General features: G+C 44.2%; 54 protein-coding genes (1 of these 54 only partly in view). 23 read left to right on the forward strand and 31 right to left on the reverse strand.

Annotation, left to right across the window (positions count from 1 at the left end):
• On the reverse strand, nt 1-437 hold the 5' end (the start) of the coding sequence (gene malK / locus AC6R16_RS16910) for a maltose/maltodextrin ABC transporter ATP-binding protein MalK (RefSeq protein ID WP_004744592.1). The gene continues 682 nt to the left of window position 1, outside the view; only the first 437 of its 1,119 coding nucleotides appear in the window; the start codon lies at nt 435-437; its stop codon lies off the left edge, out of view.
• A 663-nt stretch (nt 438-1,100) separates the two neighbouring features.
• On the opposite strand from malK, the gene malE reads away from it, so the two are divergent.
• The 3 genes from malE to malG all read left to right on the forward strand — a co-directional run bounded on the left by malE (nt 1,101) and on the right by malG (nt 4,835).
• Nucleotides 1,101-2,282 carry a maltose/maltodextrin ABC transporter substrate-binding protein MalE gene (gene malE / locus AC6R16_RS16915; RefSeq protein ID WP_038197783.1) on the forward strand — a complete coding sequence of 394 codons (1,182 nt, stop codon included), beginning with the start codon at nt 1,101-1,103 and terminating at the stop codon, nt 2,280-2,282.
• Between the two features lie 75 nt (nt 2,283-2,357).
• The gene (gene malF, locus AC6R16_RS16920) at nt 2,358-3,932 is read left to right on the forward strand and encodes a maltose ABC transporter permease MalF (protein WP_171319978.1); all 1,575 of its coding nucleotides are present in this window, start codon (nt 2,358-2,360) and stop codon (nt 3,930-3,932) included.
• 12 nt (nt 3,933-3,944) lie between these two features.
• Nucleotides 3,945-4,835, forward strand: a complete 891-nt coding sequence (gene malG, locus AC6R16_RS16925; RefSeq protein WP_004744595.1) for a maltose ABC transporter permease MalG — start codon at nt 3,945-3,947, stop codon at nt 4,833-4,835.
• A 338-nt stretch (nt 4,836-5,173) separates the two neighbouring features.
• On the opposite strand, the gene AC6R16_RS16930 is transcribed toward malG, so the two are convergent.
• The 7 genes from AC6R16_RS16930 to AC6R16_RS16960 form a co-directional block, all read right to left on the reverse strand.
• A complete protein-coding gene (locus tag AC6R16_RS16930) occupies nt 5,174-5,419 on the reverse strand; it encodes a hypothetical protein (protein ID WP_004744596.1) in 246 nt (81 codons plus the stop codon).
• A gap of 141 nt (nt 5,420-5,560) precedes the next feature.
• Nucleotides 5,561-6,046: an acyl-CoA thioesterase gene (locus AC6R16_RS16935; RefSeq protein ID WP_004744597.1), complete on the reverse strand. Its 486-nt coding sequence runs from the start codon at nt 6,044-6,046 to the stop codon at nt 5,561-5,563.
• Between the two features lie 152 nt (nt 6,047-6,198).
• Entirely contained in the window at nt 6,199-7,371 is a 1,173-nt protein-coding gene (locus tag AC6R16_RS16940; protein WP_500675358.1) for an alpha/beta hydrolase, read from the reverse strand.
• 22 nt (nt 7,372-7,393) lie between these two features.
• Nucleotides 7,394-7,600 (reverse strand): hypothetical protein, encoded by a 207-nt coding sequence (locus AC6R16_RS16945; RefSeq protein WP_054960971.1) that lies wholly within the window; start codon nt 7,598-7,600, stop codon nt 7,394-7,396.
• Between the two features lie 235 nt (nt 7,601-7,835).
• Nucleotides 7,836-9,272 (reverse strand): glyceraldehyde-3-phosphate dehydrogenase, encoded by a 1,437-nt coding sequence (locus AC6R16_RS16950; RefSeq protein WP_500675154.1) that lies wholly within the window; start codon nt 9,270-9,272, stop codon nt 7,836-7,838.
• A gap of 329 nt (nt 9,273-9,601) precedes the next feature.
• Nucleotides 9,602-10,630, reverse strand: a complete 1,029-nt coding sequence (locus tag AC6R16_RS16955) for a sulfate ABC transporter permease (RefSeq protein ID WP_500675359.1) — start codon at nt 10,628-10,630, stop codon at nt 9,602-9,604.
• 22 nt (nt 10,631-10,652) lie between these two features.
• Nucleotides 10,653-11,075 carry a hypothetical protein gene (locus AC6R16_RS16960; protein ID WP_500640398.1) on the reverse strand — a complete coding sequence of 141 codons (423 nt, stop codon included), beginning with the start codon at nt 11,073-11,075 and terminating at the stop codon, nt 10,653-10,655.
• 429 nt (nt 11,076-11,504) lie between these two features.
• On the opposite strand from AC6R16_RS16960, the gene AC6R16_RS16965 reads away from it, so the two are divergent.
• Entirely contained in the window at nt 11,505-14,141 is a 2,637-nt protein-coding gene (locus AC6R16_RS16965; protein WP_500675155.1) for a hybrid sensor histidine kinase/response regulator, read from the forward strand.
• Here AC6R16_RS16965 and AC6R16_RS16970 read toward each other — a convergent pair.
• The 7 genes from AC6R16_RS16970 to AC6R16_RS17000 all read right to left on the reverse strand — a co-directional run bounded on the left by AC6R16_RS16970 (nt 14,138) and on the right by AC6R16_RS17000 (nt 23,234).
• A complete protein-coding gene (locus AC6R16_RS16970; protein ID WP_004745093.1) occupies nt 14,138-14,599 on the reverse strand; it encodes a dCMP deaminase family protein in 462 nt (153 codons plus the stop codon). The two genes, AC6R16_RS16965 and AC6R16_RS16970, sit on opposite strands and share 4 nt — an antisense overlap.
• Before the next feature lie 900 nt (nt 14,600-15,499).
• Nucleotides 15,500-16,777: a cytosine deaminase gene (locus AC6R16_RS16975; RefSeq protein ID WP_500640396.1), complete on the reverse strand. Its 1,278-nt coding sequence runs from the start codon at nt 16,775-16,777 to the stop codon at nt 15,500-15,502.
• A gap of 9 nt (nt 16,778-16,786) precedes the next feature.
• Complete coding sequence (codB, locus tag AC6R16_RS16980) at nt 16,787-18,025, reverse strand: cytosine permease (protein WP_500675156.1); 1,239 nt, start codon at nt 18,023-18,025, stop codon at nt 16,787-16,789.
• An 820-nt stretch (nt 18,026-18,845) separates the two neighbouring features.
• Nucleotides 18,846-20,192: a magnesium transporter gene (locus AC6R16_RS16985; RefSeq protein WP_500675157.1), complete on the reverse strand. Its 1,347-nt coding sequence runs from the start codon at nt 20,190-20,192 to the stop codon at nt 18,846-18,848.
• A gap of 76 nt (nt 20,193-20,268) precedes the next feature.
• Nucleotides 20,269-21,588 (reverse strand): ABC1 kinase family protein, encoded by a 1,320-nt coding sequence (locus AC6R16_RS16990; RefSeq protein ID WP_500675158.1) that lies wholly within the window; start codon nt 21,586-21,588, stop codon nt 20,269-20,271.
• Between the two features lie 99 nt (nt 21,589-21,687).
• Nucleotides 21,688-22,911 carry an HlyD family secretion protein gene (locus tag AC6R16_RS16995; RefSeq protein WP_500640392.1) on the reverse strand — a complete coding sequence of 408 codons (1,224 nt, stop codon included), beginning with the start codon at nt 22,909-22,911 and terminating at the stop codon, nt 21,688-21,690.
• Nucleotides 22,911-23,234 (reverse strand): MFS transporter, encoded by a 324-nt coding sequence (locus AC6R16_RS17000; RefSeq protein WP_069668382.1) that lies wholly within the window; start codon nt 23,232-23,234, stop codon nt 22,911-22,913. Before AC6R16_RS17000 ends, AC6R16_RS16995 begins: the two co-directional genes overlap by 1 nt.
• Nucleotides 23,235-23,342: 108 nt before the next feature.
• Here AC6R16_RS17000 and AC6R16_RS17005 point away from each other — a divergent pair, with 108 nt between their 5' ends.
• A complete protein-coding gene (locus tag AC6R16_RS17005; RefSeq protein ID WP_500675159.1) occupies nt 23,343-24,353 on the forward strand; it encodes an AraC family transcriptional regulator in 1,011 nt (336 codons plus the stop codon).
• 8 nt (nt 24,354-24,361) lie between these two features.
• Here AC6R16_RS17005 and AC6R16_RS17010 read toward each other — a convergent pair whose 3' ends face one another.
• On the reverse strand, nt 24,362-25,027 hold the full coding sequence (locus tag AC6R16_RS17010) for a pyridoxamine 5'-phosphate oxidase family protein (protein ID WP_500675160.1): 666 nt from the start codon (nt 25,025-25,027) through the stop codon (nt 24,362-24,364).
• Nucleotides 25,028-25,122: 95 nt separating this feature from the next.
• Between AC6R16_RS17010 and pdxR the strand changes: the two genes are divergently transcribed.
• The 3 genes from pdxR (at nt 25,123) to AC6R16_RS17025 (ending at nt 28,289) form a co-directional block, all read left to right on the forward strand.
• Nucleotides 25,123-26,547 (forward strand): MocR-like pyridoxine biosynthesis transcription factor PdxR, encoded by a 1,425-nt coding sequence (gene pdxR / locus AC6R16_RS17015; protein ID WP_500675161.1) that lies wholly within the window; start codon nt 25,123-25,125, stop codon nt 26,545-26,547.
• Nucleotides 26,548-26,588: 41 nt separating this feature from the next.
• Nucleotides 26,589-27,347 carry a class II glutamine amidotransferase gene (locus tag AC6R16_RS17020; RefSeq protein ID WP_500675162.1) on the forward strand — a complete coding sequence of 253 codons (759 nt, stop codon included), beginning with the start codon at nt 26,589-26,591 and terminating at the stop codon, nt 27,345-27,347.
• A 195-nt stretch (nt 27,348-27,542) separates the two neighbouring features.
• A complete protein-coding gene (locus AC6R16_RS17025; RefSeq protein ID WP_500675163.1) occupies nt 27,543-28,289 on the forward strand; it encodes a substrate-binding periplasmic protein in 747 nt (248 codons plus the stop codon).
• Nucleotides 28,290-28,291: 2 nt separating this feature from the next.
• Here AC6R16_RS17025 and yjeH read toward each other — a convergent pair whose 3' ends face one another.
• Nucleotides 28,292-29,551 (reverse strand): L-methionine/branched-chain amino acid transporter, encoded by a 1,260-nt coding sequence (yjeH, locus tag AC6R16_RS17030; RefSeq protein ID WP_500675164.1) that lies wholly within the window; start codon nt 29,549-29,551, stop codon nt 28,292-28,294.
• A 204-nt stretch (nt 29,552-29,755) separates the two neighbouring features.
• Between yjeH and AC6R16_RS17035 the strand changes: the two genes are divergently transcribed.
• The 6 genes from AC6R16_RS17035 (at nt 29,756) to yddG (ending at nt 34,352) form a co-directional block, all read left to right on the forward strand.
• A complete protein-coding gene (locus tag AC6R16_RS17035) occupies nt 29,756-30,217 on the forward strand; it encodes an Lrp/AsnC family transcriptional regulator (protein ID WP_500640385.1) in 462 nt (153 codons plus the stop codon).
• A gap of 11 nt (nt 30,218-30,228) precedes the next feature.
• Nucleotides 30,229-31,149, forward strand: coding sequence for a LysR family transcriptional regulator (locus tag AC6R16_RS17040; RefSeq protein ID WP_500675165.1), 921 nt, complete (start codon nt 30,229-30,231; stop codon nt 31,147-31,149).
• Between the two features lie 104 nt (nt 31,150-31,253).
• Nucleotides 31,254-31,868: a LysE family translocator gene (locus AC6R16_RS17045; protein WP_500675166.1), complete on the forward strand. Its 615-nt coding sequence runs from the start codon at nt 31,254-31,256 to the stop codon at nt 31,866-31,868.
• Between the two features lie 110 nt (nt 31,869-31,978).
• Nucleotides 31,979-32,980, forward strand: a complete 1,002-nt coding sequence (locus tag AC6R16_RS17050; protein ID WP_500675167.1) for a Gfo/Idh/MocA family protein — start codon at nt 31,979-31,981, stop codon at nt 32,978-32,980.
• Nucleotides 32,981-32,990: 10 nt separating this feature from the next.
• Nucleotides 32,991-33,389 carry an OsmC family protein gene (locus tag AC6R16_RS17055; protein ID WP_069668372.1) on the forward strand — a complete coding sequence of 133 codons (399 nt, stop codon included), beginning with the start codon at nt 32,991-32,993 and terminating at the stop codon, nt 33,387-33,389.
• 60 nt (nt 33,390-33,449) lie between these two features.
• Nucleotides 33,450-34,352 carry an aromatic amino acid DMT transporter YddG gene (gene yddG, locus AC6R16_RS17060; protein ID WP_500675168.1) on the forward strand — a complete coding sequence of 301 codons (903 nt, stop codon included), beginning with the start codon at nt 33,450-33,452 and terminating at the stop codon, nt 34,350-34,352.
• Between the two features lie 8 nt (nt 34,353-34,360).
• Here the strand turns inward: yddG and AC6R16_RS17065 are convergent, their stop codons facing one another.
• On the reverse strand, nt 34,361-34,837 hold the full coding sequence (locus AC6R16_RS17065) for a L,D-transpeptidase family protein (protein ID WP_500675169.1): 477 nt from the start codon (nt 34,835-34,837) through the stop codon (nt 34,361-34,363).
• Between the two features lie 276 nt (nt 34,838-35,113).
• Between AC6R16_RS17065 and AC6R16_RS17070 the strand changes: the two genes are divergently transcribed.
• Nucleotides 35,114-37,234 (forward strand): sensor domain-containing diguanylate cyclase, encoded by a 2,121-nt coding sequence (locus tag AC6R16_RS17070; RefSeq protein WP_500675170.1) that lies wholly within the window; start codon nt 35,114-35,116, stop codon nt 37,232-37,234.
• Nucleotides 37,235-37,668: 434 nt separating this feature from the next.
• Entirely contained in the window at nt 37,669-38,223 is a 555-nt protein-coding gene (locus tag AC6R16_RS17075; protein ID WP_500675171.1) for a porin family protein, read from the forward strand.
• A 73-nt stretch (nt 38,224-38,296) separates the two neighbouring features.
• On the opposite strand, the gene AC6R16_RS17080 is transcribed toward AC6R16_RS17075, so the two are convergent.
• The 6 genes from AC6R16_RS17080 to AC6R16_RS17105 are packed head-to-tail and all read right to left on the reverse strand — an operon-like array spanning nt 38,297 to nt 45,083.
• Nucleotides 38,297-39,928 carry a BatD family protein gene (locus AC6R16_RS17080; protein WP_500675172.1) on the reverse strand — a complete coding sequence of 544 codons (1,632 nt, stop codon included), beginning with the start codon at nt 39,926-39,928 and terminating at the stop codon, nt 38,297-38,299.
• On the reverse strand, nt 39,928-41,763 hold the full coding sequence (locus tag AC6R16_RS17085) for a vWA domain-containing protein (RefSeq protein WP_500675173.1): 1,836 nt from the start codon (nt 41,761-41,763) through the stop codon (nt 39,928-39,930). Before AC6R16_RS17085 ends, AC6R16_RS17080 begins: the two co-directional genes overlap by 1 nt.
• Nucleotides 41,756-42,727, reverse strand: coding sequence for a vWA domain-containing protein (locus AC6R16_RS17090; RefSeq protein ID WP_500675174.1), 972 nt, complete (start codon nt 42,725-42,727; stop codon nt 41,756-41,758). The genes AC6R16_RS17085 and AC6R16_RS17090 overlap by 8 nt, the downstream gene beginning before the upstream one ends.
• Entirely contained in the window at nt 42,720-43,196 is a 477-nt protein-coding gene (locus AC6R16_RS17095; protein WP_500675175.1) for a DUF4381 domain-containing protein, read from the reverse strand. The genes AC6R16_RS17090 and AC6R16_RS17095 overlap by 8 nt, the downstream gene beginning before the upstream one ends.
• A 2-nt stretch (nt 43,197-43,198) precedes the next feature.
• The gene (locus AC6R16_RS17100) at nt 43,199-44,116 is read right to left on the reverse strand and encodes a DUF58 domain-containing protein (RefSeq protein ID WP_500675176.1); all 918 of its coding nucleotides are present in this window, start codon (nt 44,114-44,116) and stop codon (nt 43,199-43,201) included.
• A gap of 10 nt (nt 44,117-44,126) precedes the next feature.
• Complete coding sequence (locus AC6R16_RS17105) at nt 44,127-45,083, reverse strand: AAA family ATPase (protein WP_494504377.1); 957 nt, start codon at nt 45,081-45,083, stop codon at nt 44,127-44,129.
• Between the two features lie 362 nt (nt 45,084-45,445).
• Here AC6R16_RS17105 and AC6R16_RS17110 point away from each other — a divergent pair, with 362 nt between their 5' ends.
• The 3 genes from AC6R16_RS17110 to AC6R16_RS17120 all read left to right on the forward strand — a co-directional run bounded on the left by AC6R16_RS17110 (nt 45,446) and on the right by AC6R16_RS17120 (nt 47,848).
• Entirely contained in the window at nt 45,446-47,359 is a 1,914-nt protein-coding gene (locus AC6R16_RS17110; protein WP_500675177.1) for a methyl-accepting chemotaxis protein, read from the forward strand.
• A gap of 77 nt (nt 47,360-47,436) precedes the next feature.
• A complete protein-coding gene (locus AC6R16_RS17115) occupies nt 47,437-47,637 on the forward strand; it encodes a hypothetical protein (protein WP_004745480.1) in 201 nt (66 codons plus the stop codon).
• An 85-nt stretch (nt 47,638-47,722) separates the two neighbouring features.
• Entirely contained in the window at nt 47,723-47,848 is a 126-nt protein-coding gene (locus AC6R16_RS17120; protein WP_500675178.1) for a hypothetical protein, read from the forward strand.
• 70 nt (nt 47,849-47,918) lie between these two features.
• Here AC6R16_RS17120 and AC6R16_RS17125 read toward each other — a convergent pair whose 3' ends face one another.
• On the reverse strand, nt 47,919-48,740 hold the full coding sequence (locus AC6R16_RS17125; RefSeq protein ID WP_500675179.1) for a crotonase/enoyl-CoA hydratase family protein: 822 nt from the start codon (nt 48,738-48,740) through the stop codon (nt 47,919-47,921).
• Between the two features lie 259 nt (nt 48,741-48,999).
• Here AC6R16_RS17125 and AC6R16_RS17130 point away from each other — a divergent pair, with 259 nt between their 5' ends.
• Complete coding sequence (locus AC6R16_RS17130; RefSeq protein ID WP_500675180.1) at nt 49,000-49,923, forward strand: LysR family transcriptional regulator; 924 nt, start codon at nt 49,000-49,002, stop codon at nt 49,921-49,923.
• A 65-nt stretch (nt 49,924-49,988) separates the two neighbouring features.
• On the opposite strand, the gene AC6R16_RS17135 is transcribed toward AC6R16_RS17130, so the two are convergent.
• On the reverse strand, nt 49,989-50,303 hold the full coding sequence (locus AC6R16_RS17135) for a hypothetical protein (RefSeq protein ID WP_500675181.1): 315 nt from the start codon (nt 50,301-50,303) through the stop codon (nt 49,989-49,991).
• Between the two features lie 225 nt (nt 50,304-50,528).
• Entirely contained in the window at nt 50,529-50,909 is a 381-nt protein-coding gene (locus AC6R16_RS17140) for a winged helix-turn-helix transcriptional regulator (RefSeq protein WP_500675182.1), read from the reverse strand.
• 150 nt (nt 50,910-51,059) lie between these two features.
• Between AC6R16_RS17140 and AC6R16_RS17145 the strand changes: the two genes are divergently transcribed.
• The gene (locus AC6R16_RS17145) at nt 51,060-51,602 is read left to right on the forward strand and encodes a nuclear transport factor 2 family protein (protein WP_004745473.1); all 543 of its coding nucleotides are present in this window, start codon (nt 51,060-51,062) and stop codon (nt 51,600-51,602) included.
• Nucleotides 51,603-51,670: 68 nt separating this feature from the next.
• On the opposite strand, the gene AC6R16_RS17150 is transcribed toward AC6R16_RS17145, so the two are convergent.
• On the reverse strand, nt 51,671-52,345 hold the full coding sequence (locus AC6R16_RS17150; protein ID WP_500675183.1) for a DUF1826 domain-containing protein: 675 nt from the start codon (nt 52,343-52,345) through the stop codon (nt 51,671-51,673).
• A gap of 426 nt (nt 52,346-52,771) precedes the next feature.
• On the opposite strand from AC6R16_RS17150, the gene AC6R16_RS17155 reads away from it, so the two are divergent.
• Both AC6R16_RS17155 and AC6R16_RS17160 read left to right on the forward strand, forming a co-directional pair.
• Nucleotides 52,772-53,746 (forward strand): DUF1852 domain-containing protein, encoded by a 975-nt coding sequence (locus AC6R16_RS17155; RefSeq protein ID WP_500675184.1) that lies wholly within the window; start codon nt 52,772-52,774, stop codon nt 53,744-53,746.
• A gap of 23 nt (nt 53,747-53,769) precedes the next feature.
• On the forward strand, nt 53,770-54,798 hold the full coding sequence (locus tag AC6R16_RS17160) for a methionine synthase (RefSeq protein ID WP_500675185.1): 1,029 nt from the start codon (nt 53,770-53,772) through the stop codon (nt 54,796-54,798).
• Nucleotides 54,799-54,834: 36 nt separating this feature from the next.
• Here the strand turns inward: AC6R16_RS17160 and AC6R16_RS17165 are convergent, their stop codons facing one another.
• The 3 genes from AC6R16_RS17165 to AC6R16_RS17175 form a co-directional block, all read right to left on the reverse strand.
• Nucleotides 54,835-56,037 (reverse strand): GGDEF domain-containing protein, encoded by a 1,203-nt coding sequence (locus AC6R16_RS17165; RefSeq protein WP_500675186.1) that lies wholly within the window; start codon nt 56,035-56,037, stop codon nt 54,835-54,837.
• 117 nt (nt 56,038-56,154) lie between these two features.
• Nucleotides 56,155-57,183 carry a dihydroorotase gene (pyrC, locus tag AC6R16_RS17170; protein WP_272787446.1) on the reverse strand — a complete coding sequence of 343 codons (1,029 nt, stop codon included), beginning with the start codon at nt 57,181-57,183 and terminating at the stop codon, nt 56,155-56,157.
• A gap of 171 nt (nt 57,184-57,354) precedes the next feature.
• On the reverse strand, nt 57,355-57,513 hold the full coding sequence (locus AC6R16_RS17175; RefSeq protein WP_500640360.1) for a YqaE/Pmp3 family membrane protein: 159 nt from the start codon (nt 57,511-57,513) through the stop codon (nt 57,355-57,357).
• Nucleotides 57,514-57,671: the final 158 nt, after the last annotated feature.

The following is a 57,671-nucleotide window of genomic DNA, read 5'->3' on the forward strand; positions in this document are numbered from 1 at the left end:
CGACCGATTGCAACACGCTGACGCTGACCACCTGATAGCGCTTTAGGTTGGCGCTCAAGAAGGTGGCTCAATTGTAGGATTTCAGCGGCATGTTCAACACGCTTACTGATTTCACCTTTGTCGGCTTTTGCCAGCTTAAGGCCAAAAGACATGTTGTCGTATAGGTTTAAGTGAGGATAAAGAGCGTAAGATTGGAACACCATACCAACACCACGTTTGGATGGCTCGACGTCATTCATGTGCTCATCACCAATGTAGAGATCACCGGATGTGATGTCTTCTAGGCCTGCAATACAACGTAATAGTGTTGATTTACCACAACCTGATGGACCAACAAAGACAACAAACTCACCTTCTTTGATTTCTAAATCAACATTCTTGGAAATTAGTACGTCACCGTAAGCTTTACATACATTTTTTAACGTGACACTCGCCATCTAGCTCGCCCTCGATCAATTTTTTATATTTTACTGCCTATCATTATATGAATTATGGAGCAGGCAATAATAGTAGGAATTTGGTAAGGAATGGATTCTATATAACAGAATGTAAGAAAATATGGGTGAAGGAGTTCCTCACATCACCCACCAAGCCAAATTCAGGTTTGCTTTCCCCCGTGTGACACAAGCTTCTCCCCCGAACGAATCAGTTTCCTGAATACCTACGTGACTTGTGCACTCATTTGCAAACCCTAGCGGCATTGTAACCAGTCACCATGAAACACGTGTTACTGGAAAGGGTTCTTACCATCCACTCTTGGATGGCTGTAGTTTGCTGTTTTCACCCCTCTACTACATCCTCCTAATCCGATTTTTTGTAGGGGTAGTAGGAGGGGAGGAGGTACCAAAGGGCGCAGAAGGCGTAGCGAGACCGAGTTCAAATATTTCTGTTCGATTACATTGAAATCGATCACACAAAGAGATTGTTTTGAGACTTTGGTCACCAACCTGTAACGATGACGATCACGAAAATAGTCCATAATAGCGAGGGCGTAGGGAGTAGGAGGATGAGCCTTTTGTCAGTTTGGCTGAAAATAAGTGCTGAAATACGGCGAAACCTCTGGTGGAGCCCTACAACACAAATATAAAAAGGATATGAACATGAAAAATGCCCTAAGCACAGTAGCACTAGGAACACTTGTTGCTCTTGGCTCTTTTGGTGCAAATGCTGCTATCGAAGAAGGTCAATTAACTATCTGGATCAACGGCGATAAAGGCTACAACGGACTTGCTGAAGTAGGTAAACAATTTGAAGAAGACACAGGTATTAAAGTGACAGTTGCTCACCCTGATGCGCTTCAAGACAAATTCCCTCAAACAGCTGCGACTGGTGACGGTCCTGATATTGTGTTCTGGGCTCACGACCGTTTTGGTGGTTACGCTGAAGCAGGTCTTCTAGCTGAGATCAAGCCATCTGCAGAAATCAAAGAAGGCATTGTAGACTTCGCATGGGACGCAGTTAAATACGATGGCAAAATTATCGGTTACCCAGTAGCAGTAGAATCTCTATCGCTAATCTACAACAAAGATCTAGTACCTAACCCACCTAAGAGCTGGGAAGAAGTTGCTGAGCTAGACGCACAACTTAAGAAAGACGGTAAATCTGCAATCATGTGGAACCTAAAAGAACCGTACTTCACTTGGCCGCTAATGGCAGCTGACGGTGGTTACGCGTTCAAATACGGCGCAGCAGGTTACGACGTGAAAGATGCGGGTATCGCAAACGACGGCGTTAAAGATGCAATGAACTTTGTGAAAGGTCTAGTTGATAAAGGCGTTATCTCTTCAGACATGGACTACTCAGTTTCTGAGTCTGCGTTCAACCAAGGTAAGACTGCGATGACAATCAACGGCCCTTGGGCATGGGGTAACATCGAGAAATCTGGTATCAACTACGGTGTAACAACTCTACCTAAGTTTAATGGTCAGTCTTCTAAGCCATTCGTTGGAGTACTAACGGCGGGTATCAGCACAGCTTCTCCAAACAAAGATCTAGCGGTTGAGTTCATCGAGAACTACCTACTGACTAACGACGGTCTACGCAAAGTTAACGATGACAAGCCATTAGGTGCAGTAGCGCTTAACTCTTTCCAACGTGAGCTAGATGCAGACAAGCGCATTGCAGCGACAATGGATAACGCGATGAACGGCGAAATCATGCCAAACATCCCTCAGATGAACGCATTCTGGGGCAGCGCGAAAAATGCAATCATCAACATCGTTGATGGTCGTCAAACTGTAGATGCAGCACTTGCAGATGCAGAAAAACAAATGACTAAATAATTAAGTTCTACCCTTTTAAGGAGGGGGTAACCCCTCCTTCATTTTCAAGTTTTATTATCGCTAGCAGGTTCTTTTATGCAGTCAGTTCAAGGTACAGATGCGATGGCGTCTACAACAACGAGCTTGCCATCAAGTAAAAGTGTATTCATCAAATGGGGCTTACTGGGCTCTGTGGGTATCATTAATGGATACGCCACAATTCTTATGTATTCTCGCGGTGAGATGGCCTTTGCCATTCTGACCCTAATCTTAACCGCACTCGCGTTATTCATTTTCGGTAGTAAAAAGACCTACGCACACCGTTACATCTACCCTGGTATTGCGGGCATGATTTTGTTCATCCTGTTCCCACTTGCGTATACCGTCGGTCTTGCTTTCACAAACTACAGTGCGAAAAACCAACTTTCCTTTGAACGTGCTCAGTCGGTTTTAATGGACCGTACTTTCCAAAGCGGCGATAGCTACCCATTTACTCTGTATAAAACAGATAATGGCCACCGTCTTGCTGTTAAGAAAGGCGATCAACTGCTAGCAACCGATACTTTCAACCTTGCCACTCTATCTGCGTCAGATATGGATTTAGCTCCAGTCGACTCAGTAGCGGGCGAGAAAGAAAAAATCAAAACCATCATCAAAAACAAAAACGCGCTAGGTGGCTTAGATCTGCACCTACCGTCGGGTGAAGACATTCGCATGAGCGGCCTACGGAAGTTCGCTGCGGTTGTGCCTCTATACACTCTTCAAGATGATGGTGAGACGATCTTTAACAATCGTACTCAAGAATACTTGCGCCCTAATATGGAAGTAGGCTTCTATCAACCAGTTGATGAGAATGGCCAGTTTGTAGGCTCTACCGTTTCACCGGGCTTTATCGTTGATATCGGTACCCACAACTTTGAGCGTGTGTGGAAAGATGATGGTATCAAAGAACCATTCATCAGCATCTTTATCTGGACGGTATTATTCTCTGCATTAACCGTTGGTCTAACCGTGGTAATCGGTCTGGTACTTGCGAGTGTTGTGCAGTGGGAAGAGCTGAAAGGTCGTGCGATTTACCGCGTACTACTGATTCTTCCTTATGCGGTACCTGCGTTTATTTCGATTCTGATCTTCAAAGGTTTGTTTAACCAAAGCTTTGGTGAGATCAACATGATGCTAGAGGCACTATTTGGCATTAGCCCAGCTTGGTTCTCTGACCCCATCATGGCTAAGAGTATGGTGCTGATTGTCAACGTATGGCTAGGTTTCCCTTACATGATGATTCTGTGTATGGGCCTGCTAAAAGCGATTCCAGAAGATTTGTATGAAGCGTCAGCTATCGATGGTGCGAACTTCATCGACAACTTCCGTAAGATCACCATGCCGTTGATGATTAAGCCGCTTACTCCGCTGCTTATCGCAAGTTTCGCATTCAACTTTAACAACTTCGTATTGATTCAGCTTCTGACTCAAGGTGGTCCAAACATGATTGGTACTTCTGAGCCAGCAGGTTACACAGACCTACTTGTAAGCTACACCTACCGCATTGCGTTTGAAGGTGCTGGTGGCCAAGACTTCGGTCTAGCAAGTGCGATTGCAACGCTTATCTTCCTATTGGTTGGTGCGCTTGCCCTAATCAACCTACGTTTCACTAAGCTGTCTCAGGATTAAGGAGAGATTCCAATGGCAATGGTACAAGGTAAATCACTTAAATACCGTGTATGGGCAACGCATATTGCTATGTGGGTGTTCCTAGCGTCAATCATCTTCCCACTGTTGATGGTAATTGCAATTTCGTTCCGTGAAGGTAACTTCGCAACGGGTAGCATTATTCCTGATAATCCGTCATTAGAGCACTGGAAACTGGCGCTTGGATTTTCGGTGACTAACGCAGATGGCAGTGTCACGCCGCCGCCATTCCCTGTATTAACTTGGTTATGGAACTCAGTGAAAGTGGCAGGCATTAGCTCGATTCTTATCGTTGCGCTGTCTACGACTTCTGCATACGCATTTGCTCGCATGCGCTTCAAAGGTAAAGACACCATCCTTAAAGCGATGATGATTTTCCAAATGTTCCCTGCGGTACTTGCGCTCGTAGCACTTTATGCCCTATTCGATAAGCTAGGTCAGTACATTCCGTTCCTTGGTTTGAACACGCATGGCGGTCTGATTTTCTCTTACTTGGGTGGTATCGCACTTCACGTATGGACGATTAAAGGCTACTTCGAAACGATTGATAATTCGCTAGAAGAAGCAGCAGCACTAGATGGCGCGACGCCTTGGCAAGCATTCAGATTAGTACTACTACCATTGTCAGTGCCTATCCTTGCAGTAGTGTTCATTCTGTCGTTCATCGGTGTAGTGGGTGAAGTTCCAGTAGCATCTTTACTACTTTCTGATGTAAACTCATATACATTAGCGGTTGGTATGCAGCAGTATCTATACCCTCAGAACTATCTGTGGGGCGATTTTGCAGCAGCAGCAGTATTGTCTGCATTACCAATAACCATCGTATTCTTGCTTGCACAGCGCTGGTTGGTCGGAGGATTGACCGCTGGTGGTGTGAAAGGTTAATAAGAACGATAAGGGCGACCGCGAGGTCGCCCATTTTGTTTCTCAGCTTAACACTTTTGGTTTGGCCGCCGATCAGTTAAGTAGAGAGCAGAACTGGCGTTACGCATAGCTGGCTGTTAGCTAGATTCCTTACTATTTCACTACTAACAGTTTTTGTAACCATAACCCGGCTTTGTCCCGGGTTTTTTTATGCCTGAATAACGCTAAGACAGAGCAAGTATAAAGTGCTTAGATTGGATTGAAATCAACGGGATGAGTTGGTGCGACTAGGTATAAGTTCTGATCTGCAACAGTGGTGTTTGTTGCATTAACTTGCGGTCAGCAGCACGCTGTTCTGGTTAAAGTTCCCGACTTGAGGGCGCACAGCCAAGATATTGCAAAAGCACATAGATGCTTTCTTGAGAGAGGGCGACTTTTCGAAATAGATCTGCAAAGGTATCGTCGCCGCCAAAGCAGGTGCGGATATAGTGATTGATCTCATCTTCACCATAACCTTCAACATACATGGTACGAACCCACTGGTACTCAACAGCTTTCAAGTTTGACAATGTAGTTTCACTCAAAGTGGTTTCGTTGAGTTCCAAGAGACGTTCCTTCATACGCAATGTTTGATTTAGTCAGCGGATTTAATCAAATCAAGATGAAGGAAAAATGACAGAAATGTGGCGTTACGGTGACTAGTTCTTAAATGGAGGCACTTGGCCTCCAATTTGGCAGAAAGCTCACTATTTTAGATACTTAACGTGTGCTTCCATTTCTTCTCCAATCTCTTTACGCATGTTCATTAGACGGATTGCTGAATCGCGCAATTCAATATCTTCTGGCGTTTCTGGAATCCACTCTGGAACAGAGGTCGGGGTGCCGTTTTCATCGACCGCTACCATAATGACAATGCAGTGAGTCGTTAAGCGATTGTTCATCTCTTTTGGGTCACTTGCTTGAACGTCAATGGCGATATGCATTGAGCTTCTACCGGTATAGATGACCTTAGCGCTTACTTCGACAAGGTTACCGACGTGAATCGGTGCCACAAAACGAATCCCACCCGCATAGGCGGTAATACAGTATTTGCCACTCCACGCCGCCGCGTTGGCGTAGGCTGCTAAGTCGATCCACTTCATCACAGCGCCGCCGTGGACTTTCCCCCCAAAGTTAACGTCTCCCGGTTCTGCTAGAAAACGTAACGTAATATCGCGTTGACCATTGCTCATCTGTCAATCCTTAGTTGTTATTGTTGTATGTGGTTTAATATTAAATAACAAACTGGTTAATTATCTGCAACAACTATTAGAGTTTAGTTCTTATTGTTTATTTTGAGCACGGTCAGAGAGCAAAAAGCCCGATAAAATCGGGCTTAAAGAGGCTATGAAGGTGGGGAAGCCATCACTTTATCCATTATTTGCATGCTTTGTTCAAAATAAGGATTGTAAGTCAGTCTTGCATGGATTTTGTTAGGCTCGGTGTACCCCCACGCTGAGTACCACATTGTATCGCCAGATAAGCAACGTGCTTCGTTGTCTTCGCCTTGTCCATTGCTACAGATTAAGTTGCTGCCGTTTACTCCGTAGTTAGGGTTGTTAGGGGAGAAAAGGAGCCCCATGTGAGAGCCGTTCGAGATGCGTTGCTCGGGTAAGTTCATACTGAATCTGGTTGAGCGAGGTTCATTGAGGTCACCTTCTCCTTGCCAAACGATATGTCCTCGAGGATTCTGCATTTTCTGACTGAAAGTATCGATGGCAAATTGAGTACTAACGACTTTATCGCCCTCACTCATCATCATAAATACTGGCTTCAGATACTCTTTAGTAGACAGTTGCTCGCGCACCTCGGAGGAGGTTTGGTAATAAACAGCGGCTGCGCTCATTGGCAGAGAGTTGTATCTGAGCGGGTTGTCCTCAGGATCTTGGTCTGCCCATGTAATGAAATAGCTCGCCAGTTCGGCATACTTAACGGAATCAGAGTATGGTTGCAGCGCAGGAGAGAATAGCAGTAAGCCGTTGACAGTCTCATCGTTTAACGCTTCGGCCGTCACTAGATTAGCACCTGTAGAATAACCTCCCAGCCATACTGAGCTGGTGTCTTTTTTCAGCAGTGCAATGTGATGGCTGACGACACCTTGCCAGTCTTCTAGTGTAGGGAGTTGAAGATCGCCAACTTTACTCGCATGTCCAGGAAGTAAGATAGTTCTCACCAAGTAGCCTTGCTCAGCAAGATGAGTGGCGACGTCAGTGAAAGAGTAGGGAGAGTCACCTAAACCGTGTACCAGCAATACACCCTGACCGTTTGGGTTTTCTGGTCGGTACTCTTTTGGCAGCACCATGTTAAGTTCGCTAGATTTATCCTCTGTCATGAACAGACGATTGTGTTCTAGCCACTGCTTAGTTTCTGCCACATACTGTTCAAAACTACTTTGAGAGTAGTTAGGCAGGCGCTCAGCTTTATCAAATGCGGGGTTTTGAGGTTGGTTTGTGCAGCCAACCAAGACGGCTGTTACCGCTGCTGCCAAGTAAAATGCTAAAGCTGTCTTTTTACGCATCATATATTCTAGTTTTTCCTTTTTATTTTGATACGTCTTCATACTCCCCCTCTAGCACCGAGCGATCATTTTGCTGCGAAGAAGCAGAGCGATTCATCTTAAGAGATTTCTCAATCTTTTTACCTGTGATGACCGCGGCAATGGTCAATGGAATCACCATGATCAAGCTAAATAGAAGGGTGAACACACCAATAAACAACGCCAGAATACCAGAAATGACTCTATTCATAATTATTACCTCTCAATTACATGGCTAGATTAACCTAGGGTAAATGAATCAAACATGAACAGGTACACAATTTAAGGTGAATACAAAAAAGCCACTTTCTAAAAGAAAGTGGCAACTACGGGGGATTATTATAGGTATTGTGTTGTGGAGTTTTGCCCCGGAAACTCCGGGGCGATATTCTGCTAATTAATCTGAGAAACAAAAATTGCTTATCCAGATTAATGAATCCCTGCGCTTATTTTGTTGGGTAAGTCTTGTAACGAACGCCCATCATTTGTTCCATACAGTGAACAACCTGACAGCTGTAACCAAACTCGTTGTCATACCAGATGTATAGCACGCAGCGGCTGTCTTGAGCGATAGTCGCAGCACCATCAACAACACCTGCAAAGCGAGAGCCCACTAAGTCAGTTGATACAATTTCAGTCGATTCTGTGTAGTCAATTTGTGCAGACAGCTCAGACGTCAGTGCCATTTCGCGTAGGTAGTTATTTAGCTCTTCCTTATTTGTACCCTGTTTTAGGTTCAGATTAGCAATTGCCATCGATACGTTTGGCGTTGGTACACGGATAGCGTTACCCGTTAGCTTGCCCGCAAGCTCTGGTAGGGCTTTAGCTACCGCTTTCGCCGCGCCAGTTTCAGTTAGAACCATGTTCAAAGAAGCACTACGACCACGACGCTCGCCAGAGTGGAAATTGTCGATCAGGTTTTGGTCATTAGTAAACGAGTGAACAGTTTCAATGTGACCAGATGTCACACCAAACTTATCGTTAATCGCTTTAAGGACTGGGGTAATAGCATTTGTCGTACAGCTTGCCGCAGAAATAATGCTGTCTTCGGCTTTGATAACGTTGTCGTTAACACCGAATACCACGTTCTTGATGTCACCTTTACCTGGTGCAGTTAGTAGTACTTTTTCAGCGCCTTTACACTCTAGATGTTGACCAAGACCTTCTGCATCACGCCATACGCCTGTGTTATCAACAACAAGAGCATTGTTGATGCCGTAGCTGGTGTAGTCGACTTCTTCCGGTTTATTCGCGTAGATAAACTGAATGTAGTTACCGTTAGCGATAATCGCCTTGCGCTCTTCATCAACGACGATACTACCGTTGAATTGACCATGAACTGAGTCACGGCGCAGCAGGCTAGCGCGTTTTTCTAGGTCACCTTTCTTACCGCCACGTACAACAACCGCGCGCAGACGAAGTGGGTAGCCTGGGCCAGACTTTTCAACAAGTAGACGAGTTAATAGGCGTCCGATGCGACCGAATCCATACAAGACAACGTCACGCGGCTCAGAGACTGTTTCGCCATTCATTGCACCTAGAAGAGAAGTGTGAAGGAAGTCTTTAACGCCATGAGAGTCGTCACGACCTTGCCAGAACTCATGAGCAAGTTGACCGATATCGATGCGACATGGAGAAAGTTCCATTTCAGCAAGCGCTTTGATTAGTGGAAGAGTTTGCTCTGGAGTAAGAGCAGTACCTGTATAGCGACGAGCTAAGCGGTGAGTTTTAATGATGTCGATGGTCGCTGCATTAACCAGTGTTTTACCAAAGAGTAGAACTTCGACGCCTTTGTGACGGTAAAGTTGACCTAAAAGGGGAGAAATAGTTTCCGCAATCGTTTGGCTCGTTTGCCAATCTAAGAGGTGTTTCTCTGGACTCATTGTTTGTATGGACCTTTCACGTTTTTTGGGGACTGACTCTATTTCACCTGTAGGGGGAGTGAATAGAGGAAATGTATTAATTTTGTAATTTTTATGCGGCAGGATTGTAAGGCCTAACATCTTATTCTGCTAGTAAAATTAATTCAGGTTATTTGGGCTATTATTACACTCAGCTATGGCGGATATCACTGCAGATTGTAGGTAGTAGTGCCTATTGACATTTTTAAACAAGCAATCTTAATTTGTGATGAAAAATACTTGAAGCACATAAGTTATGTAATACGGTATGGATGATGTCTTAGCAGATAGATCTTCGTCACTGTATCTACTCAAAAGGTAAACGATAAACCAATGGAGAAGAGATCGACTTTGGTACTAAAGGGCTGAATCGGATCTTGCGGCATAGTGAACTGCCCGCTGATCACGTTTTCTCTACCGTAGAAGCGTTGCCATTCGATAGAAGTGTTTAATTGGGGTGTCCAATCGTAGCGAAAACCGAACAAGTAGCTTTCTGTGTCCTTGGTCAGTCTTGCTTGTCCGTATTGAATATAGGGCGTGATCTTGCCTAATTGATAGTCAAAACTTATGTACCAATCAGAGCTTAGCTCGTGAGCGAGCATGGTCTCTGCTTGTACATGAAGTTGTCCAAAGTATTGACTTACGCCCAAAGCGTAAATATCAAGACTATAGAATTTAGGTGACGCAATCAGTCCAGTCATTGTAGCGTCCAAGTTGACGTAGGCAATACGGAGTAAATTGTCGTCATAGAACAGCTCCGAGCTAAAACCAAGCGCCCTCGAAATGTCCAGTGAAAAGGAAGAACCATATTGTTCAAAATGTTCTTCTCTGGGAATTGCTATATAGGGAGAAAAGACAACTTGGTTGCCATTCTCAAACTCATGCAAGAAATCCGCAGCAATTCCTTCATAGTAGGTGAGTCCAAGGTTATTGTCGTATACCTCTGGAGGCAAGCGCAAAGAAGGATAGGCGCTAGAGACATAGTAGTACTCAGACATAATAAACATAGGGGTTCTTAATCGCCCAATTTTGGCGCGAAACATCCCTGCATTGTATTCAACTAGTGCTCGTTCTAATTCAGGTGAAGAAAAATGGTCTTCTGGTCTTTTGACAACTTGAACCGTCGAGCGAAATTTTTGTGTGATCTGCCAATCGGCCTGAATGCCTAACGTAGAATCGCAGTCATAGCACCAGTCATTGGTGATGTTTCGCCCTGGAAGTATGGGCAATGAATTATCGCTTCTAGAGGCAGAGAAAGTCCCAAACCCACTTATTTGAAAATCATCTGATAGAGCGATCTGTCCATTACTTATCGTTGGTAGTGCTGACGCAGTTACCATTGTCAAAAGTAAGCGGGTTCGTTTAATCCGAGAGCTGATAAATGACATAGGCGTCCTCAGGAAGCAGTTCTTCAGGAACATACGCAATGCCATTTGCGTTGTTCTCTAGCCAATGGAGAATGATTTCGAGAGACTCTTCCGGTACTTCAACAGGTGCGATTGCTTTACCAGAAAAGGACTGTCGCGCCCATAAAGCAGACATCTGAGTGGGAGATTTATTCAGTAGCTTGCGGTAGAAGCCTTCACGACTTTCGGAATCACGGGGTAGATCAAGGAGACGAACAGGCATGTCATTTATGTGGGACATGCGACCGCGATAAAGCAGTTTTACCTGATTTGAGCGCAGTGCCTTCATATCTGGATTAAGGGTAATAACAGCAAAGCTTGTAGCGTTTGCTTGAATAGCCATCCCAAGTAGAAGTGTAGTAAGAACTAGCCTGATCAAAACATCCTTTCTTGTCGACGTTGTTTTTAGGGTCTGTTGACCTTTTGAGCTGATTTTTGCAGCAGTTTGTGGGTTCTTTATGCAAGGCAGAGGCTTTGAATTGTAGTTGCCCTACCTGATAAGCCGATAACATAGCAGAAAGGAGCCACAAACGCTGCCCGAAGGGTTCGGCTAAAAGCGTTTTACTCTTTGTTGAGAGGTGTTGTGCTTAGAATGACTAGGCGACAAACCTCTCGCCGCGATTAAAACGCTTTTATCTCGAACAAAATTTAACTGCAAAAGGTCAACAGACCCTTAGTAAACTTATGTTTTTGTTATATAAATACTAGTCGGGCAATAACCAGTGGTGTAATTACTTACGCCTCTGGTTGAATAATCATCTAGACTTACATCTTGACACTCCAAAATCGATTCAAGGAATGAGTCCGGATGTTACTGACTAATATGTCTATTAAAAGTAGACTATTTATTCTGTGTCTGATACCTACGCTCGCTATTCTTGCCTTCAGTGCCAATTTAGCGAAGGACTTTCAGGGCAGGCTCCATAGCTATCAACTGGTGGGTGAGAAGAATGACACCATCAGCTTGCTTACGGAGTTTTCTCATCACCTTTATGTTGCATTCAATCGACGTTTAAACGGCCAAAGCGCTAATTCTGCTGTGATGAGGGCGCAACAAACAATGTTGATTATCGCTCAGACCGCCCATACCTCTGAACATGTTCACCATGGAATTCAAACTTCGAACCATGCAAATAGCTACATTGAAGAGCTTCAATATCTTTTGCCAGAGCTCCTTTCTTCAGACAAAGCTTCTACCATCGAACTAGGGCAGTTGATCTACACCATTTACCATGATCTCCTTGTCGAAATTGATCGTCTTGAAAGTCATGAGGCTTCACCCCTGATTCATAGTCTGGATATTGTCTTATCTGATCTCAGTTGGCTTTACTTTTGGATGGAAAGAGAAGCATGGTTAACACAAGAAATTAAATGGTTAGAGTGGCAATATTCTGATTATGCAGAGGAATACTTTCGGATTCGAGAAAGGCAGCAGTTGTACCTAGATAAGTTTATTAATTTAGGTGCAAGTTCTAATCAAGTAGAGGCTTTGCTCGACATTTTTGCCAGTAGAGAATTTCAACGTGGTTCTGTGGTGAAAGAGGCGCTACTAAATCATTCTGGAGAACGTATACCACCCTCTGAATTTGTTGAAATTATCCATACACGTAATAAAGCGGTCGAGAGCCAACTGATGGCTTTTTCAAACACATTAAGACAGGAGCTTAACCAGAGTATTCGTAGCGCCAAACAAGGTCTCTGGTTAATCGCCATTGCAGGGTGTTCTGTGTTTATCGTGATGTTTGCTTGGGGAACAAGCACGATATACCGGATCAATTCCAAATTGGCCAAGATCATCAGTGTTATGGGACAGCTAAAGGAGAAAGATGGTGCAGAGCAGATCCCGATAGATGGGAAGGATGAGTTTTCATCATTTGCTCACCAACTCAACCATATTATCGAACAGCAATCAGACTATAAAAAGAATTTAGTCAAAGCCAAAGAGAGTGCGGAAGCGGCAAACAAAGCAAAGAGTATTTTTCTTGCCAACATGTCCCATGAAATACGTACGCCACTTAATGGCATCATTGGCATGACAGAGATTCTCTCAGATAGTCACCTCACTACGGCGCAGAGAGAGATCCTAACTGATGTGGACACCTCATCTCATGCTCTATTGCTACTCATCAACGACATCTTAGACCTATCTAAAATCGAATCGGGTAATTTGGCGCTATCCATTCGTAGCGTTGATCTAAGAGATATGGTGTATGAAACGCTAAGTATGGTTTCTTCGAATGCGCTTAAACAGCAAGTAGAGTTGCAGGTTGTATATTCACCTACGCTGCCCGCTTCTATCGATATTGATGACTTCCGCTTCAAACAAGTGGTTATGAACCTGCTCAGCAATGCTATCAAGTTTACTCATAATGGTGTTGTGACCATTGAGCTGGGCACCCATTTCGGCGATTTACAATGTCATGTGATAGATAACGGGATCGGTATTTCAGAGGATAAGCTTGGCGATATATTTAAACCTTTCACCCAGGAGGATGGCAGTATTACCCGTCGCTTTGGAGGTACTGGCCTCGGATTAGCCATCTGTAGCCAACTTGTGGAGCTCATGGGGGGAAAGATAGAGGTCAAATCAACAATCGGGATAGGAAGCCGTTTTTCAATTACCTTGCCGTTGAATATTAGTGACGAACAAGCGGATAGGCTAGATTTATCAGCTCGCGGAGTTCTAATTGCCAATGACTCGCAATATTTACGGCTGATTGTTGCTGAAAGTATACGTATCGGAGTGGAGTTAGAGGTATACCACTCAGTTGAGGAAATGTCCTCAAACGGCAATGATGTTCCGTTCATTCTATATTGCACTGAACGCAGTCGAAGCGCGCGCAAAGATGTCGCTAAGATTAGAAGCTTATACCCTTCTGCCCAGGTCATCGGTATGAACCATCACTTATACGCAAAACCAGAGTTAGATATACTTCTCGGTGCTTCAGTTACCCTGCCGCTATTGGGCCACCGATTTAGGTCAGTCTTAGAAGACGCGTTGAGTCGGAATCAGCTCAGTGACATGAGTGATAGTGAGTCCCCGCAAGAGCTTTTTCCTCTTGATGTCAAAAAGGTGCTAATCGTCGAAGATAACTTAATGAACCAAAAAATCGCCTCTTTTTTCCTCAACAAAATCGGTATTGAGTATGTGATTGCGAGCAATGGATTAGACGCAGTCAATGCAGTGAAGACCGAAGAAAGGTTCTGTGCAATTTTAATGGACTGCATGATGCCAATTATGGATGGTTTAACCGCGACGCGAGAAATCCGCCAATGGGAACAGGAAAAAGGAAAGGAAAAAGTGCCAATTATTGCGTTAACCGCGAGTGTATTACCTGAAGAAATTCAAAGCTGTTTCGACGCAGGAATGGATGCTTATCTTCCGAAACCATATAAATCTCAACAGCTTTTCGATACTTTTGAACGTTTAAAAGTGACGCTTTAATTCGCCTGTTCGATTTCTTTTAAATCATCTAACGGAAGCCAGTTAACTTTAACGCCCGCCTGTAAGAACATTTCTTGACTGACTTTGATTTTGTCTCCCCAGCGAGATAAGAAATCAGGCGTTTGTTCAGGACAATGAACGGCAGAAATACCGGTTTGAATGATCTTTGCCGCACAGTTAGGGCAAGGAAAGTGAGTCACCCAAATTTCACATCCATCCAGATCGCGCTTTGCAAATAAGATCGCATTCTCTTCAGCGTGAAGCGTCTTTAGATACTTCATTTCTCTATCATCGGTCATTGCACTGTCTGAAATACCGTGAGGGTAACCATTAAAACCAACTGAAACGATGCGGTTTTGTTTTGTGATGACAGCGCCGACTTGAGTGGAGGGATCTTTACTCCAAGAGCCAACTAGTTCTGCCATTTGGTAAAAGCGTTGCGCCCATTTTGAAATCATTCAATCTTCCTCTAGGAGATGGTTAGCAATTAGACCGAGACTGGTGTAGTGCTAAAAATAAACGTTATGTGATGTGGATCTCCACATAATATCCTAGTTTAACGTCGTATAGTCCAGAAAAAACCGCTGGTAGGAGAAGTGAACAGTAAAATAGTGGCAGATTAGTGGGATTTTGGTCACCTTTTATTGATGGTGCTTGATGAGTTGAAATCGGAAATAGTCCCATATCTGTGTGCGAGATCTCTTACAAAGCCGTGAGCATTATGAGAAACGAACGCTGAGAAATTTGGATGTTTGTGTCATAAGTGCATGAAACTAATGGTTATGTATGTTTCTTGAACGGTCGGGAAATTGCTGAAAAGCGAAAAATAGCGTTGTGAAAATAATGGTGAAGCCATAATCTTAAGTTGTCAGCAGGGAGCAGACACGGAACAGGAAAGACCCAAGGAACGGTCATCTTCAGGACGAAGATTCGATTATTCAGGATGAATAATTGGCATGGAAAGCGAAGGACATTGGCTGGACGCTAGTAACTAGGATGGTTACACAAGGATAGACAATGGACGCTTAACGGACTAAGGCAATTTCTATCAGGATGATAGAGTCAGGGACACCGCTTAAGGATAAAGCGATGAGAGTTAGCGAGGATAGCTAACGGGCTGGATTGCCAAGGACACCGCTAGGATGGCGATGATAAGGAAAGTGCTGAAGGATTCAGCGTACTATCAAGGAATAGATGCAGGGAGCACCTATTAGTAGCCGGATTGCTGCGAGTAAGAATAGAACCCCACTAGGCGAGAGCTTAGTGGGGTTTTCTTTTGTCTAGATAAAACATGACTTGTTCTAGAATAAAAAAGGGAAGCAGCCGCTTCCCTTTATGCATTCCACACTAATGTCCTTTTAGCGTTTGAACGTCACTTCTTCTTGGCTATCAAGATGGATTTGAGTCGTTGCTGGCTGTGTTTCAGCAATCACCTTACCGTTACGAACAGAGTAACGCACAGGTACTTGGCGACGTACTGCATCAAAGCCATTCTCTGCCGGTAGGATTAGTAAGCTACCTGGCTTGCCTTGCTCTATACCGTGTTTGTCTTGGATGTTTAACGTGCGCGCTGAATTAGTGCTGATTAAATCCAAACCATTGTTGATCTGATCGTAACCCATGACCTGAGTAACATGTAGACCCATATGCAGTACTTGTAACATGTTTGCTGTACCTAATGGATACCAAGGGTCAAACACGTCGTCATGACCAAAGCAGACATTGATACCAGCGTTTAGCATCTCTTTCACACGAGTCACGCCACGGCGTTTCGGATAATCGTCAAAACGGCCTTGTAGGTGAATGTTCACTAACGGGTTAGCCACGAAGCTGATGCCTGACATCTTTAATAGTCGGAACAAGCGGGATGCATACGCGCCGTTGTATGACCCCATAGCGGTAGTGTGGCTCGCTGTCACTCGATCGCCCATTTGATATTTGTGTGCTAGGGCAGCCAGTGTCTCAACGAAACGTGATTGCTCATCGTCAATTTCGTCACAGTGAACATCGATTAGGCGGTCGTACTTACGAGCAAGTTCGAATACATAGTGAAGTGACTCGACGCCGTACTCGCGAGTGAACTCAAAATGGGGAATCGCACCGATAACATCAGCGCCTAATTGCACCGCTTCTTCTAGCAGTTCTTTGCCATTTGGGTAAGAGAGAATACCTTCTTGCGGGAAAGCGACAATTTGAATGTCGACCCACTCTTTCATCTCTTCTTTAACCTCAAGCATTGCTTTTAACGCGATTAAGGTTGGATCAGATACGTCTACATGAGTACGAACATGTTGGATACCGTTAGCGATTTGCCACTTTAGGGTTTGTTTCGCGCGGCTTTTTACATCTTCAATTGAGAGGAGCTCTTTGCGCTCCGCCCAACGTTCGATACCTTCAAATAAGGTACCTGAGATATTCCAGCTAGGTTCACCTGCCGTTTGAGTGGTATCTAAGTGAATGTGAGGTTCACAGAAAGGTGCGACAGCTAAGCCGCCCTCGGCATCTAGAATATTACCGTCAAAAGCAAGGTCTGCATCGTTGTCGAGAATTTGCTTAAATTGACCGTCCTCAATAAGGATCTGTTTTAGACCTTGTTGATTGCGTAGCGTCGCGTTTTTGATCAATAGCGTTGTCATGATGCTTCCTTACGCTGTTTGTGTTTTCAGCGCGTGTTTGTTGAGAATTGGGTTTAGGATAGCGTAGCAAAGTGCTCCACCAAGTACAGCATTTAGCGGTACTACTCCAGGAATGAACTTGCCTGCGGCTACGCCGATTGCAACAGCGATAATGCCAGCCCAGTTAATGGTTTGGAACTGCGCGTTTGCAAAATCTTTGTAACGTTTACGGTTGATTAGGAAGTCCGCGATGATAACGCCACCAATCGGTGGAATTGCCGTCGAAAGAAACGTCAGCCAACCGACAAAGTTATTGTAAAGCCATAGCGCGAAGATGGTGCCAATGATGCCGTTCATGATCGACATAGTGGTGCTAGAACGACCTGTAATGTTAGAGAATCCAAGGCCAGAGGCATACAGCGCGTTCTCATTCGTTGTCCAGATATTCAAGCCAAGCACAATGATAGCCGGTAGCAACAGGCCCTGTGCGATCATGACGTCAGAGATGTCCGCTTGACCAGTCGCTGCGGCACCTGCAGCGCCAAACATGAACATTAGCGAGTTACCGATAAAGAATGCCACCATAGTGACTAAGACCGCGCTAGCTGGTTTTTTACCAAATCGAACGAAGTCAGCGGTTAGCGTACCCGCGCTAACAAATGAACCCACTACCATGGCAAGCGCAACAGAAAAATCCATTGGTGTTTCAGGCTGAATGAGTTGCAGCTGTTCGAAACCACCTACGCTATCTACTGCTATAGAAACCGAGTAGCTACCAAGAATGGCAATCGCAGGTACAGCAATCGCTGATAAGACCATTAGGGCTTTAATGCCGAAGTAAACCGTGGCTGTCATCAGTAAACCTGACACAACAATCAATGTATTGGTATCAATGCCAGTCGCCTTTTGTACTGGGATGGCAAACATTGCAACACCGACGCCAAACCAACCCACTTGAGTACCGCCTAATAGAGCAGAAGGAAGCCATGAGCCTTTAGTACCAAAAGAGAAGCGAGCAAGAAGGTGAGTAGAGAGACCAGTAGAAGCGCCAATGTAACCAAGAAAAGAGGTGTAGATACCGAGAATAAGGTTACCAATGAGAACAGCGAGGAAGAAATCATTAAAGGAGAGGCCAGTACCAAGAGAACCACCGGTCCACATACTTGCGGAGAAGAAAGTGAGTCCAAGCATTACCATGGTAAGTGAAGCGACTCCTTTCCTTGCCGTTTCCGGCACGGGTCCAAGACTGTAGTTATTGTCCGCAGCCATTTATAACCTCCGCAAATAGATTATCAATACAAATTGTAGGTAAAAATTAGTTAAACGGCGCGTATTATGGTGATATAAATCACGGAGTCAATGCTTTATTGATAACTAAATCGATTGCGTGCAAGTCTGTTTTGATAATAATCATAATAACCAATAGGTTATAATTTTTATGACTTTAAAAAAATATCGGTATGAATGGATAGTTAGGGGGTAAGTTGTTTAATTTACTTCAATAAATGATACTGATGGGTTGTAGTTGTTATAAATGACGTACTGTTTGAGTTGTGGCTAGTTTAAGAAGATAGACTGCTAGATCTTTGCTCGTTTTTTACAATCTAACGAGCTTTTTCCAATGTTAACACAAGATAAAGTGCAGATTTTTAGACATTAACCTTGATATTGTAACCAAGTGGCTGTTTTATCAGTTCTCCAGTTCTCCAGTTCTCCAGTTCTCCAGTTCTCCAGTTCTCCAGTTCTCCAGTTCTCCAGTTCTCCAGTTCTCCAGTTCTCCAGTTCTCCAGTTCTCCAGTTCTCCAGTTCTCCAGTTCTCAAAAAACAAAAAGGCCAACCTCAAGAAGTGAGATTGGCCGCTATAAATGTGAACAAAATGGGTTCACTAACAACGTCAGTTGGCTAGGTGACCCTCGGCTTAATTAAGGGTCGCTATTACTATTGCACTATATGTGCCAACTTTAATAGCACCAAATTGCTCTTAAATTAATCAATTTTAGGACATTTCTGTCATTCTAATTGCATATTGAAATTGCAAAATGCAAATAACCACAAAAGTGCTAATGACATAATGGTAACTTATCCAAAGTTATAACATCACTAAGCTTGCTGTTCCTAGGAAGGCAAAGAAGCCGACAACGTCGGTCACCGTCGTGAGAATGACAGACCCCGCAAGCGCAGGATCGAGTTTCAGCTTATCGAGGATAATAGGGATCAGAACACCAAACAGAGCCGCGGTGATAATATTGACCACAATAGCAAGTGCTATGGTGGCGCCAAGGATAGTTGATTGAAACCATAATCCTGCGAGACCGCCTATGATTAGCGCCCAAAGCAAGCCATTAATAGAGCCAATTCCAATTTCGTTTTTTAGCAGCGCCCAGCGGTTACCTGAAGTGATCTGATTAAGCGCCATGGCACGAATCATCAAGGTCAGTGTTTGACTCCCCGCGATTCCTCCCATTGAAGCAACAATCGGCATCAGTACCGCCAATGCAACGACTTGCGCGATCACATCTTCAAACAAACCAATAGTCACAGACGCCAGAATCGCTGTCATTAAGTTAATACCAAGCCAGACACCACGTTTTTGCGAACTCTTAAGTACTGGGGCGAATAGATCGTCCCCTTCATCCATACCAGTTCCCGCCATTAAGCGGGTTTCGTAGATCTCCCTTTGAGTCGTAAGAGCAAAGTGCCAATCAACTTCTCCGACCAAAACTTGCTTGTCGTCGGTCACTGGCATCGCCGATAAAGAGGAGCGTTCCAGAGCTTCAATGCTCTCAGCCAGCGTCAGCTTCGCATTGAGCGTAAGTACATTCTCAATTGAGATGTTTTTGAGTCTTTCGTTAGGTTCTGCTCTAAGAAGATCGATGTAACTGACTAAACCACGAAACTGCTTGCGCTTATTGATCAGGTAAATGTGCTGAGGAGCGTCGTAGCTGTAGCGCTCCATAAGCACCTTCGCTTTGTCCACGGAGATATTAAAGGGCAGGGTCACCACTTTTCTTTCTGCCCATCGTCCAAGTTGATCATCTTCATATTCATTAGCCTGATCGTAAAGCTCTAGCTCATCTTTTTCGATAAGTTGCAGTGCTTCATTTATGATCTCATCAGGCAGTGAATCAGCCCACTCGATTAAAGAGAGGTTATCTAGCTTAGCTAAGGTGAGTTTAAGCTCCGTTTCAGACAGCTCATCAATGATAGAGTGACGCACTTCGGCACGAGCTTCCGTTAACACCTCGATGTGGAGTTCAAGTGGAAGCCCTCGCCATAGTTTTACCCTGTCTTCGATAGGGAAGGCTTCGAGAATCAGCGCGACGGAGCCAGATTCCAATCCGACTTCGATTAGATGATTGAGAATGGAGACTTGACCGCTCTCTTCTGCTTGTGCGACTTGTTCAATTAAAATGGAGAGGTCTTGAAAGTGGCTCACTGAGCACCTCGTAAACTTGATAATTGGCTTAACTGGTTATCAAAGTACTCTAAAGTAGCGGAAAAACAATACCTTGTTATGTAGCGTTATCTAGATAAGGCGTGACCAGCCGATGAATGTTGACTTTTGCACCAATTCTCGCGGCCAACAGGTACATCCCACCTATTTTTCTATGTAAAAACAATGCATCAGCAGGTGGTGTATGCCAGTAATCTTGTTCTAGGCTCAAAATGGTTCCAGCTTCTCTCAGTTTTTGTGCTAAACCACTGGCTTTAAAATCATACTCTTCATCAAGCAGCATGGGTTCACAAGCCATTTTTACTAGGTTGAGCACGGCGTCTCGTTGCTCTGGCAGGATCGTTTGACTGAAGAAACCAATTTGGGTTAGTGCATCATTTAACCCTTTCTGATCTTGTGCCAGCACTGAGGCAAAGGCATGTAAGTAGCCTTTACTAAACTGCTCGCTGTATTCCCGAGTCGCACCAAAATCGAGTAAGCCAATTTGTTTCGTTTCTTGGAGATAAAGGTAATTAGCGAAGTTAGGATCTGTCTGAACCATCTTTAACTCGAACAGCTCTTTAAACAGTAAGTCGAGCAGGGCAGTCATAACGTCGTTTTTAGTTTGTTGGTCGAACTCCTCTAGTGACTCGATGCTTTGCCCTTCGATAAATGACATTGTGAGAACGGAATCAGAGCTACTATTTGAGTGGATCTTAGGTACAACAAACTTTTGTGAGCCTTTAAGCGCCATGTGGTAACGCTCCATAAATTCACCTTCACGCTGGTAGTTCGCTTCGTCATGCAGTTGTTTCTTTGCTTCTTCTAGCAATCCTTTGTAATCGACAGACTCTGGAATCAATCCAACGATTTTTAGTAAAGTCCCTACGTTGTCTACATCACTGTCGATGCTCTTTTTAATTCCTGGGTATTGAACCTTTACGGCAAGCTTTTCCCCCTCATCGCTATAGGCTTGATGTACCTGACCAATAGAGGCGCTAGCTATTGGTTTAAAATTGAACGCCAAAAACTCACTTTTCCACTCTTTTCCTAAAGAGTCGACAAGAGCCGCATTTAATTGTTTTGAAGGCATTGGGTCGGCATCTGAGCGTAATCTTGATAAAATTTCGGCTAGTTCTGGCTCCAAGACATCACCCGCATCCATTGATAGCATTTGGCCTAGTTTCATCGCAGCGCCGCGTAAATGTGCTAACTGATTCGTAAGGCGAGTGATGTTTTGCGGAGTAAGAATGAGATCTCTTGCTTTCGGCCTATTTCCTTGCGCGATCTGTTTCGTACCTTCTGCGAGGACATTCCCTGCTACACGAGTCGCCAGTGAAGCAAACTTGCCGAGTCGAGATATACGATGAGTTGGAAGGTTTTTTTCCTTATCGGACATAGACATCTCCTGTATGAGTAGAACATTTATACGTCAAATTCAGCAGAGGAGATACAGTCAGAAAACAAAAAGACCGCTATTGCTAGCGGTCTTAACATCTTAAATGGAATAGAAGAAGTAGAGCTGGGACTTCATACGAATGATGATGCCGCGAATTGCATCTAGAAATGCCATAAAGCCAATGGGTTTATCGCCACTGATCCAAGCTAAGCCAACAGAGCCAACAGGAATGTCATAGTCGTCAGTTTCTTCGATTTTCAATCTAACAAAGTGATGCTTGTTTTGTAGGTTTTGACCCGTCGTTGTACGCACTGGTTGATCAAATCCAAGTAAGTTACCCTGAGATTCACCGGTCGCCTCAACGATGCCTTCAACCTGAGCAGAGAAGATCTTGCCCGGGTAAACAGAAGAAGCAAACTCTGCGGCATGGCCCGGCTTAACATTTCTTATTGCCTGATGATTCACACGCATAAGTACATATTTTTCATCGGTATACATTTGAAGTCTAGGCATCATAGAGACACGCTGCCCTTCACGAAGAATAAAGTTAGTAACGAAACCGTCAGCCGGAGCGTATACCTTGGTGCTGTCTAAGTCCCATTGTGCTTTAGCGAGCTTCTCACGAGCTGTCTTCCAATCGGCCTGTTTACTTTTTACGGTCAACTTGGCCTTAGTTATCGCGAGCTTAGCTTTATCGGCATCCACTATTCTGGTATTTAGTTCGGACTCGATGGTTGAAATATTGTGTTGTGCTTTCTCGACAGCTGTCTCTTGTTTGTCGATATCACTCGCGGTGATGGTATTTTCCACGACACGGTTTTGCTCTTGATAACGCTTAAGCATTTTAACTTGCAGTTTGTGATCGACTTTGGCTGCTGCTAAACGGCTTTCTGTGGTCTTCACCTCTTGCTGCATAGATTGATACGTTGCTTGAGCAATAGCGATATCTTCTTTTGCTACTTGGTAAGCCACGTCTGCTGATTCTTCTGCAACTTGCGCTTGATTGAGCGAGATCTGGTATTGGGTAGGATCGATTTCGTAGATGAGCTGACCTTTTGAAACTTGTTGGTTTGGCTCAATATAGATTTTGTCCACTTTACCTGTCACATTTGGCGAGTCAGGACGCAGCTGTATGTGCGGTGATTGAACTACAGAACCACCAGAGAGATCCATTGGCGTAAAGTTGATCAGTCCAACCCAAACAAACATTAGCCAAGAGGCGCCACCTAGATAAGCGAATGACTTAGTCGCTTTGTTCCAAGGCATACCAACAAGGCGAAGCAAATAGATAAACAGTGCCCAGACGGCTAAACCTTCTAACATTACGCTTCTCCTTCTGTGTTGTTACTTTTTGGGGCATGACGCCAGGTATCGCGCAGGTTGATGATGGCTTTTTCCATATCAACGAAGGCGAGAATAACGGCGACAACCCAAACCCAGTGCCAGATGAAACCAATCCATGTGAGTGCCGTTATCAATCCAATTTGATGATGATCTTTGCTATGGGCTTTATTGATTGGTAGTTCGTGGAATTTCCAAAATCCAAATAATGCAGCGCCGACGGTGGCGACAAGGACAACAGTAGCGACAACGTGCAATATGGTATCGGCATTTGTTCCCACGAACGGGACACTTAGTAAACTCATTCAAGGCTCCGAAGTAATAACAGAGCTTGATTGTGATCTAGAATTGAAAAAGTCGATGGGTTGTGACAGATTAAATCACATGATGCGAGATATTGAATTGATCTGTAAATGGATAAAGTGAGATTTATGCGAGCTATAGGTATTTACAACATGCACCTAGAAGCTTACAAGCGCTATGACTTGATTGAGGGCTCCCTTGGGATCCCCGATGAGGTTTTTCACAACCCGATGACGCTTATTCCCCTTTCAGAAGTAAATCAATGGTTTGCCAAGCTTGAACAAATGACGGGCAATCCAGACATTGTGCTAGAACTCACGCGTGACAACAATATTGCGCGAGTGGGGGCGATCAGTCACTGGCTACTGTCTGGAGTTGACTTTGCTTCAACGATACGACGCATGAATTATGGGCTTAATAGTTTGCAAAATGGTGCGTTTTTATCTGCCGCTTTAAGTGGCTCCATCATTAAATGGACTTACCGCAATCCCCACGTCAGTCCGCAGGTCAAAGTCCATGATAGTGTTCGTATGGCAGTCGTGTTGGTAAAAGTGATGAGGCTCTATCTTGGTCCTGATTTTAGTCCGTTGAGAGTACGCTTATCAGGAACTCGTAGCAACATAGAGAAATATCGAGCGTTCTTTGGTTGCGACATTGACTGGAGTCATTCATGCACTGAGATTTGGTTTCACTCCGAGGTTCGTTTGGCTACCAAGCAACAGTCTAGTATCCGCAAGGGACGACTTGCGATGAATTTCTCTGACTTGGATGAACTGCTCAATATGCCGGATGCCGAAGATGAAGTTAAAGTGATTTATGAAGTGCTCAACTACAGTCGTTTTCACGGTTTACCGACACTTGAGCACGTCAGCAGTTTATTGGGAATGTCCACACAGCAGTTTCAGCGTGCATTACGCAAGCTAGGAATGAACTTCTCTACCGTCTGCGGATATGTTCTGAGTAACATTGCTGTCTCTATGCTGACCAAAGGTGTCGCTATTGACGAGATAGCACGTCGGCTTGGCTATCAGAATATCGCCAGTTTCAATCGGATGTTTAAGAAAAATAGAGGACTAACGCCCATCCAATATGTTCAGCATTACTGCTTAGATGAGCGTTAAGCATGATGTCACTTGCCTTGTTGATCATGCCAGCGTGAACCATAGGCTTGGCTGTAGTCTGGCGTTTGGCTGTGTTTGGAATCTGGCATTGCCTTCAGAGGGCCAACAACGGTTCGATACGGAAGGAAACCAGCAAAAGCAGTGAGCCCCATGTCGCTGAGGTCATCATTGACGTCTCCTTTGCTGACTTTTACTGAAGCTTCGGTTAGAGGAATGGCGAGTAACATTGTGCTGTTTAGCTCTCGTTCGCTGCTGAGTCTGACGTCATTGGTTCTTCCGGGAGCGATTTGCTCAACAAAATGATTCAGCAATCGATCTTTTTCGTGCATTCCTGCTATCTCGGTAAACTGACCAAGTACAACTGCACTTCGATAATGAGCGCTATGATGGAACGCGCTCCTTGCCAAAACCCAGCCATCGAACAAAGTGAACGTTAAACAAGTAGTGATTCCACTTTTTAAATTGCGCATCAGTCGACTGTTGTTGGCACCATGAATATAGACGGTATTTTCTACTCGCCATGCCAGCATCGGGATGACATAGGGTTGCTCACTGTCCGAGATGGCTATGTGAGCCACTAATGACTCGTCGATAATGTCGTACAACGCTTGTTGCTCGGTAACCGCTTTATGAGCCCCTTTCTTAAGTTCAGTTCTTTTGGTTGCTGATAACATTGCTTTGCCTCCTGCAAATATTTGATTTACAGAAAATGTACCTTTAAATTGGTACTAAATTTAGAGCCACTTCTATTTGATGGATGGATCCACTTATGGCATTGATCGATATTGGCGATCTTCAATTAAGTACTGAGAGTTGTACCAAGCAAGATGCGTTGTTCAACGCTGTTAGGGATAAAATCGTAGGTCAGTTATGGGGAAAGGGGCTAAAACTTCCGTCAACACGCAAATTGGCAGAGGAGCTTAACCTAAGCCGAAATACGGTGATCCATGCGTATGAACAGTTGCATGCTGAAGGTTATTTGGAGAGTCGAGCTGGCTCTGGCTACTTTGTTGCGCTTGAACTGCCAGACCAGTTCGTGACAACGGCTTATCAGTCCATTGAACCAAGCCGCCCGGTTAAAGCTGCTGATTACAGTCGCGCGTTTTCGCCCGGTGTTCCGGACCTCGGCGAATTTCCAACCCAGAAATGGCAAAGATTGCTGTCCCGCCATATCAGCCGAGTAACCCTACTGGGTGGGCAAGATATTCAAGGTGACGGCAGCCTTCGACAAGCACTTGCAAGTTACTTGGCGACGAGCCGTTCAGTGGTCTGCGATCCGGATCGGGTAGTCATTACGTCGGGAGCACAGCAAGCATTGACGATAGCGGCTTTACTGACCTTGAAAGAGGATAACAGCATATTGATGGAGCAGCCGGGCTATGCGCAGATGGCTAAAGTTCTCAACTTGCTTAAATGTGATTGGAGCCCTGCGGTCGTTGTCCCTAAATTAGGTTTGGATTTAAACCTAGTTGAAAGCAGCAGTAGCAAGGTGATTTACGTCACCCCTAGTAACCAATATCCGCTTGGCACGACCTTAGACATTAATCAGCGTTTAAGGCTAATTGAATGGGTGAAAAACCGTAATGGCTGGATAATTGAGGATGATTACGACAGTGAATTTCAGTTTGCTCACCGCCCATATCCAAGTCTTCAAGGCTTAGCGGCTAAAACAGGTCATGATCAACACGTCATTTACGTAGGTTCACTAAGTAAAGTGATGTTCAATGGCTTACGACTAGGTTATCTGGTTTTACCCAAATCCATGGTTGAACAAGCGCTAAGTATAAAAGATGCGCTAAGTGGTGACTCTCCAAGTCATACTCAAGCTGCTCTAGCGGATTTTATTGCCGAAGGCGACTTGGTTCGTCATATTAGAAAGATGCGTCGTTTGTACAAACAAAAACATCAGATGATGCTGACTATGATCGAACGATACTTTCAAGGGAGTTTAGAGGTGATCAGCCAAGCGGCAGGGCTGCATGTCACGGTAAGGTGGCGAGGACATATTTCTGAAACCGACTGGGCTGAACGTGCGAGCTCTTGTGGCGTTGTGATTCGCCCTTTTTCTTATTACGAGCAGCATGAAGACGGAATGCAACGTGATTGGTCTGGCGCAGTCTTAGGCTTTGGTAATGTTGGCCTAGATGAAATAGAGCCAAATATTCGCATCCTTGCCGAAATTTTCAATTCGTGATGTTATTGATTAAGGTGTAATTAGAGGGAGGAAGGATTCGTATGTGTCGATGGTTAGCTTATCAAGGAGAGCCAATTTATCTCGATGAGTTGGTTTACGAACCTGAACATTCATTGGTTCATCAGAGTTTAGAGGCGCGCAAGGCGGTCACAAGAGTGAATGCCGATGGATTTGGGTTAGGGTGGTACACAGAGCGAGATACACCAGGGCAATTTCATGAGGTCCTTCCTGCATGGGGAGATGAAAACCTTCGCTCCCTCACTCATCATATTCGTTCTCATCGGTTTATGGCGCATGTTCGTTCATCAACGGGTACACAAGTCTCACGGTCTAATTGCCATCCTTTTATCAGTGAAAACTGGATGTTTCTCCACAATGGTCAGATTGGAGGTTTTGAACAGGTTAAATTTGAGTTGGAACGTCAACTGTGTGAGTCGCTGTTTCTGAAACGTATGGGTACGACAGACAGCGAGTTAATCTTTCTGCTTATGTTACAAAATGGCTTAAAGCAGAGCCCTGTTGAAGCGATTAGAAACACTCTATCAATGATCAGTAACCTCATGACTGACAAGCAAATTGAGGAGCCGTTAAAAGCTTCAATTTGTGTTTCGGATGGAAACCAGTTTTGGGCAGTTCGTTATAGCTCAGATCAAGAAGCTCCCACCGTTTTTATCAAACAAGATGGCGCGAATATTGTCTTGGCTTCAGAGCCGTTAGAAAAGAGTCCTGAATGGAAAAAAGTGAGCCCTCAGACGATTCTAAATATCTGCTTAGACAAAGTGGATTCATACGCTATTTAAACAGCAGGCAATGTTCAGTTTCTGCCCAATGAATCTGAGAATTGAGAGAAACACAGAACAGTCTAGCCAATTTAAGTCAAAACGGCCTTGAGCTAATTGTTAGCAGACCAATTTACCATGCTCTACTATTGATAGAGTAGATACCTAATCAGTGAGATCAGTTGGTTAGGTATTTTGACCGGTGGGGAGCGATGTATGGTACGAAGGTTATTGGCTTTGTCTTTGTGTATATTGAGTTTTTTTTCCTACGGAAAAGAGACGCTTAGAATTGTCTATTATGACTCGTTTCCTCCATATTCATATACCAATGCAGCTGGCGAGATGGAAGGGATATTGGTAGACATAGCAAAAGAGGTTCTGGAAAAGCAAATGAACCTTGATGTGTCACACGAAGGATATCCTTGGAGTCGAGCACAAAGAATGGTGTTCAATGGGCAAGCAGATGCCTTTATAACGGTACCAACACCGGAAAGGCTTAAATACGTCAATGCAGCGAAAGAGCCTGTATTTAACACGCCAATTAACTTGTTTACCTACAAAAATCACCTGCATCTGAACAAGCTAGAACAAGTGTCTAGCATAGAAGACCTGAAAGACTTCGTCATTCTAGATTATGTAGGAAACGGTTGGGGAAACGAAAATTTCCCCCAAGAGTCTTACACTAGGATTATCGAGTCTGATCTCTCTGTCGCATTGCAAATGCTTGCCAAGAAAAAAGGAGATGTTGTAGCCGTTGACAAAGTCGTGGCCGAGTTTCTCTTATCTAAGCATGATCGACGCAACTTGATCACTGAGCTTCCCGTTACTTTAACTGTTGTCCCTTTTGCGCTGTGTATTTCTAAAGCATCTGAGTTCGCTACGATACTAGAGGAGTTTTCCGAGCAAGTGCTGGCATTTCGGCAGCAAGGTGGAGAAAGAGAAATACTGGCCAAGTATAAGTAACGTCATACACTATTTGATCCGCTGGCTGCGCGTGACTTTTTCCATGGTAGGCTGAGTAGTGCAAAGACGGTGACAGCATAGAGCATCGACCAACCAAGGCACACAAATACAGCCGAGCATAGAATCAACGAAACAGCAGCAAGGTATCGACTCAAGCCCGTGAGTAGCTTGTAGGCTGCAAGCATCGCTAGAAGGTAGACCAACACAAAAATGCCATTGGCGAGCTTGAGGAAGAATTCCAAATCCAATCCTGACAACTCTCCCGCGACACAAGAAAGCAGAGCAACACCGCCAACAGCAAAGGTAGCATTAGCTGGTACACCTTTAATTGATAGTCTAGCTAACGCGCTATTTGGGCTGTACTCCTTGGCCTGTGCCCATACCATGCGAGATAAGCTTTGAGTGTAGAGATTGACACTTGCAAAGCACGCCCCAAAACCCACGATACTGATTAAGGCTTTGAACTCTGGACCAAACAGATTTTCAGAGATCCAAGGAATCGATGTGCTATCAAACACAGATGAACCGTAAGCGCCCATTTTTAACACTATGATTGAACATATCCAGTACGTTGCTCCTGCGATAAAACAGCCAATTACAATCGCAATAGGAAAGTCTCTTTGAGGGTTTTTGAACTCTTCTCCCATATGGGCGAACGCTTCTATACCGACGAAACACCAAAACATGACTCCTAGTGCCAGACCGACAGACCAGAGGCTATCGCCGTTGAGTGGCGGCAGGATCAAATCCTGAGAACTAAAGCCGCCTTTCCACCAGAAAGCAGCGACAAGAGCAAAAATAGATAAGGCAATAACGGTTTGTAACCTGCCTGAAGATTTTGCGCCAGCGAGATTCACTCCGACAAGCAAAGCCACGGTCAGCACCTGGGTAAACAGAGGAGAGTTGATACTTTCGGGCATTAGCTGCTGTAAAAATCCAGCCGCTAACGCAATGGCGGCCGGTACACCGACAGGAACGACACTAAGAAATAACCACGCGACGCTTTTCTCAAGCTTAGAGTTAAATGCCTTACGGACAAAGTAAGCGGTACCTCCAGCACTAGGGTAACGTTTACCAAGTTGGGCGAAAGTGAGCGCAATAGGGCAGATTGCAACAAATAGGATTAACCATGCCCAAAGGGACGCATGCCCCGCGATACCTGCTGCTATTGCTGGCACCATGAACAGCCCAGTCCCCAACAGTGTTGTCGATAATTGGCCGATGCCTGATAGCAATGTTATCTCTTTTTTTAGCTCACTCATTATGCTCTCCCTGCATCATGTTCGGTTTTAAAACAAGGTTATCTTAAGCGGCTTAGGTATGCATTAGTCAATTCGTCACCGATAGCGGTCACATTGTCAGTTTGTGGTTTTAGAACTGTCAATTTGACTGCTTTCATCTCTTGCAATTTTGTGTCACATTGCAATCAACCAACAGGATAAGTTGGCGTAAATGGGAAGTAGAACATGGACAAATTTGACCGGAAAATCATAAACATCCTAAAACTTAACGCTAGGGAGAGTGTGAGTGATATCGCTAGGAAGGTGAATCTCTCACGCACGGCAGTAACGGCGAGAATTCAAAAGCTCGAACATGAAAAAGTGATCCTTGGCTATCATGCAGATGTGGCGAAAACTGAGAGCAAAGAGCTTATCAAAGCCTATTTGGCCCTTAAGTTTGATATGTCGAGCTCGACTCAGTACTGCGAAACCTATGCTGATCTGATTTATCAGATTGATGGTGTAAAGTGGTGTCATGCGATTAGCGGAGAAACTGACATGATGCTGTACGTTGAAGTTGATTCAATGACTCGACTGAATGCCATTCGTGATGAATTGCAAAAGATTCCCGAACTTCGCCATCTCATGACTCACACTGTTCTCAATGAATTTTTTAATACGCTAGGTCAACAGACCTCAAACACATAGCGCTCAATACAATGCTGAACAATCTTAACCTCAATTTGCTCCGCTCTTTGCATGTCTTGCTCGAAGAGTGCCATGTTAGTCGAGCGGCAGAGCGTCTGCATATTACACAGTCTGCCATGAGCCGGCAGTTGTCGCAGCTACGTGAAACATGTGGCGATCCACTATTGGTTCGAGATGGGAACCAGTTGATACCAACACCCCGCGCGCTTGAGATGAAAGATAAACTGTGCGAGCTACTTGGCGAGTTTGACGCCTTGCTTGCCGATAAGCCATTTGATCCTCAAGTTTGGCAGCAAGAGTTTGTGCTATCTTCCAGTGATTATGTCGCTCAATACATAGTACCTGATGTGGTTTCTGTGGTTGTCGAGCAAGCGCCTAAAGTTAATATTGCCTATCGATTATGGCAGCCAGACTTTCTAAACCAGTTTGAGTCAACGGGCATTCACTTGGCTTCAACCATGTTGGCAGAAAAACCAGAAAACCTAAGTAGTGTAAAAATAGGGCAAGACAAGTCTGTCTGTTTGATGAGAGCTACTCACCCTCTTAGTGCAGCAACGAGTATGTCTTGTGAAGAGTTAGTCTCTTACCCTCATTTGAAAGTAACGGGGGGAGGAGACAAAGACTCCAATGCAGATATTGCCCTGAATAAGCTCGGATTTCGTCGCCGGATTGCGCTCAAGGTGCCGTTCTTCTCAGCAGCGGTTAATGCATTACGCAGCAGTGATTATCTTATGGTTGTGCCAGAACACATTGCGAGAAATTTAGCCAAAGAAGCCCAGCTTGTATACAAGCCTTTGCCTTTTGACACTGAAGCTCATCTCTATTGGCTAATGTGGCACCCTAAATATGATCAGGATAAGGCGCATCAATGGATGCGAGAAAAAGTGCTTCATGCGATGCAAACGTCACCATACTCTATCGGTATGATTTGAGATCATGATTGCTATGATTAACTTTGATTTCAATTCATTATCCGCATGCTTTAACGTGGCTGTTATTCACTAGTAATGAAACATATGATTTATAGGATTCTGGTATGACGTTCACGGTATGGTTGTCTCTATTCACGATTTGTATTCTCGGAGCCATGTCTCCTGGCCCAAGTCTGGCCATGGTTGCAAAACATAGCCTCGCCGGAGGGCGACTAAATGGTTTAGCCGCGGCTTGGGCACATGCATTCGGTATTGGTATTTATGCGTTTATCACCTTAATTGGCTTGGCGGTGGTACTTCAGCAATCTCCTTTGCTGTTTAAAACCATTAGCTATGCCGGTGCCGCCTACTTGGCTTATCTTGGTTACAATGCTTTACGCTCGAAAGGTGGTGTAGCAGCAAGGCTTGAATCCGGTGAGCAGACGAGTATCTGGCAGTCTGCCAAAGAAGGTTTTTTAATTTCTTTGCTTAGCCCAAAGATCGCGCTTTTCTTTATTGCGTTGTTTAGTCAGTTTGTAGCCGTGGGTGATAGTGTTGCTGCTAAAGGCTTGATTGTCTTGACCCCGCTAGTCGTAGATGGTTTATGGTACACCCTGATTACATTTTTACTTTCTAGTCCGAGATTAATTGATAAAATCCGCTCAAAAGCTTTGCTAATAGACCGACTGTCAGGCGCTGTTTTAATTTTGCTTGCTGTGCGCGTAATCCTGACGGTTTAATTCCCAGCACAAAAGGTCAGCAGACCCTAGTGCTTCGAAATTTCAACTAGATTTGATGGGTCTAGATTGGGTATTCATGTTAGCAAAGTGTCGTAAAAGGAGAATTAAGAATGATCAGACTGGCTATCATTGGTACTAACTGGATTACCGACCAATTTGTCGAAGCTGCTTTAAAAACAGGCGAATACCAATTAAGTGCGGTGTATTCACGTTCGTTAGAGAGTGCAGAGCGATTTGCGGAAAAGTACGCTTCGCCTGCTCTGTTTGATGATTTAGATCTACTCGCCGCATCGCCACTGTTTGATGCGGTTTATATTGCGAGCCCTAACATCTTGCATGGGCCGCAAGCGCTGCAAATGATGAAAGCGGGAAAACATATAATTGTCGAAAAGCCAATGGCATCGAATCTCGCTTTGGCGAAACAAATGTTTAAAGTGGCTGAAGAGAACAATGTGTTGTTATTCGAAGCCTTCATGTCTGCGCATATTCCTAACTTCAAACGCCTGAAGGATGAGCTGTCGTCGATTGGTCAGATCCGCAAGGGCTTTATCACTTACTGCCAATACTCTTCGCGCTATCCCAAGTACTTGGCGGGAGAAAACCCAAATACGTTTAATCCAGAATTTGCCAACGGCTCAATTATGGATATTGGCTTTTACTGTTTAAGCTCAGCGGTTGAACTGTTTGGTGAGCCGAAATCCGTTAAAGCTGCCGCTCAGCTTCTTGATTCTGGTGTCGATGGCAGTGGTAGCATTGTTCTCGAATACGATGGGTTTGAAGTGGTGCTTCAGCACTCGAAAACCAGTGATTCTTATTTACCTAGTGAGATTCAAGGTGAAGAAGGGGTATTGTTGATGGAGATGATATCAACCGCGAAGAAGTTGACTAAGTTTACACGTGGCAGTGATATTGGTATTGATCTTAGCGTTAAGCAAGAGCTCAACCCAATGTATTACGAAGCACTTGAATTTGCTTCCCAATTCAAGCAACAATCAATGAATTCAAGCTGCACTCAACGTTCGTTAATTGTAGCCAAACTGCTCGAGGAAATTCGTCGCCAAACGGGCGTGGTGTTTCCAACAGATAAAAAGAACTTTGCGAAAAAGAAATAGAGAGAGTCAGATGCAAGCGGAAGTAAAGTGGATTGAAGAATTTAAGTTTCTAGGACAATCGCAGTCAGGGCATTCTATCGTGATGGATGGCAATGGCGGAGCTACTGCTCCTAGCCCTATGGAAATGGTTTTGATGGCAGCGGGTGGCTGTAGTTCAGTTGATGTTGTCGATGGCCTAAAAGAAGCGGGTCAAGCAGTGACTGCCTGTAACGCAAAACTGACCACAGAGCGTCGTGAAACAGCACCGCGCATCTTCACACAAGTGAACATTCATTTTGAAGTCTCTGGTGACAATCTTTCTCCAGAAGTGGTCGCAAAGGTTGCTGCTGACTCTTTAGAGAAATATTGCTCTGTGTGTCTAATGCTAGGTAAAGGCATTGAAATGACGCACAGTTGGGAAATTATCTAACCCAAATTTAGCTGCTTAAGCCGAGCGCTAAGCTCGGCTTTTTTGTTTGAGAAAATCAAAATGATCAACAGTTCTCATAAGTTCACCATTGCAGGCGTCGTCGCTATCCTTCTATGGAGTAGCGTTATGGGCTTTGCTCGAGCGGTGACTGAAATGCTAGGCCCAATTGGCGGAGCGGCATCGATCTACACAGTGGCATCGATATTTCTCATCATGGTAATGGGCGTACCGAAAGTACGTAACTACTCTTTACGCTACGTGATGATTGGTGGTGGATTGTTTGTTGCCTATGAGATTTGTCTTGCGTTAGCACTGGCAATGGCGAACTCGCGTCAGCAAGCCATTGAAATGTTAGTGATTAATTATTTATGGCCTGCGCTGACAGTACTACTGGCCGTAATAACAAGTGGTAAGAAAACCAGTGTTTGGGTGTACCCAAGTATTGCTCTGGCTTTTTTTGGCGTTGCTTGGAGCATAACAGGCGAACAAGGCCTCTCAATGGCCCAAATTGCTGCAAATGTAGCGACTAACCCAACAACCTACACCATGGCCTTTGTTGGCGCTTTTTTATGGGCTATCTATTGCAATTTAACCAAGCGTATTTCGAATGGGCAGAACGCCATTACTCTCTTTTTCATTATGACGGCAATAACGCTGTGGATTAAGTATGCGCTAAGTAGTGAAACGGGAATGACGCTTAATCTTGAATCAGGTGGGTTGCTGCTGATTTCAGGAATTGCCATGGGCAGTGGTTATGCTCTTTGGAATTATGCCATTATTGGTGGGAACATGGTGTTGCTTGCGACGCTCTCCTATTTCACTCCAGTTCTCTCGACGGTGATCTCTTCCTTTATTCTTGGGTTGGTACTTACCCAGAGCTTCCTACAAGGTGTGGTGATGGTCACTATTGGTTCTCTGATGTGCTGGTGGGTGACTAGGGAAAAAGCTCAGCGCGCAGAGTAGGTTTAGGTTTACCAATAAATCTCAATGGGTGTGCCAGGGGTGACCAGTTTCAGCAGTTCGTCCATTTCTTGATTGCTAATTGCAATACACCCATCTGTCCAGTCAAAGCTTTGCACATAGTTGACTGGACGAGTTTCTCCATTTTTTAAACCATGAATCTTAATGTTGCCACCCGGGTCTAAGCTTAAAGAACTCGCATAGGCGATGTCTTTCGCATTTGGGTAGCTGATATGAATTGAACGGTGAAATTCGGAGTCTTCAATGATGAAATCTAGGTAGTAGCGACCTTCCGGTGTGCGTTGATCACCTTCATGGATTTTGTGCCCCTTAGGACGCTTGCCAAGAGCAATACGAAACTCTTTAACGACTTGGTCATTATCGATCAAGTACATGCGTCTCTTTGACTTATCAACCTTCACGAGGTCAACGTCAGCAAATGCTGGAAAACACAGGCTTGCGCCTAGTATGTAAAGCCACTTCCTCAAAAGAACAGTCCTTTCCTCTCTACTTTTACCAGTGTAAAACACTTGGTAGGGGCTTGGCATCAGTAGATTTCAAACTATCACCGAAAAGTTGAGCTGCAACGAAAATGAAATTTATGGAAACAAGATCATACAAAATGCAGTAGGTATCATATATGGACAACTTGGTTGGAGCTATTTGCGAGTCACTTAACAACCGCCTGCAAATATAATTGATTGCATACCCCTAGCTGATACGTTTTATCCGTATAGCAATAATAATATATTCAGGCTAGGGTTATGCTTCCACGAGTGCTTCTCAAAGATATTTTGTCTGCTAGAAATCAACGGTTTCTGGCTAACTCCTTGTTTCAATACTTGGACGAATTGGTCGAGCCTGAAAGCATTGGTGTGTTTGCAGAGCGAACGAGTGAATCCGGTCAGAAATTCCTATTTAAACGTGGCTTACCAACGACGATTGCCTCTTATCCAGAAACATTCTGGGCATGGGTGTCTCAGTTTGATACTTCAGATGGTCTGATTCCTTTGGCTATGAACACTTGTCATTGGGAATATACCGAGATAATGGACAAAGACAGCTATGTCTTTATGCTCGATAACCATCCAGAAATGCGTACTTATCTAATCATTGAAGGCCTAAAAGTCGAGAGGCTCAATGAACTTAACCAAACGCTTCATTTAGATTCCTTACAAGTCATCGCATCTCGTTGGCAATGTGTACGTGCAGAGGCTGAAGCAGCGAGAGAGTTTAAGCAACGTGATATCAAAGAAGCGAAGTATTTAGATGTGATTAAGCAGCGAGAGTTGTTTATCGACAATATGAAGCTTGTACAAGAGGTGGCGGTAGAGATTTCTAATCCAGCTAATTTAGATGAGCTGTATCGTTTAGCAGTAGAAGTCATCCGGGATAAGCTAGGATTCGACCGAGCGGTGTTTATGCTGCTCGACATCAAAAAACGTTGTTTTAGTGGTACTTATGGGACGGACGAAGAAGGCAAAACGGTTAGTGAGCACCACACCCAGTATGATCTTCATCAGCTTGAAGAGACCTATATTGATGCTCTATTTGAAGGGAAAGAGAACCTAGTCATCGTCGAGGAAGCACCTTTATATACTGCGGGAAACGTCGTTGGACAGGGATGGAATGGGATGTTGATTTTGCGCGATGGCGACGAAATCATAGGTTGGATTGCGATGGACAACTATATTAATCGGACGCCCATTACTTCTTATCAGCGCCAAATGCTAGAGTCGTTTGGCTCTTTACTCTCACAAATATACATTCGTAAGCGTCAAGAGCAAAACGTGCGTATGCTTCACGCTAGCATGGTTGAACTCTCGCGTTGTATGACTGTCAGTGAAGTCTGTAAATCTGCAGTTACGTTTGCCATTAATCGTTTAGGAATCGATCGCTTTGCCGTGTTTCTCACCGACAAAGATTGCACCCATATGCAAGGCACTTGGGGAACGGATATTCGCGGTAATATCGTTGATGAATCTTACTACCGATCTGAAACCGTAGATCGGTCTATTGTCCGAGCAGCGCAAACTAACCCCAATGAAGTGGTATTTGAGGAATCGGTACCTATTTACCACGACTTTCATATTGTTGGCTTTGGTTGGACAGCGATGACGATGTTGGTAAGTAATAGTGGTGAACCTATAGCGTTTATAGCGGCAGATAATCTGATTAAACGATCTCCTTTAACCCATCAATTGCGTGAAGTGATACGCATGTTCTCTTCCAATCTAACCGAAGTCTTGTTACGTACTCGTGCGCAACAGGCCATCCACGAGTTAAATGAGAATCTCGAAAAAGAGGTGAAAGCGCGAACGAGAGAGCTGCAAAAAGCCAATGAACAGTTAGAGACCATGGCTAAACTCGATCCATTAACTCGACTAGGCAATCGTCGAATGCTTGAATCCCTGCTGGAAGAGATTTGCTTTGAATGCGATGAAACACCAAATTGCTATGGTTTGATTCTAGTCGACATCGACCACTTTGGTTTGTACAACAACCACTATGGGCATATGCAGGGTGATATCGCTTTGATGCGTATTGGCAGTATTTTACAAAACTATACCCAATCTGAACGCGAAGTCTTTTGTCGTATCGGTGGAGAAGAGTTTGCACTGCTGATCTCTAGCCAAGAACCTGACAAGGTGCATCATTTATCTGAAAGCATTCGAGATAGAATTGAGAAAGAGAACATAACGCATGAGCAAAGCACGATTCATGAATCTCTGACCGTATCTATTGGGTTCTCGGTAATGGAGCTGAATCAAAATGAGTTTAGTTTTGACAAATTATACAGCTCAGCTGATAAGTCACTTTATGTAGCAAAAAACAAAGGACGCAATCAGGTTATGGGTACCGTATCTTTGCTCGCTAGTGCTTAAGAGAGCACATTCTAAGTTCACATACCGCACGGTAAAAGGTGCGATGTGGTATGTTTGTTGCCGTAATTTTCTGAAAGCAATATATATTTGACTTAATATCATTAATTGGAATGCTATTCTCAATAATGATATTAAGTTTTCTCATACCGTTTTTTCTTACTATTCCTGCTACTTTAAAATCCTAGCACCCCCAATTTAAATAGCCTTCCTTTACTTGCTAAACCCTCTTTCAAACTGGCTTTAACAGTCACTAAAAAATAAAAAACACCATTCATTAACTGTGTTTATTGGTGCGTGAAGTTGTTTTTATTTTCAATGAAACACTGTTTTTTTCTTTGACAAAAGAAAAATAATCTCTATAGTGCGATGTCGAACTACGGCGAGGGAACGCTAACTATTGATAATTTTTATTTAATACTTAGAAGGTAATGAAAATGAAAAAGGTTCTTTCTGTAGCAGCAGTAGCACTAGCTCTTTCAGCAACAGCAGTACAAGCTCACGAAGGTTTTTACGCGGGTACTAGCTACCAAGCAGCGGACTTTAAAATTAAAGCTGAAGGCGCGCAAAAAATCAAAGCACATACGCTCAACATTGTTGCTGGTTATGACTTCAACCAGTACCTAGCGGTTGAAGGTCGTGTAGGTGTTCCTGTATCAAAGCAGACTATCGAAGCTTTTGAGTTTAAGCCGGGGACTTCTTATGCACTATTTGGTAAAGGTACGTTACCAATCAATGATATGTTTAGTGTTTATGGACTTGCTGGTTACGGTAAATCACCTATGAACGCTAAAATCACAGGTACTGATTATAAAGGTAAGCTTGACAAAGGCAGTTTCCAATACGCTGCTGGTGTAGAAGTAAACTTTACTCCACAAATCGCAATGACAGCTGAGTACGGTGTATATGGGTACGGTAAAAAAACTGTAGACTCAGTTGATTACAAATACGATACAAAAGGTTTCAACCTAGGTATCAAATACAAGTTCTAATCTGAACCTGTCTTAAAATATTTGTTGTATTAGAAAGCCGCTTAGTTAAGCGGCTTTCTAATACATGAAGTAATTACAGAGGAGGGAGCTGGTCTTTGTGTTGAACCGAACCAGACTGTTTCTCTGCTTGTTTGATTAGCTGGATAAGCTCTTTTGCCTGCCAAATTTGGCTTGAACTTGAGTATTGGCTTTGGTTCATTGCAGCGACTTGTTTATCGATCTTTTGCTTGAGTTCTGGGCTACTGCAAGAGTGCTCATCTAACCAAGTTCTCACTAAAAAGCTGGCTTTGACTTTGTCATCTTCTTTTAGAGCTTTAACAAGCTTGTCTGCTGTAGTGCTCGTTTTCTGAACTGGAGTGTTAACTTGCGGTGATCTTTGACGGTTTCTAAATAAAAAGAGTAAAGTTGCAAACCATAAAGCAGCGAACAGCGCAGTTAAATAAGGCCAATAACCGGCATCATAGAGCGTAACGGTTTTGGTTGTTGGTTGAGGCGTAACAGGTGAACCGATGGGCTCATTGTTCAGTGCAAAAGCTGGCGCAACATCAAGACTCAACCCGTTCAAAACGGACTCTTGGGCTGAACTGTCACTGCTGTTCCACCAGTTTAGCTTGATGTCGTTAAGCTTAACCTCACCTTCTTGCTCGGCGATAATGACTTGCTTAATGGTCATGCGTGTAACGCCATTCGATAATTCACTGAACTTTGGTTTCTCTTGATACACCCTAACAGAGCGTGGGTAATTCACCTTAATTTCAGGAAACCGCTCACTGGCTAGACCTTGAATATCAAGGTTTATCTCACGAGTAATGGATTCCCCGACGCGTGTAGAGTGTGCGGCAGAAGCATCAATTTGCTCGCCATTTGAATCTTGCCATTGTTGTGACAGTGAAAGTGATGCAGCAGGAAGCCATTTCCCTTTGTAATCAGCGGGGATGGGCTTTACCTTAATTGTGAACTGTTTGGCAGGGGTATTGGCGGATACCAGTTTAGTGGTCCCTGTGCGATCATCGCCGTAAACGACGCTGCCTTTAAACCCTATTCCACTCAACGTGAACTCTCCGGCAGCATCGGCAGTGACGCGATAACTTTGATCCAATACCGTCACTTCAACGCCGTCTAACACACTTTGGTATTGTTTTGGCTCACCTAGCGCAACAAGCGAAACCCCTTGTGCCTTTGGCGGAATAACATTTGGATTCTGTAGACGACGTGGATCCGCTTTAACGATCAATCTCGTTGTCAGTGTAGCGCTTTCATTTGGGTAGAGCTGAGACTTGCTTAACTGACTTTGTACCTCAATCAAGTCGCTAATTTTGGGCTCGTTGCTATCTACAGATACTTGGATTTCAATTGGCTTTGAAGATGAGCCATCTAGAATGAAGGCGGGAATAGTTGCAACACCGAGACGCTGAGGTGCGAGGGTAATGTTCCATTCACTTCGAGTAGAACGGTCGCCGTTAATGATATTAACTGAACTACCAAAACTCGGGCGACCTAGATAAAAATCTTGCTCTAGCGAGCTAAAATCTAGTGCGTCCGATGACACCTTTTTGTCCACTACAATGCGAAGTTGAAACACTTCGTTCTTGACCACTTTGTTTTTGCTCACTGTTGCCAACACGTTAGTTGCCAAAGCCAGCGGGCTGACTAAAGTGGCTAGCAGAGTAAATAGGGCAACAGTCAGTCTATTTTGCTTATTCATTACCATTTCTTACCTGTATCTTGTGGAGGCTGTTTTTGTTGAGCTTGAAGAATCATTTGAGCGCGCAATAGGCGACTAGGATCGCGAGCGCTTTCTACTTGCTGGAGCTTTCTAAGCTCTGGTTCAATGGGTTGCTGATTATCGTCATTTGATAATGAAGCGGATGATTCAGGCGGTTGCGACTGTTGCTCATTAGTAGGCTGCTCTTTCAGACTAGATGAGTCGCTCTGATGTTCCGATTTCTGCTCAGAGCCTTTAGACTGCTCATCTGAACCTTGCTTAGAGGGTTTGTTTTGCTCGGATTCTTTTGCCTCATTAGATTGCTGGTTCGCCTCGGATTGCGCATTATCCGAACTGTCATCGCTTGATTGAGAGTTTTCTTGATTGGAAGATTGTGACTGCTGAGAGTCATTTCTTTGTTGACTCTGATTGTTGCTCGAATCACCTTGTTGCTGTTGCTGTTGCTGTTGCTGTTGCTGTTGCTGTTGCTGTTGCTGTTGCTGTTGCTGCGCTTGGCGCACGACATCCAGATTGTGCTTAGCGTCTTGGTTATTCGGGTCTTGTTCAAGAATCGATTGGTAGAGTTCAACGGCTTTATCAAACTGGCGGTTTTGCGCATAGGCATTTGCCAAGTTATAGCGTCCCTCCGCACTTGCTGTCCCTTTTAAAGATTCAATAGCACCTGCAAAATCTTGTGCTTGGTACTTTGCAATCCCTTTCCAATCTGGTTGACTGAATAGCTCTGCAGCCTTGCCGTACTCTTTGTTCTCAAAATAGTGCATAGCTTGTTGGTCATTATTAAGCCAAGGGTTTGCCATCACAGGCTTAGGAGACAGAAGTGGTATCAACACCAAAGCTGCACTAAAAAATAATCCTTTGCGGAACATCAATAGAGCGGGAACAATCAGTAGCGGTAAAAGCCAATACCCTTGGTTGACTTGGTCAGTAATGGTTTGATCTTTGCTTAGGCTGCCTGTTGAGTCGATATGTGATGTGATTTGAGCGATTTTCTCTACATCTTGATTGGTTACTTGAACTGGAACGAAATAACCATTGGTCGAGTTGGCAAGCGCTCTCATATTGTCAAAGTTAGACTTTGCCACTACCGGCTGACCATTGTCTTTCGTCATCAATGTTCCGTCGTCAAGCTTGATAGGAGCGCCTGCGCGTGAACCGATACCAAGAACAATCAAGCGCCAAGAAGAGTTTTGTAGCAGGTTTTCCACCTCGCTGCGTTCATTGTCATCGATGTCATCAGCTACGAGAACAATATCGCCTTTGGCTAGGCCAATGTTAGTCATCATCTCTATCGCTAGTTTTACTCCTGAGGCCGCATTCGCTCCGGGGTAGGGCATAAGTTCAGGTGCAAGGTTCGGGATCAGGTTTGCAATAGTTTGTGCGTCACTAGTCATAGGACTAATGCGATAAGCATCACCCGCATAGGCAACCAACCCAGTGCTGCCTTCCTGCCAGCTGGCAAGTAGGTCAGATACTTTATATTTCGCTTGGGTTAGTCGATTTGGCTTAATGTCTGTCGCATACATCGACATCGACATATCCATCACGACAACGCGAGCCGTCGTGTTAGCAAAACTTGGTCGTTCTTGCTTACTAAAACTTGGTCCTGCGAGTGCAACAATGGCAATAAATCCACTGATGGCAACAGTGTTTAGCGTCAGTCTGCTTACATGTTTAGATTGTACGCCTATCGCCTTGGCTAAATGCGGAGCAATAAGAGTTTGCGAACGATTTCGTTTGAACAGCCAAACAATAATGCCTATCCAAGGCACTAGGGCGAGCAACCACATAGGGTAGAGGAAAAGAAAGCTAGACATGATTCCTCCTGATGATGAGTAGTAGAGAAAAAGCAAACAGGGCTATGGTCAGTGGCAGACCAAACCACTCTGTTTGTGGTCGCCAGGTTTGAGTTGCAGTAGTGACTGGTTCTAGGCGGTTGATCGTGTCGTAGATGGTTGCCAATTCTTCTGCATTGCGGGCTCGGAAGTACTGACCTCCGGTGATATTGGCAATTTCCTTGAGGGTTTTCTCATCGAGGTCTTGGGCTGTGTTTACTTTACGAGTCATAAAGAACTCTTTGACCATCATCTCTCCAGCACCAACGCCTATGGTATAGATAGTCGCGTTATACTTTTTAGCAATTTGGGCGGCTTCAATAGGATCGAGTACACCCGATGTGTTGCTACCATCGCTGAGTAAAACCATCACTCTTTGCGGGGCATCGCTGTCGATAAACGTTTTTGTTGCTAACCCGATACCTTCGCCAATCGCAGTTTTGTCGCCGATCAGTCTCAATACCAACGAGTTTACCTGCTCAGAAATGGTATTACGGTCAAGCGTTAAAGGGGTTTGAAGGTAGGCATGGTCAGCAAAGAGCACCACGCCAAGTCGGTCTCCCTTACGTTGTTTGGCGAACTCACTCACTACATGTTTAACAGCGCTTAGGCGGTCAATATATTCGCCTTGAGCATCTTTCATATCCTTTTGACTCATAGAGTATGAAAGATCGAGTACTAGCATAAGGTCTCTGTGCTTTGGCGATGTCGTAACGGGTTCACCGTACCAAACAGGTCGCGCGAATGCCGTGATAAGAGTAAGCCATACCAAACAAGTGAGCAGCTTGGGCAAGCGATTGTTTGGGATAGTTTCGCTTGCCGACGTTGGTAGATAGGGTAGTTGGATTGGTGCCGTTGATTTCGTCGCGGGCACTAAAAAGTAAATCAATAGTGGCAAAGGCAAAAGCAAAAATGCCCACCACCAGACGAAGCTAATATTAGCCACGTGAGTGACCCCTTCTTTTCTTTGGTGGTAATGCTTGGCTGACCCATTCACTGCAATCCAGTATCAACTCTGCAGAATTGGCAATAGGCTGCTTGCTGTACAATGCTTGCTGCCAGGCTTCGTAGTTGTCGCTGAAACGCGGAGTGGTTAATTGGCTGTCGAGAAACAGATACCAATCTTTCCCTGTTAGCTGAGCAATCTCTTCCCGAGGGAAGTAACACAGTGCGGCTTGTCTAACCAACTCAATCGCTTCAGACGGTTTTTGATCTTGCGCGAGCAAACGTAAGGCTGTCTTCTTAGGCGCTAGGCGTTTTTTGTTCCATCTCATTATTAACCAAGTTGCTAAGGTTAGCGTTAGCAAGCCACCAATCAGAGCCCACCATCCCCAAGCGAGTGGTAACCACGCCGGTGGCTCCGGTAAATGCATCGGGTTTAGGGGCAAAAGTGATGTTTGAGTCTCAGAGCTCATAGTTAAAATCCATGTAATTGTTGAGTCAAAGCAGCATCGCTAGAGAGCGAGGAGAAACTGATGCCCATCCTTAGGGCCATTTGTTGTAGTTGAATCTGCTGCTGTTCGAACGCCTGTTCTATGCCGAGGCGTGTCTTGTTAGAAGAAAAATCAAGCCAGCGAGTTTGTTGCTTATTGGAGACTTGCTCTGTGCCACGATAAGCGGTTTGCCCTCGTTCTAGCGGGTCATAAATCTGAATTATTCGAACGCGATTGTGCTGGCTTAGGCGGCTAAGTTTGGACTCATGAGTTTGGGTGAATCGAGAAAAGTCGCTCAAGAGTATGATCTCGCTGCCTTTAGGACAAACACGTGCGAGCGATTGCAAGGCATGACTCACATCATAATCTGACTCTTTTTTTGCAGATAACAGTTGTTGATGCAAACTCACCAGAGACTGAGTTAAAGCCAACGCCCCTTTATTTCGCGACGTTGGTTTGAGTTCAATGAGTTGGTGCCCCGTATCGATAACCGCGCCAACCCTGTCTTGCTGAGAGACACTAAGCCAAGCGATCAAACTTGCCATATGTGCCATCTGCACAGACTTCAGCATTAAGGTAGAACCAAATAACATAGAGGCGGATAAGTCGAGATAGAGCATGATTGGCTTTTCACGCTCTTCAGAAAACAGCTTGGTGTGCGGTTTTCCGGTACGCGCAGTAACTCGCCAATCGATAGCACGAATATCGTCGCCTGCTTGATACTGACGCACCTCGCTAAAGTCCATACCACGACCGAGCTGTCGACTCTGGTGTTGTCCAAGCATCTGTGACCATAAACTCTTGGCAGGTGGCAGCCATTTAACACATTGCTGCTTGTAGTAAAGCAGCTCATCCAGTGTCAGGTTCACGCCATCGCTATAGGGAGGCAAAGCATTTTGCATATCCACTGACCTAAGCACTGCCAACGAGCGAGAGTAACTTATTGATGACTTGATTCGGGTGAATTCCTTCCGCTTGCGCTTGATAGCTGAGTAACAATCTATGACGTAAAACAGGGAACGCCATGGCTTGTACATCTTCAGGTGAGACAAAGTCTCGACCGTTTAACCAAGCGTGAGCACGAGCGCATCGGTCGAGAGCAATCGTTGCGCGTGGGCTGACACCCATCTCAAGCCACTGATTCAATGAATCATCGTACTGGCTCGGGTTTCGGGTCGCCATAACCAAACGAATGATATATTGCTCGATCGATTCTGCCATATGAATATCTAGCACCGATTGGCGGGCTGCAAAGATGTCGGCTTGAGAAAGGGTTGGAGGTGTAATGCCCAAATCGCCTTTCGCTTCACCTCTATTCAGGCGCAGAATCTCTAACTCACTCTCGGCGTCAGGGTAGCTTACATCTAGGTGGATTAAGAATCTGTCTAATTGAGCTTCTGGTAGAGGGTAAGTACCTTCTTGCTCTATTGGGTTTTGTGTCGCCATAACCAAAAACAACTCTGGAAGCTTGTAGGTATTGCGACCGGCTGTAATTTGTTTCTCAGCCATTGCTTCAAGCATGGCCGCTTGAACTTTTGCAGGAGCACGGTTGATCTCATCAGCTAAGATCAGTGAGTTAAAAATAGGCCCGGATTGAAAGGTAAACTCGCCAGTTTCTGGACGAAAGATGTCGGTCCCGGTCAGATCTGCTGGAAGTAGGTCGGGTGTAAACTGGATTCGATGGAAATCGCCTTCGATGCAATCTGCTAAGGATTTAACCGCGCGCGTTTTTGCTAATCCAGGAGGACCTTCGACTAAAATATGACCGTCAGCGAGCAATGCAACAAGCAGTTGGTTCACCAGTTCGCTCTGACCAATGATTTGGCTATTTAGGTATTCGCGCAATTGTTGTAGAGCGTGTGAATTCATGATCTTGTTTCTCCTCATTTTTTCACTTAGTAGCTCGCGAGATTAAAAAGTTCCACTGGAGATAAAGGTAATTTATCTGGTTGATGAAAATGCCATCAGCGTAGTTTGATTGAACTTAAACAAATTCCTTAATTTCAGTTAGTTAAAATATGGGGACGAAATCCTCAAATCCAACTTTTCAATATTGAAATCTTACCTCGCATGAACTGTTTTTAGAGGGTGAATAAAAACTATTCATCTGGTGATTAATTCGTAAAGAAATTTGTCAATTAGCCGATATACTAAGCTAATTGGAGTCATAGCTCTTTTCGTAAGCGCTTTGCCAATCTATCAATAAACAATTGCTTTTTAAGGCAGGTATAATGAAATTGAACTCAATTAGCATAAAACAGAAAGTGGTCGCAGGGATCACCTTCGCTGTTTTAGCATCGACCATTATTGTTGGAGTGATGGCTCAGCGCCAAGCTCGCGAAGTACTTGAGCACCGACTGATTGATATTGAGCTGCCTTCAATGCTCGAACAGATCAGTAGCCAGATTGATAACGAGGTTAGCCAACTATTACTGGCCGCTAAGCAACTTGCCAACAATGAGTTTATTAAAGAAGCGATAAACACCACAAATATCGCTCCTGAAGACGAAGCTCGTTTGATTAAGCAACTGAACAATGTGCGTTCCCAATATGACCTAAACGACGCGTCGGTCGCCAATAGAGATACTGCTTACTATTGGAACCAGAATGGATTCTTACGTCAGCTGAATCAACAGCAAGATGGTTGGTTCTTTGGCTTTACGCAATCAGGCAATGAGACTTCGGTCAGTATTTTCCAAGAGGCAAATGGTGATGTGAAAATGTTCACGAACTACCAAGTGTTAAATGGTATGTCGATGTCTGGTTTGTCTAAGTCTATGGACGACATGGTTGGACTCTTGAACGGCTTTAAGATTGAAGATACTGGATTTGTATTTCTATCTGATGCTCAAGGAACGGTGCAGATTCATCGTGACAGTAGTAAATCGAAATCGACGTTAGCAAAACTTTTTGGTGGTGAATCATCAGTGCTATTGGGTAAATCAAGTTTTAACCTGATTAGTACCGACTATGAGGGGCAAAACGTGTTTGTTGCCAGTACCTATGTCCCTTCTATGGATTGGTTTGTGGTTGGCGTAGTCCCTGTCGATGAGGTCTTTGCCGATCTGAATGCTGTTGCAAAGCAGATGATGTTTACCACCATTATCGTTGCTGGTCTTTTCATCTTCATGGGTATCTTCCTCGCAAATAGCATTGCACGCCCTATCCGAGAGATCGCATCACGATTTGCAGACTTAGGTAAGGGTGATGGCGATTTGTCGCAACGTATCGAGATAAAAGGTACAGACGAAATCGGTCAACTTTCAGAAGGCTTCAATGGATTTATTGAGAAGATTCATGATTCGATGAAAGAAGTCGCCTCAACGAGTCACGCCCTTCAATCTGCAGCAGATGGCGTATCAAGTAAAGCGAATACTACCCATGACAACAGCCAAATTCAGCGTGATCAAACTATTCAAGTGGTCACTGCTATCAATGAGATGGGTGCGACCATAAGTGAAATCGCGGGCAACGCGGCTACGGCGGCGGAAACTGCGAATCATGCATCTGATAACACTGAAGTGGGCCAGAATGTTGTTAATCAAGCAAAAGATGCAATTAGCCGCCTTGCGCTTGATATCGAGAATACCGGCCAAGTTGTCGAGCAGCTCGCATCAACGACGCAAGAGATTGGGTCGATTTTGGATGTTATTCGAGATATCTCAGAGCAAACTAACTTACTCGCACTGAATGCTGCGATTGAGGCAGCGCGAGCGGGTGAGCAAGGTCGTGGTTTTGCTGTGGTGGCGGATGAAGTTCGTAATCTGGCGAGTCGTACTGCAGACTCGACGGAAGAGATTCAGAAGATGATCAATCAGCTGCAAAGCGATGCGAAAGATGCAGTAACCGCGATGGAAGCGGGTAAGAGTGTCACGAGCGAAGGTGTTTCAGCTTCAGATGAGGCAGTTGAGGTTCTGGTAAATATCTCAGAGCGCATTCATGATATCTCAGATCGTAACACTCAAGTCGCCACTGCAACGGAAGAGCAGTCTACCGTGGTTCACACCATCAATCAGAACATCGAAGAGATCAATGCGATTAATGAAGTCACCACGGGCACTGCAGAAGAGTTGGCAGCAGCGAGTGCGGAGCTTAAAGAACTTTCTGCTCGTCTTGATACTATGGTAGGTAGCTTCAAGCTATAGCCTCTTCAGAGACTGGCATTACTGGGTCTAAGTCGGTAAACTTAGACCCAGTTTTTATTTATAGGGTAAGTGAAGTCATGAGTGATTTCGAAAAAGAGCTAGAGCAGATGTCTCAAGAGATGGGCAGCGAGCCTGAAGTGGCACTACCATCTTTAGACGAGCAAAAAGCCATTGCTGCGGAGCTGAAAAAGCTTGAAGCAGAAGGCAAGCTAACACCAGAAGTTCTTGAAGAGTACTTTGGTAAGTTTTACGCAAAAACAGATACGCCAATTCACTAAGACGAAATGTCTTAAGCGTATTTATTCCAATCTCCTAAGTCGCCTCAGGCGGCTTTTTTGTTGCCTATCATAAAAAGGGTTAATCATGTTCATCTTCGTTCGTTTGCTCAAGCTCGTTATTATCTGCGCGGTGTTTTTTACCATCTATGACTTTATCGCGTTTGGCGAGATTACATGGGTTGAACGTTTACTGGAAACGCTTGGTCTCTAGTGGACAGCGCGGTTTACTCGTTAGGCAATATTAGGGGCACGTCTGACCCTAATATGAGGTTAAGTTGTCGCTAAAATTGGCGCGGTGCGAACTCTGTTTTAGTTTGAGATTTTTGCTGGGCTTGCATCTCTCTTTTGGCGGCAATAACGCGGTTTTTACCCATCATAACCTTAATTTGATACCAGGTTTCAAGGCACAGCGCCCAGCCAGGATTAGACCACCAGGTCTTGTGATACAGTTTCTTAGTTGCTGCGATCGCATCTGGAGAGCGATTCGCGCATTCTAATGCGAGCTTGTAGGCCTCATCATAAGGCTGATCAGATATTTTCGTGACTAGGCCATACTGCTGAGCCGTTTCTGCATCGATTTCTTTGGCTGTCATAGCTAATTCCAATGTATGGTCTTGGCGCATCAACTCACGAAATGCGAGAGCACCTCCCATATCGGGAATCAGTCCCCATTTACCTTCGAGAATTGAAAACTTTGTCTTTGGGTGTGCAATCCTAAAATCTCCACCGCTTGCCAATTGTAAGCCGCCACCCCAACAGCGTCCGTGGAGTGCAAAGATAACGGGGCAGGGGATGTCTCGCCACCCGACAGAAAAATACTGGGCATCATTTGCTCGAGTTGGCCACCACTTAAACAGTAGTTTGATGGCGCCTTTTTTATTGTGCATCAGTGATTTAACATCAAGACCCGAGCAAAAATCACTGCCATTGGCTTTTACGATGACGGCCCTAATGCCTCTATTGTGCTTGAGCTGTTTAATGGTGTGCTTTACAGCGTTAAACATCTCCATATCAATCGCATTCATCTTTTCGCTACGGTTAAGTGTTACTGTTGCAATCCTATTGTTATCTATGTCGCAAATAACTCTTGGCTGGTCTGGCATTGAACTCGCTCCTTTTCTGGTCTTACCAGTAATGTAACTAGATTGTTAATTGGATAAAATCGAATGGGGTCGGTTTTGAGCTTCAGATTAGGTTTTTATGTATGTTAGGAGTAGTTTTCACTCGTACCTAGTCGCACTAGAAATCGGAACTGAGTTTCACTATTCACTTAACTTGCTCGGGTTATAGTCCCTAAAGTCTAACTTTAATTCTTGCTATGGTTTAGACTAAAGTATTGGTTGTATTAATAAAGGTGCAGTAATGGATTTAGCGAGTAGATTGAACCTTCTGTTGGAAATCTCGAGAACAGGCTCATTCGCTAAAGCAGCTGAAAGACTAAATGTGGATCGCTCGGTGTTATCAAAGCAAGTCAAACAGCTTGAAGAGCACTTAGGCGTGAAACTGATAAACCGTACTACGCGCTCTATGTCGCTCACAAGCGTTGGTAAAAGGGTGGTTGAGCAAGCAGAAAAAGTCAGCCAAGTTTTGGAAGAAACCGTAGACATAGCCCATTCATACCACAGTGAGCCATCTGGGCATTTGCGGGTTTCAAGTTCTGTTTTGTTTGGTCGAGCCTATTTACAAAAAGTCGTCGAGTGTTTTCTACAACGATTCCCTAAAGCAACCGTTGAGCTGTTGCTTAGCGATGAGCTGGTGGATGTGGTCAGTGAAGGGTTCGATCTTGTTTTTAGAATTGGCCCAATGAGAGACTCGTCGATGATTGCGCGTCATCTCACCGAGAATAAGTCTGCAATCATTGCGTCGAAAGAGTTTGTTGAAAAATACGGGATGCCTCAAACGCCTGAAGAGCTGGCGGAACTGCCTGGCGTCATTTATGCGAACAAGCACTTTGTCGTCGATAAATTGCAGTTTGTCGATCGTGAGTCGGGGCAAACGTCTGTTTATCCAATCAAGTATAGTTATCGGGTCAATGAGGCGGATTTAATACTTGCCAGTGTAAAAGCATCAATGGGATATGCGCAGATTGCTCAATTTATGCTTGCTGAAGACATGGAAAAGCAAGGTATCGTTCAATTGCTCCCCGATTATACTTTGGCTTCGTTTGGTGATATTCACGCGATTTATACGCACAGGAAACAGTCAATATTGGCGACATCATTCATTGAAATTGCGCGAGAGGTGATTGGTACACCACCAGTATGGGAGCGTAATTTTAAATCTTGATTCGAATGAAGCAGAAGCAAAAGCCCGATTGAGCGTCGGGCTTTTTGACATCCATGTAATTCTGTTTAGAACGATGTTAAGTAGCGTTGTTCACGTACTGCAACACCATTCTCATCTTGTACTTCGAACGTGAACGAGCGACCGTGGTCGAGTAAGTTTGCTGCCATAAATGTACCTTTCTCACCTGTGGTGAAGTATTGGGTACCGTTACCTTTCACTTTCACTTTTACTCCGCTTACTGGAGCACCATTTTCTAGAACAGTTACTACTGCTTGGTTTTCGAATGTTTTGATTCGGATAGACTGATCTTTGGCCGGCATTGCTGAAGCCATTGTAGATGTTAATGCCGCAATAATTAGAGTGGTGATAGCTGTTTTCATAATCTTTTTCCTCTGAATGCTTTTATTAAGAACTGCTGTTCTTGGTACGGGAGAGATTATGCTTAAATTCATAAGTGTGATAAATATCACAATCGTCATTTCACTATTGCCAAAATGTCCATAATGATAGGGCTAACGAAAAGCCCCCGAACTCTGTCGAGGGATTTTAATTTTCTAATTTATGCAGGGTGAGGTGAGGGGCATCAGTAAAGTTGCACTTAGAAATTAGTTTCTCGCATCATAAGCTTGACGAGCGATTTCGATCTCTTGTCTGTGGTCATCGGCCCAAGAAACTAACTGATACAGGGGCTTAACTAGCTCTCGCCCCATACTTGTTAAGCTATATTCTACTTTTACCGGAACTTCAGGATAGACCGTTCTATTCACGTAACCCTCGCGCTCTAAATCTCTTAGCGTTTGAGTTAGCATCCTTTGGGATATGCCCTCAATCCTTGATTTCAATGAGTTGAACCTATCTTCTCCATCTACTAGGGCAAATAGGATGAGTAGTGACCATTTGTCACCAATTTGCGACACCACGTTACGAACAGCACACTCCTCATTGTTGTAGAAAATTCTTCTTTCTGGCTTAGCTTTAAGTGACATCTTGCTGCTCCTTTTTTTTCCCAGAACTTGTCATAGGTTACCAAAATGTGCCTAGGGTAGCTTTTGGTACCTTCTTGTTGTGTAGGTTACTATTAATTACCATGGTTATCAATGTATACCTATTTGAGATAAATTCAACAGGAGTGAACTATGTTAAAGGCAATGACAACAACGATTCTTTTGCTATTAAGTACAACCGCTTATGCACAATCAACAGATAAGATAACGATCGATTTACAAAAACTGCAAAAGCCAAACTGGACAGCACAAGAGCGCGCAAATGCTGAGCTGATTACTGATTTTGTGCAAAATTTAATGAACAACCATAATTTTGATTATGTTCTTGAACATTACAACGATAGCGCTTACGTACAACACAATCGCAACCTACCTGACAAAGTGACAGGGCTGGTGGGTTTCTTACAAGAGTTTGTAGAAGAGTATCCAGACTATACGTATGACGTTAAGCACATCTATGTCGATGGCGATTATGTTATCTTCCATTCGCATGCCACACTTGACAAAGAAGATCGAGGTAACGACCAGAAAGGAATGAACATCATTGATAAATGGCGTGTTGAAGATGGCCGAATTGTAGAGCACTGGGACTCCATTCAAGCTCTGGATTTTTCAATGAGAGTGTACTCTTTGATTAGTGGTGGGGATATCCAAAACTCAAATGGTGTTTTTTAATTAAGTAGTCAGAGTAAATCAATAGGGGCATTGTTGGCCCCTTTTGTTTACGTCTATCAAATCGTCTTTTATCCAAAATCGAGTGTCATTATAAATCGAGGCTTGTCTGCATCAATGGTAGGAGAACGGTGGACTAACCCTGTCTCTTCATTACCTTCCCAGCGACCGCCTTTAAGCAACGCGACATCACCGCAATGAAGTTGCTGTACATCGGATTCGTGTTGATAAAGGCCAGAAAGAGAGTCGGGTTGGCCATTGCTGCCATGACCCAGTTTCGAACGATCTAAAGTCGGGTTAGCTAGCCACTCTGTTGCCGCACCATGATAGGTGGTCACAAGGCGACATGGCACCTGATCAACATGGAATCGCGGACACATGGCTCCGCTTAATGTGGCAAATCGCAATCCTACTTCATCCAACTCAAACAGGTAGCAGAACATATCAACAAGCTGAGCCATATCTTCGAGAAGGGCTTTTGGCGCTTCACCATCAGTCGCGTAGTCAAGAACCTCAAATGCATTTGCTGCGGAAACTGTCAAAGATTTACTAATGGTTGGATTCGCGGTTATATATTGGCTGACGGCGTTGGCAAAGCCTTGGTCGAAACGTCGTTGCCAGACGGCAATATTGACTCCGTCTTGGTAGATATCACTCAGTACAGCGGCTTGTTTGCCCAAGCTAACGCATGGAGTTTCAAATTCCGTTGTTTTTCTTAAGGTAGGCTTAGCTATAACCGCATCCATTGAAAAGTACTCCCGATATTATTGATAGCGCTGCGATTAAGATTCACAGCAAGTAGAATAATCACCCATCCTATTGAATGTTATAACATAACAATTGTTGCGGTTGAACTTAATAGCGCCCAAAAGGGGAGCGATATTAATCGCGCATGGCTTTGTCACGTCAGTTTTAAGTGCTCGTGTTGGAGATGAATTTCCATCATGAGATTTGAGTATGAATTTTTCTCATAATGTATTTGAAGTAAAACCATTGTTCTTAAAATGTGAATCAACGTTATAAAGGAACCTACTCTTATATCTAGACAGAATTAAGCCATTTAATCGCAGGGTTGTTGAAGAGCTATTAACAGCTGACTAGAAAAATCAAAAAAAATGAAGAGAGTAGGGAATAAATCAGCTTTCATCTAAGGAAATAGGATACAGAACGTTATGAGCAAAGAATTCACATTTAGCATCAAGAGCCTCAGCCTTGATGAGAACTACAGCCCGTCAGACAGCACACGTATTACGACTAACTTCGCTAACCTAGCGAGAGGCGAGAGTCGTCAACAGAACCTGCGTAATGCGCTTAATATGATTGATAATAATTTCAATGCCCTCGCGCACTGGGATAACCCTAACGGCGACCGCTACTCCGTTGAGCTTGAAATCGTTTCGGTAGATATGGATATAGAAGCTGGCGCTGAAAGCTTTCCTTCGATTGAAGTTTTAAAGACGTACATTGTCGATCATAAAACGAATGAGCGTATTGAAGGCATTGTCGGTAACAACTTTTCTTCTTATGTTCGTGATTACGACTTTAGCGTTTTGCTCCTTGATCACAACAAAGATAAGCCTCAGTTCACCATCCCAGAAGGTTTTGGTGATCTGCATGGCAAACTATTCAAGCATTTTGTTAATTCATCAACCTACAAGCAGAACTTCAAAAAACGCCCAGTTATCTGTCTAAGCGTATCGGATAACAAGACTTATCATCGCACCGAAAACCAACACCCAGTGCTAGGTTATGAATATGAGCCAAATGAGTCTTCACTGACAGAACAGTACTTCCAGAAAATGGGTCTACAAGTTCGTTACTTCATGCCGCCAAACAGTGTTGCTCCTTTTGCGTTCTACTTCTTTGGCGATCTACTCAACGATTACACCAATTTAGAATTGATCAGCACGATCAGCACAATGGAAACGTTCCAGAAGATCTATCGTCCAGAGATCTACAACGCGAATGCAGTTGCGGGTAAATCTTATCAACCAAGCTTGAAAAACAGCGATCACTCAGTAACACAAATTGTGTATGACCGCGAAGAACGTAGCCGATTGGCAATAGAGCAAGGTAAGTTTGCTCAAGAGCACTTCATCAAACCTTACCAAACTGTGTTAGAGCAATGGTCTGCTAACTACGCTTAATAATAATGAGAAGAAATAAAAGCATGAAAACACTATTACCGACTTCTACGGCAGGAAGCCTGCCAAAACCTTCTTGGTTAGCGCAGCCAGAAACGCTTTGGTCACCTTGGAAACTGCAAGGTGAAGAACTAACAGATGGCAAGCAGGATGCACTTCGTTTGTCTTTGCAAGAACAGCAACATGCGGGCGTTGATATTGTCAGCGATGGTGAACAAACTCGCCAGCACTTTGTCACGACGTTCATCGAGCACTTAAGTGGCGTTGATTTTGAAAATCGCCAAACGGTAAAGATTCGTGACCGCTACGATGCCAGCGTACCGACAGTCGTAGGGCCTGTCAGTCGTCAAAAGCCTGTGTTTGTTGAAGACGCTAAGTTTTTGCGTCAGCAAACAGATAAACCGATCAAGTGGGCGTTACCGGGTCCAATGACCATGATCGATACGCTTTATGATGATCATTACAAGAGCCGTGAAAAGCTCGCTTGGGAATTTGCTAAAATACTCAACCAAGAAGCAAAAGAGTTAGAGGCTGCTGGTGTCGATATTATCCAATTTGATGAGCCAGCATTTAACGTATTCTTTGATGATGTGAATGATTGGGGCATTGCGTGTCTAGAGCGAGCCATTGAAGGGCTAAAATGTGAAACGGCGGTTCACATCTGTTACGGCTATGGTATTAAAGCAAATACAGATTGGAAGAAGACGCTAGGTACCGAGTGGCGACAATATGAAGAAGTGTTTCCAAAGCTGCAGAAGTCTAACATTGATATCATTTCGCTAGAGTGTCATAACTCTCGCGTGCCGATTGAGCTGCTAGAGCTTATTCGCGGTAAAAAAGTGATGGTTGGGGCGATTGATGTCGCAACTGATAGCATTGAAACAGCTGAGGAAGTCGCAGAGACACTGCGTGAAGCTCTAAAGTATGTTGATGCAGATAAGCTTTATCCGTGTACCAACTGCGGCATGGCACCACTATCTCGTGATGTTGCTCGCGGTAAATTGAATGCTTTAAGCGCGGGAGCAGAGCTCGTAAGGAGAGAACTGTCAGCCTAGTTTAAAGGTGATAGCTAAATAAACATTCAAGTGTCGTTAAGATTTCAATTTATGGTTTAACGGCACTTGGGCATCACGCGAATTATCACTGACAACGACTTTATTACGCCCTTGATTCTTGGCATCGTACAGTGCTTTGTCGGCACGTTCTATTAATCCTTCCCAATGCTCGTTTGCTAATAACTCACTGACCCCAAAGCTTGCGGTACAAAATTCTCTGTTACTGGGTAACATTGTTGTTCGTTCGATAACGTTTCGTAGTTTTTCTGCGACGGTTTTCGCTTGGCTTTTGTTGGTTTCTGGGAGTAAGACTAAAAACTCCTCCCCTCCATAGCGAAATGAAAAATCGTTTTTTCGCGTTTCGATGCGAAGCAGTCTGCCTATCGTCCTTAGCACATGGTCCCCCGCTTGGTGACCATACACGTCATTGATCTGTTTGAATCGATCTATATCGATCAGTAAGACAGAAAGCGAGTGTTCAAAGCGCTGCGCTCGCGCGACTTCTTTAGGGGCAAACTCTTCAAGAGCTCTACGATTATAAAGTCGTGTGAGCTCATCTTTAAGTGATGAATTGTAGATAGTTGCTACTAATCTTCCTGTTAGCATCCAAGTAATCGCAAAGCCGATAAAAATGATCATTGCGATTATGGTGAGGAAAGCGAGTTGCTGAACCCAGTTAGCGACCATAAAGTCATCTATCTTGTCTTCAAAAGGAAGCATACCAAGGCGGAACAAGCCATATGCGGCGTAGATTAGCATCCCTAAAGACAATAAACGTTTTGAAGGGGCGATGTCTTCCTTAGCACCATGTTGGTTTGCGTATATTGTCAGAAAGCTCAGCGCGGAAGTGTACCCGGCCATAATGGCGATACGGGCGTCAGTTGAAGAGGAAAAGAAGGTACAATAAGTAAGTAGGACAATCACCACAGGAAGGGAGTAGTAGCCATAATTGGCGAGTGACGCAGAGTATCCCCTTAATAAGCAAACACCATGCAAAATAAGAATAAAACTTATGGATATAATGGAGTTAGCTAGGATCTTGGAAATCCATAATGACACAGTATTGCCAAAGCTCATCAGCATAAAACCCAAGCCAAGCAGCATCAAGGCTAATGCAATTAAGTTGATTCCACGTATACGTGGCTGAAGAGTTTGAATCAAGGCTAGCCCAACACAATACGTCAACGACAGTATGACGCAGACGACGGATAGCGTGGGAATATCTAACTCAATCAGCATAGTGACCTCAAAGTGAACACTACATTGAGTTTAGGTTATATTGATGGAATGCTAAATAAAAACCCCAGTAACCATTATCTAGTTGCTGGGGTTAGTTAATAGGATTAGATTAGGTGTTTATTTAACCGTCCACTTAATCTCTTCACCTGCGCGAATAGGCACAACAACATCACCACCAAATGGCATTGTTTCTGCTACAGGCCAAGCTTCTTTGGTCAGTGTTACTGTATCTTGGTTACGAGGTACACCGTAAAAATCCGGACCGTTGTGGCTTGCAAATGCTTCAAGATTTTCTAATTTACCCTCTAGCTCAAACACTTCTGTGTAAAGCTCTAGCGCAGCGTGCGCAGTGTAAGAACCTGCACAGCCACAAGCGGCTTCTTTCATACCTTTAGCGTGCGGCGCTGAGTCTGTACCTAGGAAAAACTTCTTACTGCCGCTCGTCGCTGCTTCAATCAGTGCTTGCTGGTGGGTGTTGCGCTTAAGAATGGGTAGACAGTAGAAGTGGGGTTTGATGCCACCAACCAACATGTGATTACGGTTATAAAGTAAGTGGTGAGCGGTAATCGTTGCAGCAACATTGTCGTTGGCGTTTTTAACAAAGCTCGCTGCATCAGCAGTAGTAATATGTTCTAGAACAATCTTTAGATTCGGGAAGTCGTTGACGATTGGCGCAAGAACGGTATCTAAAAACTCTTTTTCACGGTCAAAAATATCGACATCGTGATGAGTCACCTCACCGTGAACCAGCAGTAACATTCCTACTTCTTGCATTGCTTCAAGAACGTGGTAGATATTCTTCGCGTTGGTGACACCGGAATCTGAGTTGGTAGTCGCACCTGCTGGATAAAGCTTAGCGGCTACTACAGCGCCGGATTCTTTTGCTTTACGGATTTCATCTGGAGTTGTGTTGTCCGTGAGGTAAAGCGCCATTAGAGGTTCAAACTGCTCACTTGGCTTCTCTGCCATAATGCGTTCGCGGTAAGCCAGTGCCATTTCGGTATTGGTAACAGGTGGGATGGTATTCGGCATGATTAGCGCGCGGCCATTGTAGCGGCTAATATCTCGCACAGTATCCTTTAGAACTTCCCCATCGCGTAGATGAACATGCCAGTCGTCAGGACGTGTGATCGTTAGTGTTGTCATTATTGCTCCCACCATAATAAAAGTTGTCTGATTGGAGCCTAAACGGGGCGAAAACTGTGAAGGCAAACGCTTACGCTTAGGCGACAGGATGATAGAGCAAACCGCTATGTATTTCATCCTCTTTTTTTGATGAAAGCCTTATTTGTCGTATATCTGTGCGCAATTAGACGCTTAGCGGACGGTTAACCATAGAGCATGAATAGAGCCCGGGATAAAAAAGAAAAATGTAAGAATTAAATTAATCAGAAAATCTTTGTTCAATCCCTTGTCTATGAAAACGGCAACAGGGGGAAGGAAGATACAAAGAAGAATCATAATAAGCTTGTTCATAATTAGAATCCTTAGAGTGCATGAATTGAGTATAGGGTGTGTGACGCATTATCTTAATACGAGCCAGTATGTCTATTAGTCGAAGGTATATCTATCAACATTAAGTGGAATCTGACGTGTAGAGGCCTAGATTATCAAAACTGAGAACAACTCAATGG

The organism is Vibrio sp. R10-SG3-ISO10, from assembly GCF_059834185.1.

Bases quoted from the DNA above. Each gene is read 5' to 3' on its own strand.
- codB (WP_500675156.1), bottom strand. From the start codon at position 18,025: ATGGCTGCGGACAATAACTACAGTCTTGGACCCGTGCCGGAAACGGCA.
- AC6R16_RS17145 (WP_004745473.1), top strand. From the start codon at position 51,060: ATGTTAAAGGCAATGACAACAACGATTCTTTTGCTATTAAGTACAACC.
- AC6R16_RS17160 (WP_500675185.1), top strand. From the start codon at position 53,770: ATGAAAACACTATTACCGACTTCTACGGCAGGAAGCCTGCCAAAACCT.
- AC6R16_RS17155 (WP_500675184.1), top strand. From the start codon at position 52,772: ATGAGCAAAGAATTCACATTTAGCATCAAGAGCCTCAGCCTTGATGAG.
- AC6R16_RS16955 (WP_500675359.1), bottom strand. From the start codon at position 10,630: ATGGTAACTGCGTCAGCACTACCAACGATAAGTAATGGACAGATCGCT.
- AC6R16_RS16995 (WP_500640392.1), bottom strand. From the start codon at position 22,911: ATGTTAGAAGGTTTAGCCGTCTGGGCACTGTTTATCTATTTGCTTCGC.
- AC6R16_RS16975 (WP_500640396.1), bottom strand. From the start codon at position 16,777: ATGACAACGCTATTGATCAAAAACGCGACGCTACGCAATCAACAAGGT.
- AC6R16_RS16950 (WP_500675154.1), bottom strand. From the start codon at position 9,272: ATGAGTCCAGAGAAACACCTCTTAGATTGGCAAACGAGCCAAACGATT.
- malE (WP_038197783.1), top strand. From the start codon at position 1,101: ATGAAAAATGCCCTAAGCACAGTAGCACTAGGAACACTTGTTGCTCTT.
- malF (WP_171319978.1), top strand. From the start codon at position 2,358: ATGCAGTCAGTTCAAGGTACAGATGCGATGGCGTCTACAACAACGAGC.
- AC6R16_RS17055 (WP_069668372.1), top strand. From the start codon at position 32,991: ATGCAAGCGGAAGTAAAGTGGATTGAAGAATTTAAGTTTCTAGGACAA.
- AC6R16_RS17075 (WP_500675171.1), top strand. From the start codon at position 37,669: ATGAAAAAGGTTCTTTCTGTAGCAGCAGTAGCACTAGCTCTTTCAGCA.
- AC6R16_RS17165 (WP_500675186.1), bottom strand. From the start codon at position 56,037: ATGCTGATTGAGTTAGATATTCCCACGCTATCCGTCGTCTGCGTCATA.
- AC6R16_RS16945 (WP_054960971.1), bottom strand. From the start codon at position 7,600: ATGAATAGAGTCATTTCTGGTATTCTGGCGTTGTTTATTGGTGTGTTC.
- AC6R16_RS17110 (WP_500675177.1), top strand. From the start codon at position 45,446: ATGAAATTGAACTCAATTAGCATAAAACAGAAAGTGGTCGCAGGGATC.
- AC6R16_RS17105 (WP_494504377.1), bottom strand. From the start codon at position 45,083: ATGAATTCACACGCTCTACAACAATTGCGCGAATACCTAAATAGCCAA.
- AC6R16_RS17045 (WP_500675166.1), top strand. From the start codon at position 31,254: ATGACGTTCACGGTATGGTTGTCTCTATTCACGATTTGTATTCTCGGA.
- yjeH (WP_500675164.1), bottom strand. From the start codon at position 29,551: ATGAGTGAGCTAAAAAAAGAGATAACATTGCTATCAGGCATCGGCCAA.
- AC6R16_RS17080 (WP_500675172.1), bottom strand. From the start codon at position 39,928: ATGAATAAGCAAAATAGACTGACTGTTGCCCTATTTACTCTGCTAGCC.
- AC6R16_RS17125 (WP_500675179.1), bottom strand. From the start codon at position 48,740: ATGCCAGACCAGCCAAGAGTTATTTGCGACATAGATAACAATAGGATT.
- AC6R16_RS17010 (WP_500675160.1), bottom strand. From the start codon at position 25,027: ATGTTATCAGCAACCAAAAGAACTGAACTTAAGAAAGGGGCTCATAAA.
- AC6R16_RS17070 (WP_500675170.1), top strand. From the start codon at position 35,114: ATGCTTCCACGAGTGCTTCTCAAAGATATTTTGTCTGCTAGAAATCAA.
- AC6R16_RS17140 (WP_500675182.1), bottom strand. From the start codon at position 50,909: ATGTCACTTAAAGCTAAGCCAGAAAGAAGAATTTTCTACAACAATGAG.
- AC6R16_RS17000 (WP_069668382.1), bottom strand. From the start codon at position 23,234: ATGAGTTTACTAAGTGTCCCGTTCGTGGGAACAAATGCCGATACCATA.
- AC6R16_RS17035 (WP_500640385.1), top strand. From the start codon at position 29,756: ATGGACAAATTTGACCGGAAAATCATAAACATCCTAAAACTTAACGCT.
- malG (WP_004744595.1), top strand. From the start codon at position 3,945: ATGGCAATGGTACAAGGTAAATCACTTAAATACCGTGTATGGGCAACG.
- AC6R16_RS17025 (WP_500675163.1), top strand. From the start codon at position 27,543: ATGGTACGAAGGTTATTGGCTTTGTCTTTGTGTATATTGAGTTTTTTT.
- AC6R16_RS17115 (WP_004745480.1), top strand. From the start codon at position 47,437: ATGAGTGATTTCGAAAAAGAGCTAGAGCAGATGTCTCAAGAGATGGGC.
- AC6R16_RS17135 (WP_500675181.1), bottom strand. From the start codon at position 50,303: ATGAAAACAGCTATCACCACTCTAATTATTGCGGCATTAACATCTACA.
- AC6R16_RS17130 (WP_500675180.1), top strand. From the start codon at position 49,000: ATGGATTTAGCGAGTAGATTGAACCTTCTGTTGGAAATCTCGAGAACA.
- yddG (WP_500675168.1), top strand. From the start codon at position 33,450: ATGATCAACAGTTCTCATAAGTTCACCATTGCAGGCGTCGTCGCTATC.
- AC6R16_RS16990 (WP_500675158.1), bottom strand. From the start codon at position 21,588: ATGTCCGATAAGGAAAAAAACCTTCCAACTCATCGTATATCTCGACTC.
- AC6R16_RS17175 (WP_500640360.1), bottom strand. From the start codon at position 57,513: ATGAACAAGCTTATTATGATTCTTCTTTGTATCTTCCTTCCCCCTGTT.
- AC6R16_RS16935 (WP_004744597.1), bottom strand. From the start codon at position 6,046: ATGAGCAATGGTCAACGCGATATTACGTTACGTTTTCTAGCAGAACCG.
- AC6R16_RS16970 (WP_004745093.1), bottom strand. From the start codon at position 14,599: ATGATTTCAAAATGGGCGCAACGCTTTTACCAAATGGCAGAACTAGTT.
- AC6R16_RS16965 (WP_500675155.1), top strand. From the start codon at position 11,505: ATGTTACTGACTAATATGTCTATTAAAAGTAGACTATTTATTCTGTGT.
- AC6R16_RS16940 (WP_500675358.1), bottom strand. From the start codon at position 7,371: ATGCGTAAAAAGACAGCTTTAGCATTTTACTTGGCAGCAGCGGTAACA.
- AC6R16_RS17005 (WP_500675159.1), top strand. From the start codon at position 23,343: ATGGATAAAGTGAGATTTATGCGAGCTATAGGTATTTACAACATGCAC.
- AC6R16_RS17095 (WP_500675175.1), bottom strand. From the start codon at position 43,196: ATGAGCTCTGAGACTCAAACATCACTTTTGCCCCTAAACCCGATGCAT.
- pyrC (WP_272787446.1), bottom strand. From the start codon at position 57,183: ATGACAACACTAACGATCACACGTCCTGACGACTGGCATGTTCATCTA.
- AC6R16_RS17040 (WP_500675165.1), top strand. From the start codon at position 30,229: ATGCTGAACAATCTTAACCTCAATTTGCTCCGCTCTTTGCATGTCTTG.
- AC6R16_RS17120 (WP_500675178.1), top strand. From the start codon at position 47,723: ATGTTCATCTTCGTTCGTTTGCTCAAGCTCGTTATTATCTGCGCGGTG.
- AC6R16_RS17150 (WP_500675183.1), bottom strand. From the start codon at position 52,345: ATGGATGCGGTTATAGCTAAGCCTACCTTAAGAAAAACAACGGAATTT.
- AC6R16_RS17050 (WP_500675167.1), top strand. From the start codon at position 31,979: ATGATCAGACTGGCTATCATTGGTACTAACTGGATTACCGACCAATTT.
- pdxR (WP_500675161.1), top strand. From the start codon at position 25,123: ATGGCATTGATCGATATTGGCGATCTTCAATTAAGTACTGAGAGTTGT.
- AC6R16_RS17020 (WP_500675162.1), top strand. From the start codon at position 26,589: ATGTGTCGATGGTTAGCTTATCAAGGAGAGCCAATTTATCTCGATGAG.
- AC6R16_RS17085 (WP_500675173.1), bottom strand. From the start codon at position 41,763: ATGTCTAGCTTTCTTTTCCTCTACCCTATGTGGTTGCTCGCCCTAGTG.
- AC6R16_RS17100 (WP_500675176.1), bottom strand. From the start codon at position 44,116: ATGCAAAATGCTTTGCCTCCCTATAGCGATGGCGTGAACCTGACACTG.